This is a genomic window from Nocardia sp. NPDC051052, from assembly GCF_044456045.1.
Lineage (GTDB): Bacteria > Actinomycetota > Actinomycetes > Mycobacteriales > Mycobacteriaceae > Nocardia.
Map to the genome: position 1 here is coordinate 1 of NZ_JBITFL010000006.1, position 56,592 is coordinate 56,592.

The 56,592-nt window shown below is 67.4% G+C and carries 50 protein-coding genes and 1 rRNA gene (1 of these 51 only partly in view); 25 read left to right on the forward strand and 26 right to left on the reverse strand.

What is annotated here, in order from left to right:
- Positions 1–249 precede the first annotated feature (249 nt).
- Positions 250–366: ribosomal RNA gene (gene rrf, locus ACIBCN_RS21170) — 5S ribosomal RNA — on the forward strand.
- Positions 367–411: 45 nt separating this feature from the next.
- On the opposite strand, the gene ACIBCN_RS21175 is transcribed toward rrf, so the two are convergent.
- The gene (locus ACIBCN_RS21175; protein WP_396993325.1) at positions 412–1,596 is read right to left on the reverse strand and encodes an epoxide hydrolase family protein; all 1,185 of its coding nucleotides are present in this window, start codon (positions 1,594–1,596) and stop codon (positions 412–414) included.
- Positions 1,597–1,678: 82 nt separating this feature from the next.
- Between ACIBCN_RS21175 and ACIBCN_RS21180 the strand changes: the two genes are divergently transcribed.
- On the forward strand, positions 1,679–2,251 hold the full coding sequence (locus ACIBCN_RS21180; RefSeq protein ID WP_396993326.1) for a CGNR zinc finger domain-containing protein: 573 nt from the start codon (positions 1,679–1,681) through the stop codon (positions 2,249–2,251).
- A gap of 17 nt (positions 2,252–2,268) precedes the next feature.
- Here ACIBCN_RS21180 and ACIBCN_RS21185 read toward each other — a convergent pair whose 3' ends face one another.
- The gene (locus tag ACIBCN_RS21185) at positions 2,269–2,913 is read right to left on the reverse strand and encodes a TetR/AcrR family transcriptional regulator (RefSeq protein ID WP_396993327.1); all 645 of its coding nucleotides are present in this window, start codon (positions 2,911–2,913) and stop codon (positions 2,269–2,271) included.
- Positions 2,914–3,057: 144 nt separating this feature from the next.
- Here ACIBCN_RS21185 and ACIBCN_RS21190 point away from each other — a divergent pair, with 144 nt between their 5' ends.
- Complete coding sequence (locus ACIBCN_RS21190; RefSeq protein WP_396993328.1) at positions 3,058–3,837, forward strand: SDR family NAD(P)-dependent oxidoreductase; 780 nt, start codon at positions 3,058–3,060, stop codon at positions 3,835–3,837.
- 101 nt (positions 3,838–3,938) lie between these two features.
- Here the strand turns inward: ACIBCN_RS21190 and ACIBCN_RS21195 are convergent, their stop codons facing one another.
- Positions 3,939–5,102, reverse strand: a complete 1,164-nt coding sequence (locus ACIBCN_RS21195; protein WP_396993329.1) for a DUF2786 domain-containing protein — start codon at positions 5,100–5,102, stop codon at positions 3,939–3,941.
- A 449-nt stretch (positions 5,103–5,551) separates the two neighbouring features.
- The gene (locus tag ACIBCN_RS21200; protein WP_396993330.1) at positions 5,552–6,430 is read right to left on the reverse strand and encodes a helix-turn-helix domain-containing protein; all 879 of its coding nucleotides are present in this window, start codon (positions 6,428–6,430) and stop codon (positions 5,552–5,554) included.
- A gap of 125 nt (positions 6,431–6,555) precedes the next feature.
- Between ACIBCN_RS21200 and ACIBCN_RS21205 the strand changes: the two genes are divergently transcribed.
- Together ACIBCN_RS21205 and ACIBCN_RS21210 are read left to right on the forward strand one after the other, a co-directional pair.
- Entirely contained in the window at positions 6,556–7,347 is a 792-nt protein-coding gene (locus ACIBCN_RS21205; protein WP_396993331.1) for an SDR family oxidoreductase, read from the forward strand.
- A 1-nt stretch (position 7,348) separates the two neighbouring features.
- Positions 7,349–8,416 (forward strand): diacylglycerol kinase, encoded by a 1,068-nt coding sequence (locus ACIBCN_RS21210; protein WP_396993332.1) that lies wholly within the window; start codon positions 7,349–7,351, stop codon positions 8,414–8,416.
- A 2-nt stretch (positions 8,417–8,418) separates the two neighbouring features.
- Here ACIBCN_RS21210 and ACIBCN_RS21215 read toward each other — a convergent pair whose 3' ends face one another.
- Both ACIBCN_RS21215 and ACIBCN_RS21220 read right to left on the reverse strand, forming a co-directional pair.
- On the reverse strand, positions 8,419–9,651 hold the full coding sequence (locus tag ACIBCN_RS21215) for an alpha-hydroxy acid oxidase (protein ID WP_396993333.1): 1,233 nt from the start codon (positions 9,649–9,651) through the stop codon (positions 8,419–8,421).
- Positions 9,648–10,415, reverse strand: coding sequence for an SDR family NAD(P)-dependent oxidoreductase (locus tag ACIBCN_RS21220; protein WP_396993334.1), 768 nt, complete (start codon positions 10,413–10,415; stop codon positions 9,648–9,650). The genes ACIBCN_RS21215 and ACIBCN_RS21220 overlap by 4 nt, the downstream gene beginning before the upstream one ends.
- Before the next feature lie 212 nt (positions 10,416–10,627).
- Between ACIBCN_RS21220 and ACIBCN_RS21225 the strand changes: the two genes are divergently transcribed.
- From ACIBCN_RS21225 to ACIBCN_RS21250, 6 genes are read left to right on the forward strand one after another with little or no spacing between them, the layout of a single operon-like run.
- The gene (locus tag ACIBCN_RS21225) at positions 10,628–11,965 is read left to right on the forward strand and encodes an enolase C-terminal domain-like protein (protein WP_396993335.1); all 1,338 of its coding nucleotides are present in this window, start codon (positions 10,628–10,630) and stop codon (positions 11,963–11,965) included.
- Positions 11,962–13,059 carry a sugar ABC transporter substrate-binding protein gene (locus ACIBCN_RS21230; RefSeq protein ID WP_396993336.1) on the forward strand — a complete coding sequence of 366 codons (1,098 nt, stop codon included), beginning with the start codon at positions 11,962–11,964 and terminating at the stop codon, positions 13,057–13,059. Before ACIBCN_RS21225 ends, ACIBCN_RS21230 begins: the two co-directional genes overlap by 4 nt.
- Positions 13,056–14,552 (forward strand): sugar ABC transporter ATP-binding protein, encoded by a 1,497-nt coding sequence (locus ACIBCN_RS21235; RefSeq protein WP_396993337.1) that lies wholly within the window; start codon positions 13,056–13,058, stop codon positions 14,550–14,552. Before ACIBCN_RS21230 ends, ACIBCN_RS21235 begins: the two co-directional genes overlap by 4 nt.
- Positions 14,549–15,556: an ABC transporter permease gene (locus tag ACIBCN_RS21240; RefSeq protein ID WP_396993338.1), complete on the forward strand. Its 1,008-nt coding sequence runs from the start codon at positions 14,549–14,551 to the stop codon at positions 15,554–15,556. The genes ACIBCN_RS21235 and ACIBCN_RS21240 overlap by 4 nt, the downstream gene beginning before the upstream one ends.
- 2 nt (positions 15,557–15,558) lie before the next feature.
- The gene (locus tag ACIBCN_RS21245; RefSeq protein ID WP_396993339.1) at positions 15,559–15,894 is read left to right on the forward strand and encodes an L-rhamnose mutarotase; all 336 of its coding nucleotides are present in this window, start codon (positions 15,559–15,561) and stop codon (positions 15,892–15,894) included.
- Positions 15,881–16,801 carry an aldo/keto reductase gene (locus ACIBCN_RS21250; protein ID WP_396993340.1) on the forward strand — a complete coding sequence of 307 codons (921 nt, stop codon included), beginning with the start codon at positions 15,881–15,883 and terminating at the stop codon, positions 16,799–16,801. The genes ACIBCN_RS21245 and ACIBCN_RS21250 overlap by 14 nt, the downstream gene beginning before the upstream one ends.
- A 14-nt stretch (positions 16,802–16,815) precedes the next feature.
- On the opposite strand, the gene ACIBCN_RS21255 is transcribed toward ACIBCN_RS21250, so the two are convergent.
- On the reverse strand, positions 16,816–17,484 hold the full coding sequence (locus ACIBCN_RS21255) for a FadR/GntR family transcriptional regulator (RefSeq protein ID WP_396993341.1): 669 nt from the start codon (positions 17,482–17,484) through the stop codon (positions 16,816–16,818).
- A gap of 40 nt (positions 17,485–17,524) precedes the next feature.
- Here ACIBCN_RS21255 and ACIBCN_RS21260 point away from each other — a divergent pair, with 40 nt between their 5' ends.
- Together ACIBCN_RS21260 and ACIBCN_RS21265 are read left to right on the forward strand one after the other, a co-directional pair.
- Positions 17,525–18,406, forward strand: a complete 882-nt coding sequence (locus ACIBCN_RS21260; protein WP_396993342.1) for an amidohydrolase family protein — start codon at positions 17,525–17,527, stop codon at positions 18,404–18,406.
- Positions 18,403–19,290, forward strand: a complete 888-nt coding sequence (locus ACIBCN_RS21265) for a fumarylacetoacetate hydrolase family protein (RefSeq protein WP_396993343.1) — start codon at positions 18,403–18,405, stop codon at positions 19,288–19,290. The genes ACIBCN_RS21260 and ACIBCN_RS21265 overlap by 4 nt, the downstream gene beginning before the upstream one ends.
- Before the next feature lies 1 nt (position 19,291).
- On the opposite strand, the gene ACIBCN_RS21270 is transcribed toward ACIBCN_RS21265, so the two are convergent.
- Complete coding sequence (locus tag ACIBCN_RS21270) at positions 19,292–20,341, reverse strand: aminotransferase class V-fold PLP-dependent enzyme (protein ID WP_396993344.1); 1,050 nt, start codon at positions 20,339–20,341, stop codon at positions 19,292–19,294.
- A 339-nt stretch (positions 20,342–20,680) separates the two neighbouring features.
- On the opposite strand from ACIBCN_RS21270, the gene ACIBCN_RS21275 reads away from it, so the two are divergent.
- Positions 20,681–22,309, forward strand: a complete 1,629-nt coding sequence (locus ACIBCN_RS21275; RefSeq protein ID WP_396993345.1) for an MFS transporter — start codon at positions 20,681–20,683, stop codon at positions 22,307–22,309.
- 72 nt (positions 22,310–22,381) lie between these two features.
- Here ACIBCN_RS21275 and ACIBCN_RS21280 read toward each other — a convergent pair whose 3' ends face one another.
- Positions 22,382–22,864, reverse strand: a complete 483-nt coding sequence (locus tag ACIBCN_RS21280; RefSeq protein WP_396993346.1) for a nuclear transport factor 2 family protein — start codon at positions 22,862–22,864, stop codon at positions 22,382–22,384.
- 167 nt (positions 22,865–23,031) lie between these two features.
- On the opposite strand from ACIBCN_RS21280, the gene ACIBCN_RS21285 reads away from it, so the two are divergent.
- On the forward strand, positions 23,032–23,271 hold the full coding sequence (locus ACIBCN_RS21285; protein WP_396993347.1) for a three-helix bundle dimerization domain-containing protein: 240 nt from the start codon (positions 23,032–23,034) through the stop codon (positions 23,269–23,271).
- A 160-nt stretch (positions 23,272–23,431) separates the two neighbouring features.
- Entirely contained in the window at positions 23,432–24,268 is an 837-nt protein-coding gene (locus ACIBCN_RS21290) for an IclR family transcriptional regulator (protein WP_396993348.1), read from the forward strand.
- Between the two features lie 18 nt (positions 24,269–24,286).
- Here ACIBCN_RS21290 and hemC read toward each other — a convergent pair whose 3' ends face one another.
- On the reverse strand, positions 24,287–25,216 hold the full coding sequence (gene hemC, locus ACIBCN_RS21295; protein WP_396993349.1) for a hydroxymethylbilane synthase: 930 nt from the start codon (positions 25,214–25,216) through the stop codon (positions 24,287–24,289).
- Positions 25,217–25,333: 117 nt separating this feature from the next.
- Between hemC and ACIBCN_RS21300 the strand changes: the two genes are divergently transcribed.
- Together ACIBCN_RS21300 and ACIBCN_RS21305 are read left to right on the forward strand one after the other, a co-directional pair.
- On the forward strand, positions 25,334–26,476 hold the full coding sequence (locus tag ACIBCN_RS21300) for an acyl-CoA dehydrogenase family protein (protein WP_396993350.1): 1,143 nt from the start codon (positions 25,334–25,336) through the stop codon (positions 26,474–26,476).
- 238 nt (positions 26,477–26,714) lie between these two features.
- Entirely contained in the window at positions 26,715–27,653 is a 939-nt protein-coding gene (locus tag ACIBCN_RS21305; protein ID WP_396993351.1) for an expansin EXLX1 family cellulose-binding protein, read from the forward strand.
- Here the strand turns inward: ACIBCN_RS21305 and ACIBCN_RS21310 are convergent.
- Together ACIBCN_RS21310 and ACIBCN_RS21315 are read right to left on the reverse strand one after the other, a co-directional pair.
- The gene (locus ACIBCN_RS21310; RefSeq protein ID WP_396993352.1) at positions 27,650–29,335 is read right to left on the reverse strand and encodes an FAD-binding dehydrogenase; all 1,686 of its coding nucleotides are present in this window, start codon (positions 29,333–29,335) and stop codon (positions 27,650–27,652) included. The two genes, ACIBCN_RS21305 and ACIBCN_RS21310, sit on opposite strands and share 4 nt — an antisense overlap.
- Positions 29,332–29,970, reverse strand: coding sequence for a TetR/AcrR family transcriptional regulator (locus ACIBCN_RS21315; RefSeq protein ID WP_396993353.1), 639 nt, complete (start codon positions 29,968–29,970; stop codon positions 29,332–29,334). Before ACIBCN_RS21315 ends, ACIBCN_RS21310 begins: the two co-directional genes overlap by 4 nt.
- 192 nt (positions 29,971–30,162) lie before the next feature.
- On the opposite strand from ACIBCN_RS21315, the gene ACIBCN_RS21320 reads away from it, so the two are divergent.
- From ACIBCN_RS21320 to ACIBCN_RS21330, 3 genes are all read left to right on the forward strand, one after another.
- The gene (locus ACIBCN_RS21320; RefSeq protein WP_396993917.1) at positions 30,163–31,191 is read left to right on the forward strand and encodes a zinc-binding alcohol dehydrogenase family protein; all 1,029 of its coding nucleotides are present in this window, start codon (positions 30,163–30,165) and stop codon (positions 31,189–31,191) included.
- Between the two features lie 163 nt (positions 31,192–31,354).
- Complete coding sequence (locus tag ACIBCN_RS21325) at positions 31,355–32,011, forward strand: cutinase family protein (RefSeq protein WP_396993354.1); 657 nt, start codon at positions 31,355–31,357, stop codon at positions 32,009–32,011.
- 193 nt (positions 32,012–32,204) lie between these two features.
- Complete coding sequence (locus tag ACIBCN_RS21330; protein ID WP_396993355.1) at positions 32,205–32,423, forward strand: hypothetical protein; 219 nt, start codon at positions 32,205–32,207, stop codon at positions 32,421–32,423.
- Between the two features lie 1,381 nt (positions 32,424–33,804).
- Here ACIBCN_RS21330 and ACIBCN_RS21335 read toward each other — a convergent pair.
- A complete protein-coding gene (locus ACIBCN_RS21335) occupies positions 33,805–35,826 on the reverse strand; it encodes an SDR family oxidoreductase (RefSeq protein ID WP_396993356.1) in 2,022 nt (673 codons plus the stop codon).
- Positions 35,827–36,129: 303 nt separating this feature from the next.
- Complete coding sequence (locus ACIBCN_RS21340) at positions 36,130–37,833, reverse strand: bifunctional metallophosphatase/5'-nucleotidase (protein ID WP_396993357.1); 1,704 nt, start codon at positions 37,831–37,833, stop codon at positions 36,130–36,132.
- A 277-nt stretch (positions 37,834–38,110) separates the two neighbouring features.
- Between ACIBCN_RS21340 and ACIBCN_RS21345 the strand changes: the two genes are divergently transcribed.
- Positions 38,111–38,536, forward strand: a complete 426-nt coding sequence (locus ACIBCN_RS21345; protein WP_396993358.1) for a hypothetical protein — start codon at positions 38,111–38,113, stop codon at positions 38,534–38,536.
- Between the two features lie 53 nt (positions 38,537–38,589).
- Here the strand turns inward: ACIBCN_RS21345 and ACIBCN_RS21350 are convergent, their stop codons facing one another.
- The 12 genes from ACIBCN_RS21350 to ACIBCN_RS21405 all read right to left on the reverse strand — a co-directional run bounded on the left by ACIBCN_RS21350 (position 38,590) and on the right by ACIBCN_RS21405 (position 54,208).
- Entirely contained in the window at positions 38,590–39,351 is a 762-nt protein-coding gene (locus ACIBCN_RS21350; protein WP_396993918.1) for an SDR family oxidoreductase, read from the reverse strand.
- A gap of 95 nt (positions 39,352–39,446) precedes the next feature.
- Positions 39,447–40,556, reverse strand: coding sequence for a glycosyltransferase (locus ACIBCN_RS21355; protein WP_396993359.1), 1,110 nt, complete (start codon positions 40,554–40,556; stop codon positions 39,447–39,449).
- Positions 40,553–41,920 carry a glutamate-1-semialdehyde 2,1-aminomutase gene (locus tag ACIBCN_RS21360; protein ID WP_396993360.1) on the reverse strand — a complete coding sequence of 456 codons (1,368 nt, stop codon included), beginning with the start codon at positions 41,918–41,920 and terminating at the stop codon, positions 40,553–40,555. The genes ACIBCN_RS21355 and ACIBCN_RS21360 overlap by 4 nt, the downstream gene beginning before the upstream one ends.
- Positions 41,921–42,150: 230 nt before the next feature.
- Entirely contained in the window at positions 42,151–43,521 is a 1,371-nt protein-coding gene (locus tag ACIBCN_RS21365) for a GNAT family N-acetyltransferase (RefSeq protein ID WP_396993361.1), read from the reverse strand.
- Positions 43,522–43,526: 5 nt separating this feature from the next.
- The gene (locus tag ACIBCN_RS21370; RefSeq protein ID WP_396993919.1) at positions 43,527–44,894 is read right to left on the reverse strand and encodes a glycosyl hydrolase family 28-related protein; all 1,368 of its coding nucleotides are present in this window, start codon (positions 44,892–44,894) and stop codon (positions 43,527–43,529) included.
- 70 nt (positions 44,895–44,964) lie between these two features.
- Complete coding sequence (locus ACIBCN_RS21375) at positions 44,965–46,245, reverse strand: GNVR domain-containing protein (protein ID WP_396993362.1); 1,281 nt, start codon at positions 46,243–46,245, stop codon at positions 44,965–44,967.
- Positions 46,236–47,639 carry a hypothetical protein gene (locus tag ACIBCN_RS21380; protein ID WP_396993363.1) on the reverse strand — a complete coding sequence of 468 codons (1,404 nt, stop codon included), beginning with the start codon at positions 47,637–47,639 and terminating at the stop codon, positions 46,236–46,238. The genes ACIBCN_RS21375 and ACIBCN_RS21380 overlap by 10 nt, the downstream gene beginning before the upstream one ends.
- Positions 47,640–47,648: 9 nt before the next feature.
- On the reverse strand, positions 47,649–48,653 hold the full coding sequence (locus tag ACIBCN_RS21385; protein ID WP_396993364.1) for a glycosyltransferase: 1,005 nt from the start codon (positions 48,651–48,653) through the stop codon (positions 47,649–47,651).
- Positions 48,650–50,014 carry a lipopolysaccharide biosynthesis protein gene (locus ACIBCN_RS21390; protein WP_396993365.1) on the reverse strand — a complete coding sequence of 455 codons (1,365 nt, stop codon included), beginning with the start codon at positions 50,012–50,014 and terminating at the stop codon, positions 48,650–48,652. The genes ACIBCN_RS21385 and ACIBCN_RS21390 overlap by 4 nt, the downstream gene beginning before the upstream one ends.
- Positions 50,007–51,188, reverse strand: a complete 1,182-nt coding sequence (locus tag ACIBCN_RS21395) for a glycosyltransferase (RefSeq protein ID WP_396993366.1) — start codon at positions 51,186–51,188, stop codon at positions 50,007–50,009. The genes ACIBCN_RS21390 and ACIBCN_RS21395 overlap by 8 nt, the downstream gene beginning before the upstream one ends.
- On the reverse strand, positions 51,185–52,252 hold the full coding sequence (locus ACIBCN_RS21400) for a glycosyltransferase family 4 protein (RefSeq protein WP_396993367.1): 1,068 nt from the start codon (positions 52,250–52,252) through the stop codon (positions 51,185–51,187). Before ACIBCN_RS21400 ends, ACIBCN_RS21395 begins: the two co-directional genes overlap by 4 nt.
- Before the next feature lie 150 nt (positions 52,253–52,402).
- Positions 52,403–54,208, reverse strand: coding sequence for an FAD-dependent oxidoreductase (locus tag ACIBCN_RS21405; RefSeq protein WP_396993368.1), 1,806 nt, complete (start codon positions 54,206–54,208; stop codon positions 52,403–52,405).
- Between the two features lie 101 nt (positions 54,209–54,309).
- Between ACIBCN_RS21405 and ACIBCN_RS21410 the strand changes: the two genes are divergently transcribed.
- The 3 genes from ACIBCN_RS21410 to ACIBCN_RS21420 all read left to right on the forward strand — a co-directional run.
- Positions 54,310–55,005 (forward strand): TetR/AcrR family transcriptional regulator, encoded by a 696-nt coding sequence (locus ACIBCN_RS21410; RefSeq protein WP_396993369.1) that lies wholly within the window; start codon positions 54,310–54,312, stop codon positions 55,003–55,005.
- 124 nt (positions 55,006–55,129) lie between these two features.
- Positions 55,130–56,509: a polysaccharide pyruvyl transferase family protein gene (locus ACIBCN_RS21415; protein ID WP_396993370.1), complete on the forward strand. Its 1,380-nt coding sequence runs from the start codon at positions 55,130–55,132 to the stop codon at positions 56,507–56,509.
- Between the two features lie 3 nt (positions 56,510–56,512).
- Positions 56,513–56,592, forward strand: the start of a protein-coding gene (locus tag ACIBCN_RS21420) for a glycosyltransferase family 2 protein (RefSeq protein WP_396993371.1). It continues 760 nt past the right edge of the window; the window shows 80 of its 840 coding nt (coding positions 1–80); the start codon lies at positions 56,513–56,515; its stop codon lies off the right edge, out of view.

Consider the following 56,592-nt stretch of genomic DNA (forward strand, 5'->3'; position numbering starts at 1 on the left):
GTACTAATCGGCCGAGGACTTACCAACAAAGAAGCTACGCGTCCACTGTGCAGTATCTGAAACAACACACGATCCGTGTTCACGGGTTCGGAGTGAGAGTTTCAGAGGCTTGCGCCTTTGAACACCCTCCGGACGGTGGGAACCCCCCTGGGTTCTCATCCACCGGTCGGGGTTTTTAGGGGCCGCGGGCCCCTGAAGAAACCTCTTCCTGGTGAACCTTGGACACGGAGTGTGACAGTTTCATAGAGTTACGGCGGCCATAGCGGCAGGGAAACGCCCGGTCCCATTCCGAACCCGGAAGCTAAGCCTGCCAGCGCCGATGGTACTGCACTCGACAGGGTGTGGGAGAGTAGGACACCGCCGGAACATCATTGCGAAAGACCCCCAACACTGTTGGGGGTCTTTTTGCGTTTACCGAGTAGCTGCCAGCACTGCCGCGAGACCTTCTTGCAGGTCCTTGACGAAATACTCGGGAACCTCCAGCGACGGAAAATGTCCCCCGGTTTCAGGCGACCGCCATCGGACGATCTGCCGGTACCGCTCCTGTGCCCAAGGGCGCGGGCACTTCTCGATGTCGTGGGGATACACACTGATTGCCGACGGGATATCGACCCGGAGTTCAGGGTCGAACGTGTTGACACCGCCGTGGCTTTCGTAATAGATGCGGGCCGCCGATGCGCCGGTCCGCGTCAGCCAATACAAGGTGACGATGTCGAGAATTCGGTCTCTGGAAATCGTCTCGAACGGGCTGTCTTCGGTGTCTGTCCACTCAGCGAACTTGTCGAGAATCCAGGCGAGCAGCCCGACTGGCGAGTCGACGAGCGAGTACCCGATGGTCTGCGGTCGGGCCGCCTGCTGCTTCGCGAATGCCGCGCGGGGGCCGCACCAGAAGTCGCGGGTTTCCTCGGTCCACGCGCGCTCGGCCGTCGTCAGACCGTCGGTTGTCATCCCGGGGGGTGCCTGCGGGGTCAGCGTGTGGATGCCGAGAACGTGTTCCGGAAACCTGCCGCCGAGGACCGTGGTGATCACGCCTCCCCAGTCGCCGCCGTGGGCTACGAACTTGGGGTAGCCGAGTCGTTCCATCAGTTCCACCCATGTAGCCGCGATCTTTCCGATGCCCCAGCCGGTTGTGGCAGGTCTGTCGCTGTAACCGAAGCCGGGTAGCGACGGGACCACGACGTGAAACGCCGGCGCGGCCGCATCTTTGGGATCCGCGAGCTCGTCCACGACATCGGTGAACTCGGCAATGCTGCCCGGCCAGCCGTGCGTCAAGATCAGCGGAGTAGCGTCCGCGCGCGCAGATCGGCGGTGCAGGAAGTGGATGTCCAGATCATCAATGGTCGTGCGGAACTGGCCGATCTGGTCGAGGCGTGCTTCGAACGACCGCCAGTTGTACTCGGTGCGCCAGTAGTTCACGAGATCGGCGAGGTCGGCGAGCGGAACGCCCTGGTCCCATCGGCGAGGGTCGGGCTCGGCGCGATAGACCGTCTCAGCTTCCGGCAGCCGGGCTGCGGCCAACCGTGCGCGCAGATCGTCGAGGTCAGCGTCGGTGGCGTGGGCTTCGAATGCTTGCACGTCGCTGGTTGGGCGTGGCATGCTACCTCCTGGTCATAATAGAACCGGCTAAGACGGTTCTAACATGTCCCGATGCCAGCGTGCAACCAGCTATGGTGGTTCCATGCGTGCTGGGTTCCCTGACTTTCGCCTCGGTAGCGTGCTGGCGACCAGTTTCACGGGCACTCTGTCGGAGCGTCTTGGCACCGCGGTAGAGCGCATCCCCACGCCGCAGCGACTCATCGACTGGTTGGCGGTGAACGGCCTCGCGGTGGACTCCTGCACTACCGCCCAGCTCGAACTCGCCCGGGAACTGCGGGAGTCGATTCACGCGGTCGCGACGGCGGCCGCGATCGGCGATGCCCTGCCCGAGTCTGCTGTCCAGGTCATCAATGATCGCAGCGTGCGGGGTCGGGCCGCGGCGATCCTGACGCCTGAGGGCAATCGGCGCTGGCAACTCGGCTCGGCTTCCCGCGTGGAAGATGCCCTCAGCGTGATCGCCGCCGACGCGATCAGCATCATCGCGGGCGAACGAGACGGAAAATTGGCCTTGTGCGCATCGCCGACCTGCCAGGCCGCCTTCTTCGACACCAGCCAAAGTCGCACCCGCAAATGGTGTGACATGAACACGTGTGGGAACCGTCAGAAGAAAGCGCGCTTCAACGCCAACCAGCGTAAAGAGGCTCTGCACAGATGAGGGTGTAGCGGCGGGGCTCAGTCGTTGGTGGATGACCCTGGTCCAGTCGCGGCGTACCGGGCGGCGATGGTGCGCACAGCCTCGTCGACTACCTGCGCGACGCGTTCGGCGCTCACCTCCCAGCCTGGCACCAGGAGTGTCGGCCAGAAGACGTAGTTGGAGATCATGCCCAGGAACTGGGTGGCTGCGAGGTCCACGTCCTCGACCCGCACCGTTCCCGCCTCGTGCTCAGCCAGGAGGTAGCTGCGTACGGACTCGAAGTAGGGCAACTTCCCGTGCGAGAACTGCGCATGGGCCAACTCAGGGAACCGCGGCAGCTCGGCGATGACGATCCTGAACAGGTCGGTCATCTGGGCACGGCCTAGCAGCTCGGCGTAACGACGGCCGATGATGCTGAGCCCGTCGACGACGTTGCCTGCTGGCGGCGGATCCTCCTCGTCAGCGCGGGACCAGGACTCGGTGACAATGGCGTCGAACAGGGCAGCCTTGCTGGGAAACTGCTTGAACAAGGTGGCTCGCGAGACGCCCGAGCGCTCCGCGATCCGCGCCAGCGACGTCCGGTCGTAGCCCAGCTCGAGGAACAGCGCGGTCGCGGCCGTCACGATCAGCGCGCGCTTCTCCTCGGCGACGCGCTGGTGGTAGGTCGGTAGGACGCTGCTCATGGGACCGAGCATACGAGGTGAGTGGCTTGACTCGCCACCGTCGACGGCCTAGCGTCGACTTGATGGTGAGTCGCTCGACTCACCATCGGTCGCCGTAATCGGCGATGCTCCTGATCAGACACCCACGCACCAAAGGAACGTCTCATGACCCGCTTCGACAATCAGACCGTGCTCGTGACCGGCGGGACCGGTGGCCAGGGCGCGAGCCACGTCCGCGCCTTTCACGCCGAGGGAGCGAACGTGGTGATCGGCGCCATCGACGCTGCCCGCGGCGCCGCGCTGGCCGACGAACTCGGAACCCGTGCTCTCTCAACCCACCTCGACGTCACCGACGAGAGTTCGTGGTTCGCCGCTGTCCGTGCCGCCGAGGACGCCTTCGGCGCCCTGAACGTGCTCGTCAACAACGCGGGTGTGCAGAATCCGCCTGCAACGATCGAAAACACGGAGCAGGCCACCTGGTCGCGCATCCTCGACATCAACCTCACCGGGACCTTCCTCGGCATCAAGGTCGCAGCCCCCGCGCTGCGTCGCGCGGCCGGAGGAGTCATCGTCAACATCGCCTCAACCATGGGCCTGGGCGGCACGGCTCACTATGCGCCCTACGTCGCCAGCAAGTGGGCCGTGCGCGGCCTCACCCAAACGGCAGCACTCGAGCTCGGCCGCGACCACATCCGGGTGAACACCATCCACCCCGGCGTAATCGCAACCTCTTTCATCCACGAACCAGCAGCTGGCGCCACCGCGGCAATCGCCGACTTCTACTCACCCGACCCGTTCGCCATCCCCCGGCTCGGGGAGCCGACCGACGTCACCCGTCTTCTCCTGTTCCTCACGTCATCAGACGCCTCGTTCATCACGGGGTCGGAATACGTCATCGACGGTGGACTCCTCCTCGGCCCCGCCCTTCAGGCCCAGACCGCATGAGCACTTCGGACGCCTGCTCGAGACCGGCGAGTTCAGACCACGACTACACCCTCAACCGTGCAGAGCCCGTAAAGGCTCCACCGAGTTGCCTTGACGCGGAACTATTTCCGGATAGGACGTCGCGTGCCGAGCTCCGCGCTGTCGGCAGCGGCGCGACCGTCGTCCCAGCCATTGGCGTTGGGGATGGAGACACCGCGATTGCGTACCTCCGGGAACAGGGTGTCGAATGCCTTGTCCACCTCGAGCTGATGCGAGGCGAGCACCGGCAACAGCCGTTCCGGATCGGCTGATTTCGCGATGGTGGTTTCGTTCGCCGTCGCCAGCCGCTCACCGATGCGCGTCGCATAGGCGATGAGGAACGACTTCCGATAGGAACGACTTCTGGAGTCGGCACTGCGATCTGCCTGGTTGCCACTGGCGATCATCGCCCGGGTGGCTTGCACGAGCAGCGATGTCGTCAACAGCTCGATGACCTCCAGATCACCCTCGTCCCCGACGATGGTCATGAATCCCCACGCCGACGAGAAGATCGCCCGGCAGCGGTTGGCTTTGGTGACCACATCGACGAGCAGCGCCTTGGCATCGACATACGGTGTGTCCAGCCAGATCCGGCACGCGCCGGGCAGATCGGGGACGGAGGTGTCCGCGTCGACCAGCACGCGGTCGAGCGCGTATTTGGTCATCAACTCTTGAGCTTTCGCCGAAAGCGCCTCGGCCTCATCCGGAAAGGAGGTCGACTCGGCCTTCGCGAGCAACCCTCGGACGCGGCTCAGGATCTTCTCGTCGACATGGTGGTGCACGGCGGCGCTCGGTTGCGCGGTGCCGGGCAGCGGACGAATGAGTTCCAGCCGCGGCAGCCGAATCAGCAGTGCCAGCGCCTGGATCAGGGTGGTGACCGCCTCGATCGGCGTCAGGAGGTGCTTCGCCGCCCACTGACCGAGGTGCGGCGCCGACTGTGACCACCAGGCGACGGCATCGAGGTCGTCGAGCTGTACCCGCCACGTCTCATCGACCGATGCGGCGGCGAAAGGTTGCATGTACGTGGCGATCACGTCGGTCAGCAGCGCGATCGCGTACTCGTCGAGGTGCCGCCGCGCGGCCTGGTGGATGTCCTCGGGCAGCCAGCCGTTCTGGAAGACCCGGGTGATGATGTGCTGACCCGCGAGCTGCGCGCCGTGCTCCACCGGCGCCGTCAACCGGTCACGACCGGTAACCGCCGTCGCGCAACGTTCCGCCGCAGCAGAAACACCCTGTGCCGTCTCCATCGCGGCGGCCATCATGGCGTTGGCGATCTGCTCCGCGTCCGCGGGCGCGGACGGTTGTTGCGCAGACCAGAAACCAGAGCTGGCGGTCGGACCATTCTCCGGACGTCTCCCGGTACGCCCTCGCCGATTCTGCTTACCTATTGTCGCCACCCCTTATGCGTGGTCCGCGTACTGATATCCCGCAACGATAGGCACCCCGCTGGCAGGGCCGCCGCGCGGGTCGGGACGCTCGTCCTCCGACGCACGACCGGACCGGAGCTCGGCCAGCGTGCGCACAACGTCCGCCCCCGGAGCCGGTCGCCCGCGGCGCCCAGCTGTGCGTGCCGCGCACGGCTTCGGCCGCCGCGCGCGAAATGATTAGCGATTCCGTGCGCGGGAGGCCGAACGGCGCGCGGGATGCGACCCGATCCACGTCTTGGCGAGTCGAGCGAAAGAGGTTCGGCTGTCGATCACCGGTGTGACGCACTGGAAAGCGCTGCCGTCAGCTCGCGTGCGGCGTCCAGCGTTGCCGTAATGTACTCTTCGCGTTCAGGTTTGGATGCTTCCGCGCGGAGCGGGCCGAGCTGTACCTCGTAGGCGGCGGTGCCCGTCGCGTCGAATACCGGTGCCGCGAGGTAGCTCAGCGGCAGCGCCTCCTCGGAATCCAGTTCGGCTCTGGTGAACGGCCGCGAGGTGAGCGCGGCGAGCTGGCGGAGGGCGCGGGTGCGCAGATGCGGTTGCAGCAGTTCGGATCCCACGGCGCCGAGCAGGTCGGCCAGTAGGTCGACCAGGCCCGCGTCGTCGGCCCGCGGCCGGAAAACGGCGACTCCGCGGTCACGGACGAGGGCGAGCAACGTGCTCGCTGTGCGCCGGTCCGCGCCGGCGGCGGTCGCGGTCCACGCGTTCTGCTCACTGGCCGATCGCCACGGCATCACGCTCGCCCCGGCCGGGAACTGTAGTGGAATGCGATGGCCAACAGGGATTCCCGGGACAACACGGTCGGTGCCGTGCCGGACGTCGAGCACGGTGAGACGGTCGGGTTCGATGCGGCTGAACGTCGCGCCGGATCCGGTCCGGGCGGCGAGTGTCGCGAGGACGGCACCGACCCCGTGGGGGAGTGCGGCTCCGTTCAGTCCGGCCAGCGCGGGCCCGATCACATAACCCCGGTGTGCGTCGCGGCCGACCCAGCCCGCCGCGTCGAGCTCCGTGAGAATCGCGGTCGCGGTGGCGCGAGCTATGTCGAGCCGCTCGGCGATCCCCGCGATGCTGACCGGTTCCGTCGACGTCGCGAGCAGCGAAACGATATCGACGACGCGTCGGGTCGGCGGGGACGCGGATCGGTCCGGCATGGCGGAACCCCTTGTTTCTGCTCGGGCGGGCAACCTACTATGTGTCGAATATTAGTGCATGAGATGTCGAATATTCGACAACCGCAGGTCTGCGCGGGGTCGCGCAAGGCATGAATGGAGCGCGCATGATTCTGGATCGGTTCCGCCTAGACGGGCAGGTCGCCATCGTGACCGGCGCGGGCCGCGGCTTGGGTGCCGCGATCGCGGTGGCCTTCGCGGAGGCGGGCGCGGATGTCGTTATCGCGGCTCGCACCAAGAGTCAATTGGACGAGGTGGCCGAGCGAGTGACCGCCCTGGGACGCCACGCCCACGTGGTGCCCGCGGACCTGAGCGATATCGACGCCACCGCGGCACTCGCCGAGATCGCGGTGCAGCGCTTCGGCCGACTGGACATCGTGGTCAACAACGTCGGCGGCGCCATGCCGTGTCCGCTGCTCGACACCACACCGCAGGCGCTCGTCGACGCGTTCAACTTCAACGTCACCAACGCGCACGCCCTGGTCCGCGCCGCGGTGCCCCGTATCCTCGAAACCGCCGGTGGCGGTTCCATTCTCAACATCACCTCGACCATGGGCCGGCTGCCGGGTCGCGCGTTCGCGGCCTACGGCACCGCCAAAGCGGCATTGGCGCACTACACCAAACTGGCCGCGCTGGACCTGAACCCGCGCATCCGCGTGAATGCCATTGCGCCGGGCTCGATCCTGACCTCCGCGTTGGAGATAGTCGCGAGCAACGACGCGATGCGCACCGAATTGGAAACCAAGACGCCGTTGCACCGCATCGGCGATCCTGAGGACATCGCCGCGGCCGCTTTGTACCTGGTTTCCCCGGCGGGCAAGTACCTCACCGGCAAGGTGCTAGAACCCGACGGCGGCTTGATCACCCCTAACCTCGACATCCCGATTCAGGATCTGTGACATGACTTATCGAGTAGTGCAGTGGGGCACCGGCAATGTCGGTCGGCACGCCCTCGCGGGCGTCATCGCCAACCCCGACCTGGAACTGTCCGGCGTGTGGGTGTCGGGCCCGAAGAAGGACGGCATGGACGCCGGAACCATTGCCGGGCTGGAGCATTCGGTCGGCGTAGCCGCGACAACGGACACCGGCGCAATCCTCGCCGCGCGCCCCGACTGTGTCGTCTACTGTTCGATGACCGACAACCGCTTGATGGATGCCATCGGCGACCTGCAACGGATCCTCAGCGCCGGAATCAATGTCGTCGCCTGCGCCCCCGTGTTCTTCCAGTACCCCTACGGCGTGCTGCCCGACGAACTACTGAAGCCGATCCAAGAGGCTGCGGCGCAGGGCAATTCAACACTGTGGGTCAACGGCATCGACCCCGGTTTCGCGAACGATCTGCTCCCGCTGGCACTGGCCGGCACCTGTCTGCGCATCGATGAGCTCCGCTGCATCGAGATCGTCGACTACGCCAGTTACGACAACCGCGAAGTCATGTTCGACATCATGGGATTCGGCAAGCCCCTGGACGACATCCCGATGCTGCTCCAACCGGGCGTGCTGTCACTGGCCTGGGGCGGCACCGTCCGCCAGCTCGCCGCGGGCATCGGCGTCACCCTCGACGCCGTCACCGAGACCTACCAGCGAATCCCGGCCAGCCACTCGTTCGACATCGCCACCGGCCACATCGCCGAGGGCACCGCCGCCGCACTGCGTTTCGAGGTGCGCGGCATGGTCGGCGACACCCCGGTCACCGTCCTGGAACACGTCACCCGCCTGCACCCCGACCTCTGTCCCGACTGGCCACAACCCGCGCACCACGAAGGCTCTTACCGCGTCGAGATCACCGGCGAACCCAGTTACGCCATGGACCTGGTGACCTCGAGCCACCACGGCGACCACAATCACGCCACTCTCCTCGCCACCGCCATGCGCATCGTCAACGCCATCCCCGCCGTGGTCCAAGCGCCCCCGGGCATCCTGACCGCCCTTGATCTACCCCTGATCACCAAACCCGCACAGCGGTAACCCTATTCGCGGGAGCGATACCGCTCGAGCAAACGTACGTGTGTCGGCTCGAGTTCCTCGATCGAACTGACACCGAGTAGCCGCATGGTCCGGATGATCTGGGTGCGGAGGATGTCGATCGTGCGGTCGACACCGGCCTCGCCACCGGCCATCAGCCCGTACAGGTAGGCGCGCCCGACGAGGGTGAACCGCGCGCCGAGGGCGAGGGCGGCGACGATGTCGGCACCGTGCATGATGCCGGTGTCGAGGTGGATCTCCATGTCGTCGCCCACCTCGCGCACCACGGCGGGCAGCAGGTGCAGCGGGACGGGCGCGCGATCGAGTTGGCGTCCACCGTGATTCGACAGGACGATGCCGTCGACACCGAGTCCGGCGAGGCGCTTCGCGTCGGCGACCGTCTGCACGCCCTTCACCAGAATCCGGCCCGGCCAGGTCTGTCTGATCCAGACCAGGTCGTCGAAGCTGACGGTCGGGTCGAACATGGAATCGAGCAGTTCGGCCACCGTTCCCGACCACCGATCGAGCGAGGCGAACGCCAGCGGTTCGGTGGTGAGGAAGTCCCACCACCACCATGGCCTGCGCAGGGCGTCGAGCGCACCGGACAGGGTGATCGATGGCGGCACGGTCATGCCGTTGCGCACGTCGCGCAGTCGGTTCCCCGCTACGGGTACGTCGACCGTGACGACGAGCGTGTCGAATCCCGCCTTGGCGGCTCGTTCGATGAGCGCGAGTGAACGATCGCGGTCGGTCCACATGTAGAGCTGAAACCAGTTGCGGGCGTTGGGTCCGGCACCTGCGGCGACGTCCTCGATGGCCGCGGTTCCCATCGTGGACAACGTGAACGGGATGCCCGCGCGTTCGGCGGCCCGCGCCCCCGCCAGCTCGCCGGCCGTGTGCATCATCCTGGTGAACCCGGTGGGCGCGATACCGAACGGCAGTGCGGCGGTCTTGCCGAGCACCTGCACGGCGGTGTCCGTGGTACCGACGTTACGCAGGATCGCGGGCTGGAACTCGATGTCGGAGAACGCTTCCCGGGCCCGATCGAGACTGATCTCGGCCTCGGCGGCGCCGTCGGTGTAGTCGAACGCGACCTTGGGGGTGCGCTTGCGGGCCAGCTCCCGCAGGTCCCAGATCGTCTGGGCGCGAGCGAGTTTGCGCTTTCGGCCACCGAACGGACGCTGAAACCTGACCAACGGCGCGAGCTCGCGGGGCCGCGGCACTCTGCGCGCGGTCACCCGGCCGCCGGTGTCGCGGCCCGCAAGCGCAGGGAATGCATGCCGCCGTCGACCTCGAACATCGTCGCGGTGATGGACGCCGCCGCCGGACCGGCCAGATACGCGACGGCGCCTGCGACTTCCGCCGGTGTGACCAGCCGCCCGTGCGGCTGACGCGCCCGCAACGCGGCCATTTCGGCGTCGGGATCCGCACTGGCCGCGAGCAGCCGCTGCACCCAGGGCGTGTCGACCGTTCCAGGATTGACGCAGTTCACCCGAATACCCTCCGCGAGGTGGTCGGCGGCCATGGCGCGAGTGAGCGACAGTATCGCGCCCTTACTGGCACTGTAGGCCGCGCGATCGGGCAGCCCGGTGGTGGCCGCGATCGAGCAGATGTTGACGATCGCGGCTGCGGGGGACTGTCGGAGGTAGGGGAGCGCCGCACGGGAGACGCGCACCGTGCCGAGGACGTTGACCTCGAACACTCGCCGCCATTCGTCGTCGGAGTTGTCCGCGATGGTCCCCTGCGCGCCGATGCCCGCGTTGTTGACGAGGATGTCGATCCGCCCGAACGCGTCGATGACGCCGGCGATCGCGCCTCGGACCGATTCGTCCTCGGCGACATCGCAGCGCAGGGCGACCTCCGCCGCGTCACCGGGATTCAGATCGAGGACCGCCACCCGCGCGCCCGCCGCCGCGAACGTCTCGGAGACCGCCTTGCCGATGCCGGACGCACCACCGGTGACCACCGCCACCAGCCCGTCGAACGTGCCATGCGATGTCATATCGACCACCTTCTCGCCTCGATTCCGGTGCACGAGTTCGTTTCCGGACAGGTCCGATGTTTGACTCAGGCGAACATAACACCGATCGCCAGTGCTCGCGCCAGATTGCCACTGCGCAACCAGGATTGACGAATCTCGAATCTCCCATTGCGCAGACAGACATCCGATGTATAGTCGTGACCCAGATCACTATCTGGAACGAGGATCACCCTATGGCGCACCTCACGGCGCTGGACACCCTAGACGTCCGGTTCCCGACGTCGCGCGAGCTGGACGGCTCGGACGCGATGAACCCCGACCCCGACTATTCGGCGGCCTACGTGATCCTTCGCACCGACGACCCGGCGGGACCGGCGGGGCACGGATTCGCCTTCACCATCGGCCGCGGCAACGACGTGCAACGCGTCGCCATCCAGTCGCTCGAGCATCTGGTCGTCGGACGCTCGGTGGCCGAGCTCGTCGGGAACCTCGGAGGATTCGCCCGCGACCTGGCCGCCGATTCCCAACTGCGTTGGCTCGGACCGGAAAAGGGCGTCATGCAGATGGCGGTGGGCGCGGTGCTCAACGCCGCCTGGGACCTTGCCGCGAAGCTGGCCGGAAAACCGTTGTGGCAGTTGGTTTCCGAGATGTCACCGGAACAGCTCGTCGACCTGATCGACTTCCGCTATCTCACCGACGCCCTGACACCCGATGAGGCACTGGAGATCCTGCGCCGCGCCGAGCCCGGCCGGGCCGAGCGCACGGCCCGCCTGCTCGATACCGGGTATCCGGCATACACGACCTCACCTGGCTGGCTCGGCTACTCCGACGACAAGCTCGCCCGCCTCGCCCGCCAGGCGGTGGCCGACGGATTCGGCACCATCAAGATCAAGGTCGGCCGCGACGTGGACGAGGACGTGCGCCGGGTCAAGGTCGCCAGGGCGGCGATCGGACCCGACATCGGGCTCGCCGTCGACGCGAACCAGCGCTGGGATGTCGACGCGGCGGTAGACTGGATTTCCCGGCTGGCGCAGGCGAATCCGGCCTGGGTCGAGGAACCGACCAGCCCGGACGACATCCTCGGCCACGCGCAGATCCGCCGCCGGGTCGCGCCGGTGCGGATCTCGACCGGCGAGCACGGGCAGAACCGGATCCTGTTCAAACAGCTGCTGCAAGCGGGCTCGGTCGACCTCTTGCAGATCGACGCGGCCAGGGTCGCCGGAGTCAACGAGAATCTGGCAATCCTGTTGCTGGCGGCCAAGTTCGGCGTCCCGGTGGTGCCGCACGCGGGCGGCGTCGGGCTGTGTGAGCTGGTCCAGCACCTGGCGATGATCGACTACGTCGCGATCACCGGAACCACCCAGGATCGGGTGATCGAATTCGTCGACCATCTGCACGAGCATTTCCGGCATCCGGTCCGCGTGGTCGGTGGCCGGTACCTCGCCCCGCGCGAGCCAGGGTTCAGCGCCGAAATGCTGCCCGACTCGTTACGCGACTACGCCTATCCGACCGGAGCCGCGTGGCGCGCGGATCCGCAGGCCCGCACGACCCAACAGCAGGAGAACCCATGAAAACCGCCAGCATCATCGGCGTAGCCCTCGGCGCCACACTGGTCATCGCCTCGGGCGTCGCCTGTTCCCGGGAGTCCACCGGCACCGGCGACAGCGCCCCGGCCGTCACCGTCGGCGTCGGCGCGGACAACGGCGTCCTCGTCGGCGCCGACCAGCCGCGCTCGGACTCCGACTTCTGGAGCGCCTACGCGGGCTATCTAGGCCCGAAAGCCGCTGCCGCGGGCGTGAAGCTGGAGAACACCTCCTCCGACAACGACGCCAACCGGCTCAAGTCGAACGTCGACACCCTGCTGTCCAAGAACGTCAAGGCGATCATCATGGCGCCGCAGGACACCGCCGCGGTAAAACCCGCCCTCACCGCGGCCGCCGCGAAGAACGTGCCGGTGGTCAGCGTCGACACCCGTCCCGACAGCGGCGGTGTGTACATGGTTGTCCGCGCGGACAATCGCGCCTACGGCACCAAGTCGTGCGTGTATCTCGGTGAAACCCTCGGGGGCGCAGGCAAAGTCGTCGAATTCCAGGGCGACCTGAGTTCGATCAACGGCCGTGATCGGTCGGAGGCGTTCGCGGACTGCATGAAAACGCGCTACCCCGGCATCAAGGTGATCGAGATCCCGACCGACTGGAAGGGCGATCGCGCCGTCTCCGGCCTACAGGACAAACTGCTGACCGACCCCGACATCAACGGCATCTACATGCAGGCGGGCGGGGTGTTCCTGCAGTCGACGATGGCCTTGCTGCGGCGCAGCAACAAACTGGTGAAAGCCGGTGCGCCAGGCCATATCACGATCGTGTCGAACGACGGCATCAAGGCAGAGCTGGACGCCATCGCGGCGGGCGAGATCGACGCCACCATTTCCCAGCCCGCCGACCTGTACGCGCAGTACGCGGCGTTCTATGCCAAGGCCGCCGTCGACGGCCGCAAGTTCACCCCGGGCCCCACCGACCACGGGTCGACGATCATCGACACCGGTGTCGGCGGCGCGCTCGAAGACCAGCTGCCCGCGCCCGTCGTCACCCGGGCGGGCGGCAAGGTGGGCGAACTCGACACCCTGACCCCCACCGCGCCCGGCCTCTGGGGCCACGGCGGATGACCGGCGAACCGATCGCCGAAGCGATCGACGTGTCGAAACGGTTCGGGCGCAACGTGCTCGCGCTCGACCGGGTCGGCCTGCGGGTGGACGTGGGCCGGACCCACGCGCTGGTCGGGCGTAACGGTGCCGGGAAATCGACCCTGGTGTCGATCCTGACCGGACTCGCGACTCCCGATGAGGGGGAGGTGCGGTTCAATGGTCTCCCGGCGCCGTCGCCCGCCGACCGGGACGGGTGGCGGTCCCGGGTGGCGTGCGTATATCAGAAGTCGACGATCATTCCGGATCTGTCGGTGGCGGAGAATCTGTTCGTCAACAGTCAGGGCTTCGGCAGCCGAATCATCAACTGGCGCAAGGTACGCGGGTACGCCCGCGAACTACTCGACACCTGGTCGGTGCCGGTCGACGTCGATACCGTCGCCCGTGACCTGTCCGTGGAGCACCGTCAGCTGGTCGAGATCGCCCGCTCGCTCTCGCACGGTGCGCGGTTCATCATCCTGGACGAGCCGACCGCCCAACTCGACGGACCCGCGATCAAGCGGCTGTTCACCAGGATCCGCGATCTGCAGACGCAGGGCGTCACGTTCCTGTTCATCTCCCATCACCTCGACGAGACCTACGAAATCTGCCAGGACATCACCGTTTTCCGGGATGCCAGGCAGGTGCTGACCGCGCCGGTGGCCGAGCTCGGCAAGAAAGACCTGATCGCCGCGATGACCGGCGATTCGGTCGAACTCGAGACGCCGGTCGCGCGGCGCGATCCCGACGGCACGGCGGCGCCGACGCTGCGGGTCGAAGGGCTTTCGCGGGCGGGCGAATTCGAGGAGGTGGGTTTCGAGGTCAAGCCCGGGCAGATCGTCGGCCTCGCGGGCGGTGGCAGCAGCGGCCGGATCGAGGTCGCCGAGACCATCGTCGGATTACACAGGGCGGCAGCGGGTTCCATTCTCGTATCCGGTAATCGGCTACGCCACGGCGGGGTTCGGGCCGCGCTCGACGCGGGGATCGGCTTCGTGCCCCGTGATCGGCACGAGGAGGGCCTGATTCCGGAGATGAGCGTGGCCGACAATGCCACCCTGACCGTGCCGCGACGGCTCGGGCGGCGCGGGCTGCTGTCCCGTCGCACCCGGAACGCGGTGGCGGGCAGGGCTATCGATGATCTGGGCATCAAAACCGAAGGGCCAGATCAGAGTGTTGCCGAACTGTCCGGCGGCAATCAGCAGAAGGTCGTGTTCGCCCGCGCGTTGGCCACCGAGCCCGCGGTGCTGGTGCTGATCACACCGACGGCAGGGGTGGACGTCCGGTCGAAGGAAACGCTGCGCGGTGTGGTGCGCGACGCCGCGGACCGCGGCACCGCCGTGCTGGTGGTGTCGGACGAACTCGACGATCTGCGCGACTGCGATCGCGTCCTGGTGATGGTGCAGGGCCGGATCGCGCAGGAATTCGAACAGGGCTGGGGCGACAAGGAACTGGTCGCCGCGATGGAAGGACTGTCATGATCGCTACCGCCCCCGGGTCCGCCGCGACTCGACGGCTGCCTGCGTTGCGCTGGGGCGCGCTGCGCGACTTCCTGCTCGTGCCGCCGATCCTGCTGGTGCTGGTGGTGGGCTACTTCATCAACACCAACTTCGTCTCGTCGGCCAACCTCACCAACGTGCTGACCTCGATGAGCGGCATCGCGCTCATCGTGCTGGCCGAGGTGCTGGTGCTGGTGGTCGGGCGGATGGACCTGTCGCTGGAGTCGACCTTCGGGCTCGCCCCCGGCGTCGCCATCTGGGCGACCATGGGCACCGCGAAGGTGGGCGCCTTCACCTGGACCTCGCCGTGGATGGCCATCCCGATCGCGTTGCTCGTCGGCCTCGCCGTCGGCGCGCTGAACGGGGTGCTGATCGTGCGGTTCGGGTTGAACGGCTTCATCGTCACCCTGGCGATGCTCATCGCGCTGCGCGGCCTGCTCACCTTCCTCACCGAGGGTTTCACCCTCACCAAGATCCCGCCGTCGGTCGAATGGCTCGGGAACACAAGGATATTGGGGGTGCCGGTCGATGTGGCGCTGTGCCTGGCGCTGTTCCTCGTCGGCTATCTCGTGCTCACCTATACGACGGCCGGACGCGCGCTCTATGCCGTCGGCGGCAACGAGGCCGCCGCGCGGGCCGCCGGTATCCGCACCGACAATGTCGTCATCGCCGTGCTGGTCGTCGCGGGTGGCCTCGCCGCGATCGGTGGCCTCATCTACTCGGGACAGTTCGCCAGCGTGCAGGTGAGCCAGGGCGATGGGATGATCTTCCAGGTGTTCGCGGCCTGCGTGATCGGCGGTGTCGCGCTCAACGGCGGACGCGGCTCGGTGCTCGGCGCGTTCTTCGGCGTGCTGATCCTCACGCTGATCCAGAAGCTGCTGTCCTACGGCGGGGTCAGCGCCGACTCGCTGAAGTTCATCAACGGCGCGCTGATCCTGGTCGCCTTGGTGATTACCCGCATCGCCAGCGGACGACGGCAGGAGTGAGCGTGCGAATCGCGTTGCACACCAAGCTGAAACCCGGTGCCGAGGCCGAATATGAGGCGGCACATCGTGCGGTACCCGGCGAACTCGTCGCCGCCATCAGGGCTGCCGGGGCCACGTCCTGGACCATCTGGCGCAGCGGCACCGACCTGTTCCACGTGATCGACTGTGCCGCCTACGATGTGCTGCTGAGCCGGTTGGCCGAGCTGCCCGTCAACGTCGAATGGCAGCTGCGGATCAACGAGTATCTCGAAGCGGCACACGACTATTCGGCCGTCGGCGCCGATGCGGCGTTGCCGGTGGTGTGGGAGCTCGATCCTTCGGACGGTGCGGGTGAATGACGTAGCCGACATTGTCCTGGGCGGAGCTGGTTACGCGGGCCTGTTCCGTGCGATCGACGAGGCCGCCGCGCAGGCGGGTATCGCGGCGGCCTGGGATGCGGGCATTCGCGCCTTCGATACCGCGCCGCACTACGGCGCGGGCCTGAGCGAGGAGCGTCTCGGCCGATTCCTGAAGTCACGGTCGGAGTACACGATCTCCACCAAGGTGGGCCGGTTGCTCTACGACGATCCGCTGGCACCCGACGGCGCCGACGACTTCTATGGAGCGCCGAAACGCGCACGGCGCCGCGACTATTCGGCGGCAGGTGTGCGCCGATCGCTGGAAGAATCACTCGAGCGTCTCGGCCTGGACCGGGTCGACCAGCTACTGATCCACGATCCGGACGACTATCAGGACCAGACACTCGCCGAGGCCGTGCCCGAGCTGACCCGAATGCGTGACGCGGGCACAGTTTCCGGCATCGGAGTCGGCGTCAACGACGTGGACGTCGCGCTGCGCTTCGTGCGGGAAACGACCATCGATCACGTCATGATCGCCGGACGGTACACCTTGCTCGACCGGCGCGCGGAAGCCGAGCTACTCCCCGAATGCGCGCACCGAGGCGTTCGAGTACTCGTCGCCGGTGTGCTGAACAGCGGGATCTTGGCTGACCCGTTGCGCAGGACCACGTTCGACTATCGGCCCGCCCAGCGCGCCACCATCGAACGTGCACAGTCGATGGAGCGAATCTGCGCGAAATACGATGTCCCCCTGCGTGCCGCCGCACTCCAGTTCCCACGCCGTAACCCCGCGGTCGCCGCCACCGTCATCGGCGCGGGCACCGAGGATGAAGTCGAAGACACCATCGCGATGCTGAATATCGCTGTCCCGGAAGGCCTCTGGCACGAACTGGACCGGCGCGCATGACCCGCCGTCCGTGGTCAGCCCGCCGCGCGGCGCAGCCACTCCATGACGCCCGCCACGTGCGCCAGTGCGCGCGCCTGCGCCAACTCCGGATCGCGGGCGGCGATCGCGTCACAGATGCCGCGATGCTCGGCGACGGTGCGCTCGAAGGCGCGCTCCTCGGTCATGCCGCGCCAGATCCTGGCTCGCGTCGTCGGCAGCGACAGCGAATCCAACAGGGAGGCAAGCACTTTGTTGCCGGAGGCGGCCGCGATCGCGCCGTGGAACTCGAGATCCAGCGCGACCAGCTCGGTCACCGAGGTGGTCTCGGGCACGACGAGGGTGCGCAGGTGCGCGATGCCGTCCTCGGTCATCGATTGCGCGGCCAACGCGGTGGCGGCGGGCTCGAGGATGCGCCGGATGCCGAGCACGTCCAATACCGAGTTGTCCTGATGGAATTCGAGCAGGAAGCTCATCGCGTCGAGCAGCGACTTGGGCTCCAGGCTCGCCACGTAGGTGCCGTCGCCCTGGCGCACGTCCAGGATCCGGACCAGCGAGAGCGCGCGGACCGCTTCGCGCAACGAGTTGCGCGAGACGCCGAGCTCGGCGGCGAGGTCCGCTTCGCGGGGCAGGCGCGCGCCCGGCTCGAGGTCGCCCGAGATGATCATCGCCTTGATCTTCGCAATCGCGTCGTCGGTGACCGACACCTGTTTCCTTCGCCCTCGAGGATGTGAAGCTATGCCTCCGATGACTGTAGACTCCCACCTCCATATTTGGCGGATAGACGGCGGAACATTCGGCGTAGAGTACGACTGGCTGGACGAGACATCGGATGTTTTGTACCGCAACTACGCCCTGGCGGACGTGCAGCCGGCGTTGGCCGAGCACGATGTCGGCGCGGTCGTCCTGGTCCAGGCCGCCGATTCGCTGGCCGAGAATCGCGCGCTGCTTGCCGCCGCGACGGCCTCGCCGCTGCCGTCCGCCGTGGTCGGCTGGCTGCCGCTGCATCGGCCCGATCTCGTGGCCGCCGAGCTGCCCTGGCTGCGGGCGCATCCGGAGTTCGCTGGCGTCCGCCACATGATCCACCGCGACCCTGACCCGAAATGGCTACTACGGCCCGAGGTTTCGGCGGGTCTCGTGCTGCTCGCCGAGGCGGGACTGGTGTTCGACGCGGTGGCCGAGCGACCGGATCTGCTCGCGCAGGTGCCGCTGATCGCGCGCGAGCACCCCGACCTGACCATTGTCCTGGACCACCTCGGCAAGCCGCCCATCGCGACCGGCGAGTGGCAACCATGGGCCGACCTGCTCGCCGAGGCGGCGGCCCAGCCGAACGTGGTCGCCAAGATATCCGGACTGGCCACGGTATCCGGCGCCGAGATCACCGCCCGGCGCTGGCAACCCTACGTCGACCACGCGCTGGCCTGCTTCGGGCCGGGGCGGCTGATGCTCGGCGGCGACTGGCCTTTCACGCTCACCGCCGCGTCGTATCGGACCGTATGGCAGACCACGCTGGAGACACTGGCCGACCTGACCCCTGCCGACCGCGTTCAGGTGCTGACCGAAGTCGCTTGGCGCACTTACCAACTGCCCCTCGCACCGACCTGGATGACCGAAGGAGAACCCGAATGAAGTTGCAGCGCATCGGCGAGCTGGGCGCGGAGCGTCCGATCGTCGTCGACGGCGACCACGCCTACGACCTGCGCTCGCTCACCGCGGACATCGATGGTGGCTTCCTCGCCGCCGACGGCATCGAGGCCGTCGCCGCGGCACTGGCCGCGGAACGGCTGCCCCGGATCGACCTCGCAGGCGAGCGCATCGGCGCCCCGATCGCCCGCCCGCACGCGGTGTGGTGCATCGGCATGAACTACGCCGCGCACGCCGCGGAATCGGGTTCGGCCCCGCCGCAAACCCCCGTCGTCTTCTTCAAGACCCCCAACACCGTGGTCGGCCCCTACGACGACGTGCTGATCCCACGCGACTCCCACAAGACCGACTGGGAGGTAGAACTCGCGGTGGTGATCGGCCGACGCGCACGCTACCTCGACACCGTCGACGAGGCGATGAATCACATTGCGGGATACACGATCTCGAACGACGTCTCCGAACGCGCCTTCCAGCTCGAACAATCGGGCGGGCAATGGTCCAAAGGCAAGTGCTGCGAGACCTTCAACCCGCTCGGCCCCGCACTCGTCCCGCGCGACCGGCTCGACCCGGGAAACCTGCGGCTGCGTTCCTTCGTGAACGGCGAACCGCGCCAAGACTCCAGCACCGCCGACCTCATCTTCGACGTCGGCTACCTCGTCCGGCACCTGTCCCACTACGCCGTCCTCGAACCCGGCGACATCATCAACACCGGAACCCCTGCGGGCGTGGCGCTTTCGGGTCGTTTTCCATACCTGCGCGACGGCGACGTAGTCGAGGTCGAGATCGAAGGTATCGGCCGGGCCAGGCAGCGATGCCGCGACGCCACCTGGGCGCGCGAATCATCGCCGTCGGCCTCGGTCGAGGTGTGAGTTATTCGGCCGCCAGAACTTCCAGCGCCCGATCGACGTCCTCGGCGGCGTTGTACAGATGGAAGGAGAAGCGCAGCCCGCCATTACGCGCGGAGGTGATGACCTCGGCCTCCGCCAACCGGGGCGCGGCGTCACCCGCACCGGGCACGGTGACGATCGGCGAGCCGTTCGGCACCACCGACAGCCCGATGTCGGTCAACCCGACGCGGAACCGGTCGGCCAGCTCGAGGTTGTGCGCGTTGATCTTCTCGACTGTCAACTCCTCGATCAGGGAGATCCCCGCGCTCGCGGCGATGACGCCGAGCCAGTCCGGCGTGGAATCGAAGCGCCGGGTGGTGGTCGGCAGCTTGACCGGGTTGTACAGCTCGGCCCACGGATCCGCGGCCGCGTACCAGCCCGGCGATACCGGCCGGAGCGATTCGGTCGCCTCCGGGCCCGCGGCGAAGAAGGAGACGCTGCGCGCGCCGATCAGCCACTTGAACGTCGAGCACACCCAGTAGTCGGCGTCGGCGAAGGTCATCGGCAGCCAGCTCGCCGCCTGGGTGGCATCCACCAGCAGCCGCGCGCCGTGCGCTCGGGTGGCGGCCCGCAGCGCCGGTAGGTCCGTCATCCGCCCATCGGCCGATTGCACCACGCTCACCGCGACCAGCGCGGTCTCCGGCCGCACCTCCTCGATCAGCCGCTCCAGCGGTACCACCCGCAGCACCAGATCGCCGCGGTGCAGGAAAGGCATGGTCACCGAGGAGAATTCGCCCTCGGCGACCAGCACCTCGGCTCCCGGCGGCAGCGCGATGGCGACCGGACCGATCAATTGGGAGGCGGCGCTGCCGAGCGCGATGTCGTCCGCGGTGGCGCCGGCCAGCAGCCGGGCGAACGACTCGCGCAGCCGGGGGATCAGGTAGTCGTTCGTCATCGGACCGCCCCGGCCCGCCGCCCACTGCGCGTTCGTGTCGCGAATAGCGGTCAGCGCTCGCGCGGACGGAAGCGCGTAGGAGGCGGTGTTGAGGTAGGTGACTTCGGACGAGAACTCATCGGGCGCTAGGGAAGACATAGTAGGAGCATCCGCTGACACGACCGCCCCGTCCAGCGCCACCACCTCGAAAGTGGACCGATCCGCGTGCCCGCGTCGGGCACAACGGCGAGCAGACCCGAGATCTATACCGGCTGATACCCCCGCGGCCGTGACGATGTTGTCCTCCAGGGGCATAAAGTCCTTCGAGTCGCAAATTCGGCAAAGGGCACAAAATTATTCAGCCCGCAAATCTTTCAGAGGGCATATAGTCCCTTGGGCCGCAACTATTGTGACAAGAAATTCTAAGATTGACGGCGCGGTGGAGTTTGCTTATGGTCCAGTCGTTCAGTTCTCGCCGATCGATATCCGAAGGTGTTTATGACCGCGTCCCCAACACTGCCGAAGTCCAGGCAGTGGTTGATCCTTGCTGTCCTCATGTTCTCCCAGCTGGTGATCTGGGTGGACAACACCATCCTCAGTGTCACCTTGGAAACCCTGACGGACCCGGTCAACGGGCTGGGTGCCAGCCCGGCTGAGCTTCAATGGGCCACGGGCGCATACACTTTGGTCTTCGCCACATTCATGTTCACCGCAGGCGCGCTGGGCGACAGTTTTGGCCACCGGACTGTGCTCGCAACCGGAGTGGTGATCTTCGGCGGGGCCTCGATATGGGCGGCGTTCGCAGGTGACCCAAGCCAATTGATCGCCGCCCGAGCCGTGATGGGAATCGGCGCCGCGCTGATCATGCCAGCTAACTTTGCCATTCTTTTGTGGACCTTCACCGGCCCCGTCCGAGTAACCGCGATCTCCATTTCCGCAACAGCCGCCGGTGTCGGAATGGCTGCGGGCCCGGTGCTGGCCGGGATCCTGCTCGGTCATTTTTGGTGGGGCTCGGTTTTTCTCGTCAACGTCCCGGTTGTGGTGCTGGCATTGATCGGGATCGCCATGCTGGTCCCCAATTTCCGCAGCCCCACCGTGCGGCCGCTGGACCCGGCTGGGATGCTGCTTTCGATCAGTGGGCTCGCGGCGCTGGCATACGGGCTGATCCGTGCGGGGCAGGTAATCGACTGGGGCCGCCCGGACGTCTGGGCGCCGATCGCCGTCGGACTGGTCTTGCTGACAGCTTTCGTGCTCGTAGAACTGCGAATCAAGGAACGCAGTTTCGATCCCCGACTGCTCGCGCAACGGGTATTCGGCGGCGGCAACGCGGCCATGGCATTGGTCTTCTTTTCGGTGGCCGCCATCACTTTTTATAATGCGTTTTATCTGCAAGGTGCACTTGGCTTCTCGCCGCTGAAGGCAGGCTTGGCCAATATCCCGACCGCGGTCGGCGCGATCGTGGGTGCGCCCCTTGGCGCGGGTCTGGTACGCCGATGGTCACTACGTGCTGTCGCCGTGCCGGCACTGATCGTGGTGGCGCTATCCATGGGCGCGTTCGGGTTGCTCGGACTGCAAACCCCACTGATCTGGATCGAGATCTTGTTGTTCGTCCAGGGCCTTTCGGTCGGCATGATGATGCCAGTGACGGGAGCACTGATCAGCACCCTGCCGATGGAACGGGCCGGTGCCGGGTCGGCCGTCATCCACACCGCGCGACAGACCGGCAGCGTGATCGGGATCGCAGTAGGCGGCACGATCATGTCGATCGCATATCGTCGCGCGATCGAACCCGCGCTGAGCGATGTACCGGAGGCCGTACAGGAACGAGTACGGGTCTCCGCGGAACAGGCGCGGCATGTTGCCGCCGAGATCCACCAGTCGACTCTTGCGCAGGCTGCCGATCACGCGTTTATCCACGCTATGCACGTCGGCGCGGTCTGGATCATGCTCGCCGCACTTCTCGGAGTAGCTGTGCTGGTGTTTGCCTTGGGACGCGTCGGAAAATCCACGGTGTCGGCACCGGAGCCGGACCGCGGTCGAGTTGGCATCCGCTCCGCGACTGGGGCCGCCCCCCGCTCCGGGACGGATAATCAATCGGCTTACGAGGGCGCTGACCTGGGCAGCTGACACAGTGGGAATCGGTAAGACACTGCAATCAGGAAGCCGTCGGAATAGAGTTGAATTCCGTGTTTGCAGACACTATTTCGGTGTCGGTGTGGCCCACATATTGGTCAGCAGTTGATGGCTGGGGGTGTCTGCGAGGGACTGCATGGATTCGTAGATTCGCTGGTAACTGGTCGAGGTGATGCGCCAGTTGCCGTCGGGGTCGCGGCGGTAGGTGTCGGCGTAGTACCCGGCGCCGCGGATGAGCACGCCGTGGTCGGTGGCGAGCACGGTGTCCTCGAAAGCCCATGAGCCGGTGGCGATCTCGCCGTCGACGGCGATCTCGGGATGATTCGCGATATGCACCGTGACGATCGATGGTCCGAGGTTGTCGCGCATGAACGCGGTGATGGCCGCGCGGCCGTCCAGGGTGAGGGGTTCGCCGAGCGCGTGGGTGCCGTAGCGGCCTGCGGCGTCGACGGCGAGGGTGTCGGCGAATTCGTCCCACCGTTTGAGGTCGAGCGTCCGGAAGTATCGGTACTTGAGCTGACGGACGGCTTCGATGGCGGCGAGATCCATGCCATCAGGGTGGCACGCGGCCGCGCGGCAGACAAGAACCTGTTCTATTCAGCAGGGTCGGGGCGGCCCAGATGTGTTCGGCGTTGGTCGATGGGTACTCGACTCCATGAGGCATGCCGACGCTAGCGCATGCGCTCATCGCACCTCGTCACGATCGGGAGCCTGCTGTGAAGAGCCCTGTTACCTCGCCCAATCCGCACGATCCGTCGCTCGATCAAGCGGTCGCCCTGCACGCCGCGGCCACCCGCCTGGCGGCGGAGTTCGACGGACTCGTCGACGACGCTGCCATCGAACAGTTCCTCCGCTCGGCCTACGACCATGTTGCCGCCCACGCCACCATCGACAACTTCCTGCCGCTGCTCGCCGAGCGCTACACGCGAGAGTGGTTGTACGCCTTGGTGGGTTAGCGGGCAGCGCGGCATAGCTGTCAAGGTTCGTTCCCGGCTACCGAGAAGATCCGTAGTGGTCTCCGTAGTTTCCGGGATTCCACTTCGCGCGCGCCGAGGCACTGTGATGGGTGACACAAACGTGTTCTAAGCTCTAGGCGAGCACCAGTGGAGGTGAGCTATGACGGTCGAGGCGGTGACCCCTCCCCAGTCCGGCGAGTTGTATACGGGACAGGTGTCCGCCCGGCCGCCGCAGCCGCCGGTGTCCATGATCGAGCGAATGACGTTGATACTGGACGCTTTCGACGGCGCGACACCCACCCTCACCCTGCTCGGTTTCTCCGAACGCACCGGCCTGCCGCGCTCGACGGTGCATCGCATCCTCGACCAGATGATCCGGCTACGCTGGCTCGCGCACGCCCCCGGCGGCTATCGACTAGGCATGCGCACGCTGGAGCTGGGCGGACTTGCCGCCGACCACAACGAGATTCGCGATGTGGTCAGCCCGCTGCTGCACGATCTCTGTCAACGCACCGGCATGGTCGGACATCTCGGCGTGCTCGACGGGCGCGAGGTGCTCTATCTCGACAAGGCGGGCGGCCGGTTCGCCGCCACCGTGCCCACCCGGCTCGGCGGCCGGATGCCCGCGCACAGTACGGCGCTCGGCAAGGCACTGCTCGCGTCGCTGGAACCGAGCATCGTCGAAACGTCGTTCCGCGATCACCTGCCGCAGCTGACCGCCCGAACCATTTGCGACAGAGCCGAATTGCATCGCGAACTGGCCCGCATCCGGCAACGGCAGGGCGTCGCGGTGGACAACGAGGAGTCGGTGGCGGGCATCGCCTGCGTAGCCGTTCCTATTCGCGGTCGCGGTGCCGCAGTGGCCGCGCTGTCGTTGTCCGGCCAAATCGGTAGCGAACGAGCAGCTTTGGACACCGCGCGGCTGGCCCGCGTCCTCGTCGAGGTCGCGCACGAGGCCGGTCGCTCCCTGTTCCCGCGCCACGCCCGCTGGCGCTGAGCCGCGAGCGCGCCTCGCTCAGTGCGGGATCGCGTCGATGATGGCGCGAGCACCCTGGCGGAGCAGGTCCGCGCCGACGAAGAAGCCGAGCGCCTGCGGGTCTTCCGGCACACCCCACTGGTGGGAGTCCAGCCACTGGGTGCCGTCCAGGTTGAACACCTTGCCGCGCAACGTCAACCGGCCGGTGGGCTCGGTGCTCGCATAACCCGCGATGGGGGAGTTGCAGTGCCCTTGCAGTGCGTGCAGCATGGCACGCTCGGCATCGGCCTGCCGGTGCGTTTCCGGGTCGTCGAGACGGACGCCGAGGTCGAGAAGTTCGGTGTCGTCGGCGCGGCACTCCAGGGTGATGATGCCCGCGCCGATGGGCGGGCACATGGTGTCCAGATCGAGGGTTTCGGTGATCCGATGCGCCTGGTCCACCCGGTGCAGGCCGGAGACCGCCGCGATCAGCACGTCGATGTGACCCTCTTCGAGACGCGCCAGCCGGGTATTGACGTTGCCGCGCAACGGCCGCACCGTCAGGTGCGGGTAATGCAGCAGCAGCTGAGCCCGCCTGCGCACCGAGCTGGTGCCGACCACGGTGCCCGCGGGCTGGTCGGCGAGCGGGGCGCCGTTGCCGGTGATCACCGCGTCGTGCACGTCGTCGCGCGGCAGATAGCCGGCGAACGCCAGTCCCTCGGGCACCGGGATATCGCCGGGGATGTCCTTGAGGCAGTGCACCGCGAGGTCGGCCTCGTCGACGAGGAGCGCGTGGTCGATTTCCTTGACGAAGGCACCCTTGCCACCGAGCTTGGCCAGGTCACCCATCCAGCGGTCGCCCGCGGTGGTGACTTTGACCAGCTCACTGTCCATCCCCAACGCGCCGAGCAGGGCGGCAACCTGCTCCGCCTGGGCCAACGCCATGGGGCTGGATCGAGTGGCGATCCGAATAATGCGCGAACGCGACATGCGAGCGACAGTACTCCAGCCCGCATCGCTCCTATCGCCAGCCTCCGGAGAACAGAGGTGCGGGGGCGGGGCGGCGGCGACAATGGGGGTGGGTACGGCTGGGACGAGGAGCACCGCATGATGTACAGCGACGAACATCAGGAATTCCGGGCGATGGTCCGGCGCTACGTCGAGCAGAAGATCAACCCCCACGTGGACGAGTGGGAGCGCGCCGAAATGATGCCGCTGCACGAGATTTTCGCCGATATGGCGAAGCTGGGCATTCTCGGGCTCGAATACGATCCGGCCTACTCGGGGCAGGGCGCCGACCATCTGTTCACGGTGGTGCTGTGCCAGGAGCTGGGTCGCGTCGCGCACGGGTCGTTTCCGATGGCGCTCGGCGTGCACGTCGCGATGGCGACGCCGTCGCTGCACGCGCACGGCAGCGAGGAGCTCAAGCAGGAGTATCTGGCACCTGCCATGCGTGGTGAAACCGTTTGCGGGGTGGCGGTTACCGAGCCGGAAGCCGGTTCGGACGTGGCGGGTATCCGGACCACCGCGCGCCGGGACGGCGACGACTGGGTGATCAACGGGTCGAAGGTGTTCATCACCAATGCCGTGCAAGCGGATTGGCTGTGCACCCTGGTACGCACCTCGCCGGAGAGCGGGTATCGCGGGATGAGCCAGATCATCGTGCCCACCGACGCGCCGGGCTTCCGGGTGGACCGCAAGCTGGACAAGCTGGGCATGCGCGCCTCCGATACCGGGCTGCTGACCTTCGAGGACGTGCGAGTTCCGGTGCGCAACACCATCGGCGAGATCGGCCGCGGCTTCCAGCAGCAGATGTCGCAGTTCGTGATGGAGCGGATGTTCGCCGCCTATAGCGTGCCGATCAGCTGCGCCCTGGAGCTGGAAATGACCCGCGACTACGCGAAGCAGCGGAAGGTGTTCGGTCAGCCGCTGTCCGCGAACCAATACCTGCAGTACACCTACGCCGAGCTGGCCGCCAAGGTGGACTTGCTGCGCGTCTATACCGAGGCCACCGCCCAGTCCTACACCGACGGCGGCGACGTCACCCGGATGGCCACGATCGCCAAGCTGGAGGCGGGCAGGCTCTCGCGTCAGGTGGCGGACTGGTGTCTGCAGATCCATGGCGGCATGGGTTATATGGAGGAGACCTGGACGTCCCGTGCCTTTCGGGACAGTCGCCTGCTGAGCATCGGCGGCGGGGCGGACGAGGTCATGCTGCGGGTGCTCTCGCTGATGGATGGCTTCGCATAGCCCAGTCGCGCCTCGTGACTTGGGCTTTCGCGCGGAGCCGGGCATCGGCGGCCGTTGATTTTCCGGTGGCCTGCAAGAGTGTCCAACAGTGTGCTGGGCATTTGCCCCATACTTGCTGAAGCGTGAGTCTTTCACTGCGGATAATTTTCGTTCCCGACGTGCGACGACCGCTCGGCTGCTTTCCTAATGGACGTCAGGAGTGACAGTCCGTGATCAGGTGAGCCGTAGTCGGGGAGCGATGCACCGGATACCGATCAACCAGCGACACTTTCGTTCGGGGTGGCTGTGGTCCGCGATCGGCTTGGTCGCCATCGCGGGCGTGGCCGTGTGGCTGACCCGCCCCGAGCCGCTGCATTGCGATAAGCCGAACGCGCTCGCTTCCTCGGCAACGTCGAACGTGCTGGTCCAGTCGGCGACCTCGCGAACGCCGGTGGCTACCAGCAGTATTGGGCCCACTGCCGCGCCCGAGCGGGAACCGCAGCCGGTCGTCGCGGGGGAGGCCCGCTTCTATTCGTTCCGCCCGGGAGTTTCCTGTTCGTTCCCCGGGCTGCCGATGGACGGCTTCTATGTCGGGATGTCGACACCGGAATTCGGCAAGGCCGATCCGTGCGGCGCGTACCTCGATATCCAGGGGCCGCGCGGCGATGTGCGCGCGCTCATCGTGGACCGTTGCCCGGCATGTGCTCCGGGACAACTGGATTTGAGTGTCGCCGCCTTCACTCAGCTCGCCGACCTGTCCGACGGCGTGGTGAAGGTCCGCTACAGCGTGGTGCGCAATCCGGAGCCGCCACCGGAGCTGTTCTATCAGGTGAAGCCGGACTCCAGCAGCGCCTGGTTCGCGATCCTGCTCAGCGGATCGGGAAACCCGTTGCGGGAGGTCGCTATTCGCCCGAACACCGGCGGCGCGTGGCAGAACCTCACCCGGGGCATGGACAACTACTGGTCCATTTCCGGCGCCGGGAATGGGCCGTTCGACGCGCGCGTCACCGACGTGCACGGCGACCAGGCGACGATTCTCGGCATCACCTTGCAACCGGGCGTGCGCGCGACCGGTACCCGGCTCTATTCCGAGACGCCGCCGTACGCCGCACCGGAAAGCACCCAGCCGTCGGTGATGTCGCCGCCGACCAGCCTGGCCGCCGCGTCGCAGCAACCGTCCGCGAGCTGCAAGCCCTAACGCAGCTTCGCGGCGAGCGCCTTGCCCGCGGCGCGCCCGGAGAAGATGCAGCCGCCGAGGAAGGTGCCTTCCAGCGCGTTGTAGCCGTGCACGCCGCCACCGCCGAACCCGGCCACCTCGCCCGCCGCGTAAAGACCGGGGAACGCGGCGCCGTCGGGGCGCATCACCTGGGAGTCGAGGTTGGTCTGCAAGCCGCCCAGCGTCTTTCGGGTGAGGATGTTCAACCGTACCGCGATGAGCGGGCCCGCCTTGGGGTCCAGGATGCGGTGCGGCTTGGCGACCCGGCTCACCTTGTCGCCGAGGAACTGGCGCGCGTTGGTGATCGCCATCAGTTGGCTGTCTTTGGAATACTTGTTCGCCACATCCCGGTCCCTGGCGACGATCTGCCGTTCCAGCGCCTCGTAGTCGAGCTGCGGGCCACGCGCGATCTTATTCATCCCGGCCACCAGGTCACGCAGGTTGTCCGCGACCACGAAATCGATGCCGTGCTGTTTGAACGCCTCCACCGGACCCGGTGCGCCCTTGGCGAGCCGGCTCTTGAGGGTGAATTTGAGGTCCTTGCCGGTGATGTCGGGGTTCTGCTCGGAGCCCGACAGCGCGAACTCCTTCTCGATGATCGACTGGGTGAGCACGAACCAGGAGTAGTCGTAGCCGGTGGCCAAGATCTCCTTCATCGTGGATATGGTGTCGAAACCGGGGAAACACGGTGCGGGTAACCGCTTTCCGTTCGCGTCGAACCACAGCGAGGACGGTCCCGGGATGATCCGGATGCCATGATCGGGCCAGATCGAATTCCAGTTGTTGATGCCCTCGGTGTAGTGCCACATGCGATCTCGGTTGACGATGGCGCCGCCCGCGGCTTCGGTGATGCCGAGCATCCGCCCGTCCACGTGCGCGGGCACGCCGGAGATCATGGTCTCCGGGCACTTGCCGAGACGCTCCGTGGGCCAGTTGCGCCGGATCAACTCGTGGTTGTGTCCGATGCCGCCGGAGGTGACGATCACCGCCTTGGCCCGGAACTCGAACTCGCCGACGATGTTTCGCGACGACTCCTTGCCGCGCTCCAGGTCGGTCTCCTCGAGCACGCTGCCGCGCACCCCGACCACGGCACCGTCCTCGACGATCAGCTCGTCGACCCGATGCCGGAAGCTGAAGCCCACCAGTCCGTTTCGCTCGCCCGCGAGCACCGGCTCGGCGAACACCCGCACCACCTCGGGCCCGGTGCCCCAGGTGAGGTGGAAGCGCGGCACCGAATTGCCGTGCCCGTCGGCGAAACTGCCGCCGCGTTCGGCCCAGCTGATCAGCGGCGTCACCCGCAACCCGAGTTCGTGCAGGTACTCGCGCTTCTCGTCGGTGGCGAACCGCACGTAGGCCTCGGCCCACTGCCGTCCCCACAGGTCCTCGTCGTCGCGGTCGAACCCGGCGGAGCCGAGCCAATCCTGCAGTGCCAGCTCGTAGGAGTCCTTGATGCCGAGGCGTCGCTGCTCCGGTGAGTCCACCATGAACAGTCCGCCGAGCGACCAAAAGGCTTGTCCGCCGAGGTTGTTGCGATTCTCCTGGTCGAGCACGTGCACCTTGCGGCCCGCCTTGACCAGCTCGTGGGTCGCGACCAGGCCGGCCAGGCCGGCGCCGACGACGATGACATCGGCCTCGGCGGCGAATGCGGAATCGGACATGTTCATCCTTCGGTTTCGGTGCTGTAGGCCAGCACGACGTGATAGATGAGGTCGGTACGCCTGCGCCGCGCGACCCGGCTGCGCGGTTCCATCAGGACCTGCACGCTGGTGCCGTCGTGCACGGCGACCAGCGCCTGGCCGAGTGCCTCCGGGTCGGGCACCGTGCGGCCGATTCTGGCCAAGCCTGCGACGATCGTCGGCATCAGCGCGTTGACGATGGCCTCTTCGCGCGCGGCCATCACCCGGCGCAGCGCGGGATTGCGCAACGCGTGTGTGGTGAACTCCGCGGTGATCCGATACCAGCCCTCATCGACCGGGGCCGCGCGCTCCAGGCGTTCGATCGAGGTGCGCACGTCGTCGGTGCCGACCGGGATCTCGTCGAGCATGCGCCGGACGCCGGCGAGCATGGCGGCCGAGCGCTGTTCCCACATGGCCAGGAACAGCTCGTCGAGCGAGCCGAAATTGGAGTAGAAGGCACCCCGGGTGAATCCGGCTCGCTCGCAGACGCGTTCGACGGTGGCCTTGCCGAAACCCTCCTCGGCGAACGCCTCGTACGCAGCGGTGAGCAGTCGCTGCCTGGTCTCGGCGCGGCGGCGGGTGACCCGGGTTGCCGAGGTCTTGGCTTCGGTGGACGACGCCAATGGCCACCTCCTCGGGTGCGACCGGCGCGTGCCGGTCAAATGGATACAGAAATGTATTCAATACATAAATGTATCAGACGCGGAGCTGTGACGTGGCGAAATCGGACGAGTAGGGTGAGCGCAGCTCGATACGACCGTGCATCCTGACGAAAAGGGGAGATCGGTATGAACGAGGTTGCCCGGACCGCATCGATGACCGGCTGGCGGGTGCGCCGCCCCGGGCCGATCGACGAGGGGCCGCTGGACCAAGTGCGTGAGCCGGTTCCGGAACCCGCCACCGACGAGTTGCTCGTGCGTGTGCTGGCGTGCGGTGTGTGCCGAACCGATCTGCATGTGGCGGAGGGCGACCTCCCTGTGCATCGGGTGGGGGTGGTGCCCGGGCATGAGGTGGTCGGCGAGGTTGTCGCCGTCGGCTCGGCGGTCGGGTCCGACCCGGACGACTGGCGGTTCACCGATACCTTTGCCGTGGGTGACCGGGTCGGCATCGCCTGGCTGCGTCATACCTGTGGTGCCTGCAAGTACTGCCTGCGTGGTGCCGAAAACCTTTGCCCGCGTTCGGCTTACACCGGCTGGGACGCCGACGGTGGGTACGCCGAATTCGCCACTGTGCCAGCGGCTTACGCGCTGCGGCTGCCCGCGGGCTACGGCGACGCCGAACTGGCCCCGCTGCTGTGCGCGGGCATCATCGGCTATCGCGCACTGCAACGAGCCGAGCTGCCGCCAGGTGGCCGCCTCGGACTCTACGGTTTCGGCGGCAGCGCACACATCGCCGCGCAGGTCGCGCTGGCCCGCGGCGCGGAACTGCACGTGATGACCCGCGACCCGGCCGCGCGGGAACTGGCCAGGGAGCTCGGTGCCAGCTCGGTGCAGGGTGCCGCGGATCCGCCTCCGGCGCAGCTGGATTCGGCGATCTTGTTCGCGCCCGTCGGCACCCTGGTGCTCCCCGCGCTCGAGGCGCTCGATCGCGGCGGCATCCTCGCCATCGCGGGCATTCACCTCAGCGACGTCCCGGCCCTGAATTACCAGCGGCATCTGTTCCAGGAGCGGGAAATTCGCTCGGTCACCGCGAACACCCGCGCCGACGCCCGCGAATTTCTCACTCTCGCAGGCGAACATCGCATAGAAGTGACCACCCGTGGGTACTCCCTTGGGATGGCAAATGAGGCCCTCGCCGACCTCGCGCACGGACGTTTCACGGGCGCAGCGGTTCTCGTGCCATAAAAAAGGTACAGCAGGACACGATTCGGCGCTGAGTACGCATCGTTCGGGTCGTTTTCCTTGACGGCACGCTTCGCCGTTCTTACCTTCGCAGATATAGCCGAATGGCACTTGTCTTTGACAAGTGTCATTCGGCTTCTCACAACGGCGTGAGCGGGTGATCACGATGGCAAACCGGAAGGTAATTCATTTCGAGAAGTGGCGGGTGGTGCAAGCATTCGTGGTGCTACTGCTCGTCGCGGGATTCGGAGCGACGACGGGATTGCCCGCGCTGGCCTCAGCCTGCGCGGCCGTCGACGTCGTAGTCGCCAGGGGCACCCAGGAACCCGGGTATCTCGGTGCGGTGGCCGGTGACCCGCTCTACGACACCCTGCTGCGCACGCTGCCGGTCAGTTCGGTCGCCTACCGCGTCAATTACCCTGCGGACCTGCTGGATCCGGCGTCGATCAGCCGGGGCACCCAGGACGTGACCGCGCACGTGCTGTGGCAGGCCGCGGCCTGCCCGGACCAGCGGTTCGTCCTGGTCGGCTACTCGCAGGGCGCGGTCGTCACGCACGGTGTGCTCGGCACCGGCCTGGTGGCGGGGCTCGGCGGCATCAGCTCGCTGCCGGTCGATCTCGAATCACGGGTCGCCGCAGTGCTGTTGTTCGGTGATCCGCTGCGGCTGACCGGCTCGAACGTGCCGGATCTGTATGCGTGGCGCACCGGAAACTACTGCGCGGCCGGTGATCCGGTCTGCACCGGCGGCGGCGACCCGACCCAGCACTCCAACTACGGCTGGGCCATGTGGCCTGCGGCGCAGCTGGTCGCGAGCCGGGTGTAAGTCTGTTGCCGGAGTGGGGGCCGACGTACGGTCGGCCCCCACTGTCGGCTGTTCGGATGCGAATTCCGCGCCCGCACAGCGCATTCTCTGAAACGCTCGCTGTCCTTTTCGATTCGGATACGCTGCGGCGAAATCCCGTGAAACGCGCAGAGTTCCAGTGGTGCGCCTCGCCCGCGCATGATAGGAACAGCAAATGTCCGATGATCCCGACATCGCACAAGCCCGGGTATTTCTGGACTTGCTAGCCACCCACGCCCGCACCCTCGCCCGCGCCATCAATACCGCCGAAAGGACATACCAGGCACAGCGCCTCCGCGAACTACACGCCGAACTACACACAGTGCGCCACTGCATAGCCCGAATCCACTACCGCTATCCCGATATCACGCCAACAAACCGAGCCCGAATCTGATCGCCCGAACCCCCGATCGCGCACAATTAGCGCAACGCAACACCCCCACCACCTCGCGCCCCCTACCTCCTATCCGCGCCGCGCACGAAATTGCCGACTGATTCGTGCGCGATGTGCTGATCGGTGCGCGACGCGGTGAGCCGGGCGTCGTCGTGTTCGGAGGTTCCGGATCGCGAGGAGGAGGTGTTGGGCGCCGCGCACGTTCCGCCCCGCCGCGCACAATAACGCAGCTGACCCACGCGCACCGCACCAACCGGTGCGCGCCTACCTCCCGCTGCCCGAACCCCCGCGCGCTGCGCATGTTCCGTCCCGCCGCACACGAATTATGCAGCCGACCCGCGCGCAGTGTGCCAACCGATGCGCGCCTAAACCGGCGCTGCCGGACCCCACCCCCCAATCCCGCAGAGCACCCCCACCTCCCACCGGGACCTGAACCCCTGCGGAACCCCCGACAGACCTCCACCCGCCCACCGAACCCGCCACCAGCAGTCACCTCACCGGCCCGCCCGCAACCCAGCGGCCGGGAGCAGAATCCGCACTCTCACTCGGGTCCCGCACTGAGACTTTAGGGCCCTATTCCGGGTGCGGATCCCGAGGAAGAGTGCGGATCTTCAGTGGTACCGCCGGGGTACGTTTTCGCAGGTCTGTTGACGACCCAACCGGCGCTGACCGACCGCTCTTGTCCAAAGCGCTTGGGACGCAACCACAGCCAGGTGACCACCTCTGGAGCTGGGCGTTGCGGGCCTGACCGGTGACTAAAGCCGGGTACGGCAGGCGACGTGCTCAGCACTACTTCACGGGAAAACGTGGACAGGTCTTCAGCTTCCTTGGAACTGTTCGCACTGGGAGTTCTAAGTAGCGCTTGCCCGGGTCGGTACACCTTGACGGGGATCTTTGCGTGTACTGATCCGGATTCGTGTACCGAGAGACCTCCGAGGGTGTACTGGCCCAAGGTTTTCGACTGGTCCGTGGGATGACCGGAGTAGTGCTGGGCACGTGAGGTGGGGTCCCCGGCCTTAGTTATCGGTCAGGTGCGTGATGTCGGGTTCCAGCGTGGTCATCTGGCTGTGGTGCTGTTCTCGAGCGCTTCGGAAGAGTGAGCATGTCCGGTAGGCGTTTTGGGGGTTGCGGGGGTGTCCGATCCGCACTGCTTGTCCCGGCCGCTCACCGTATCCGCACCGCTTGTTTTGGCCGCTCACCGTTTCTGTGACCCGCACACCAGGTATAGCGAGTGTGCGGGTCACAGAAGGGGTTCGGATTTCGGTAGAGGGTGTGCGGGTTGGGCCGCGCGGCGTTGTTGCGCTGCTGGACAACGAGGTTGGGGGAGTTATGCGGTCAGTGGGCCGGATGCGCTTGGGTGCGTCCGGGGTTCATGGCGTGGCTACCACTGGAGGCCGGGGACGACCCTGGCCACTCGGGCGGCGGGGGCGGGGAGGGTCATGAACGGCATGAGGACCGGGGCCAAAACCTTCAATGGGCTGCGGGGTGATTCGGGGGTCGGCGCTTTCGGGGTGGTCGGCGTCTTCTTGCCCTGTGCCGCAGTGGATTCGCCGAAGAGGCGGAAGCCCTGGTGCAGGATTGTGCGCTTGACCGACGGCATCAGCAGGTCGACGGCTTGGGCGAAGGTGCCTACGGGGGTGTCGATGCGGTGTGGGCGGTCCTCGAGTGCGCGAACGACGATGGTGGCGGCCTGGTTGGGGTCGGGGACCGGCAGGGACTTGTAGAGGTCGGTGGGGGCGATCATGGGGGTGCGCACCAGTGGCATCCGGACCGAGGTGAAAGTGATTCCGGCGTCCCGGTTTTCGACTGCGGCGATCTCGCTGAAGTTGTCCAGTGCGGACTTGCTCGCCACGTAGGCGGCGAAACGCGGCACCTTGGTCTGGACGGCGATGGAGGAGATGTTGACGACGTGGCCGAAGCGCCTGGCGCGCATCGAGGGCAGCAGTGCCAGGATGAGCCGCACCGCGCCGAAGTAGTTGACCGCCATCGTCCGCTCGAAATCGTGCATGCGGTCGGTGGAGTTCAGCACCGAACGGCGAATCGACCGGCCCGCGTTGTTCACCAGGTAGTCGACGTGACCGTGCTCGGTGAGGATGGTCTGGACGAGCGTCTCGACCCCGTCCGCGTCGGTGATGTCGCACGGATAGTCATGGGCGACACCGCCTTCCGCGCGCACCGAGTCGGCGGCGTCGGCTAGGTCGTCCTTGCCGCGGGCCACCATCAAAACCGTGGCGCCGCGCCGGGCGACCGCGTGCGCGGTGGCCAGGCCGATGCCCGAGGACGCACCGGTGATCAGCACGATCCGGCCGTTGAGCGGCTCGCTGGATATCGTGGGCCGGTCACGGTGGGTGTCGAGGTGTTCGCGCCAGTACTGCCAGAGCTGTCCGGCGTAACTGTCGAACGACGGCACGGACAGCCCGGTGCCGCGCAGCTGCGCCCGCGTCGAGTCGGAGATGAACTCCGCCGCGAAGGAGGTGTGCGGCGCCACGGCGGCGGGAATGCCCAACTGCTCCAGCAGGAAATCGCGCACCGCGGGAACGCCGGGCAGCTGCGCCAGCCCGCTCAACGCACGGGCGCTGAGCGGCACGACGCCGATCCCGGCGGGCGCGCCCGCGGCCGTGGCCAGCGCGCCGTACACGTCGCTGAACGGCTGCGGCTCGGGGTTGACCAGGTGGAAGGTGCGGCCGTCCAGGCCGGGCCTGCGCACCAGTGCGGCCATCGCGGCGGCCACGTAGTCGACCGGGACGATATTGGTCGCGCCGAGATCGGGCAGCGGCATCGGCAGCTCCGACGGCAGCGCCGCGAGCTTGGCGATGGCGGCGAAGAAGTAGTACGGGCCGTCGATCTTGTCCATCTCGCCGGTGCGCGAGTCGCCGACGATGATCGCGGGCCGGTACACCCGCCAGCGCACGCCGCGCGATTCGCGGACGAGCTGCTCGGCCGCGAACTTGGTCCGGTGGTAGGGCGAGGTGAGCCGCTGGCCGAGGTCGAAGTCCTCCTCGAAGAACTTGCCCTTGTGGTCGCCCGCCACCGCGACCGACGAAACATGGTGCAGCACAGCGCCGATCGAGCGCGCCAGGGCGAGCACCGACCGGGTGCCCGCGACATTGGCGGCGTGTGCGGTCTCCTCGTCGGCGGTCATGTCGTAGACCGCGCCCAGGTGGATCACGTGGTCGGCCTTCGGCGCCTCGCGGGTCAGGCCGAGCCCGTCCGCGGTAAGGTCGCCGACCAGCGAGAACACTCGCTCGCCGCCGTTCCATCCGGTGGCGAGGTCGGCGAACTTCTGCAACGACTCCTCGCGCACCAGGACATGAACAACGGCGTCGGGCTCATGGTCCAGGAGCTCCTGAACGACCCGCCGTCCCAAGAATCCGGTACCGCCCGTCACGATGTAGGTAGCCATCGCCCTCTCCTGCTGTTCATTCGAACCGTGTTGTCGCACAAGTCATCCAGCATGCAACGGTGAATGCGGAGATTTGGTTCGGCCGCGAGACGCGGTAACAGCGATCGGGCCGAAAGTAGGAACCCCTTCGTCCTGACTTGTACCGAACAGTAATGTGTCCTGATCTGCTCCGGCAAGCGTTCTGGGCTGGATCACTCTGTGTGACTGATCACCCATCGGTGCAGGTCAAAGGGTAAGTGTTACAACGATTTCCAGGTATACCTTCACTGGTCAACCGTCCAGTACGCCAGGGCTACTGTACAGCTATCGCTTCTCCACGCGGGCGGGCGGTAGCTGGACGGGCGAGGAGTCGCGGAAAAGTGCTTCGAAGGCATCGAGATCGGTCGGTCCGGGGACCTTGTCGGTGCCCTCCGTGAAGACGGTGAAACCATCGCCGCCGGCGGCGAGGAAGCTGTTGGTGGTGATGCGGTAGGCGGCGGCCGCGTTGAGCGGCTGGCCCGCGATGCGCACACTGTCGCCAATTATCTTGGCGCCCTTGGGTGCTGAGTCCGCGAAGGCATAGGTGAGGCCCGCGAGCGACAACATCGCCGGCTTGCTGGCATTGGTCCACTGCTGCTCGAGCAGCCGCAGCACCTGCTGGCCGGTCAGGGTCAGCGTGACGACCTGGTTGCCGAACGGCTGCACGGTGTAGATATCGCCATAGGTGGCCGGTCCGGCCTTGATATCGGCGCGGACGCCGCCCGGGTTCATGAAGGCCGCCACCGCGCCGGCCGGTCCCGAGGTCGCCGAGAGCATCGAGTCCGCAATGACATTGCCGAGGGGCGAGACGCCCGTCGCGTCCGGATCGTGCGGCAGCGTCGCGGCGGCCGTGCCCACCACCCGGGCTGTGCGCGGGCGGGCCTGCTCGGTGTAGAAGTTCACCAGGGCGGTGGCGGCCGGGTCCGGCGTCACGTCGCGCGTCACCACCCGGTTGATCGCCGAAGCGTGCACACCGTCGGGGGCGAAGTTCAGCGTGAGGTCGGTGATGAGCCTGCCGTAGGACGCGGCCTGGGTGACCGACTTGCCATCGATCGTGCACACGTAGGCCTGGTGGCTGTGCGCGGTGAACAGCGCCGTCACCGCGGGGTCGACACCTTTGGTGAGGTCGGTGACGTTCGGGCTGATGTTCGCGCAGCCGTTGTAGTCGACCTGCGCGTCCTTGTCGGCGCGCTGGCTGCCGCCGTCGTGCAGCAGCGCCACCACGGTCTCGGCGCCCGCCGCCTTCATCTCTGGCACGTACCGGTTGATCGCCGCGACCTCGTCACCGAACGTGAATCCCCGAATGCCCTCGGGGAAAACAAGATTCACGGTGTCGGGCGTCACGGTGCCGACCACGCCGATCTTGTGCCCGCCGACCTGCAGGATGGTCCACGGCTGCAGCGAGGGCGGCAGCTTGCCCTCGGCGTCGGTGACATTAGCGGCCAGGTACGGAAACTTGGCCCCGGTGAACGGTTCTCCCGGCGAACACCCGTCCACCGCGCAGCCCCCCTGCTGCAGCCGCGCCAATTCCAGGACGCCGTGGTCGAATTCGTGATTGCCGACCGAGGAGGCGGCGACCCCGATGGTGTTCATGAACGTGATGGTCGGCTCGTCGTGGAACAGCCCGGACACCAGCGGGCTCGCCCCGACATCGTCACCGGCCGCGACCACCGCGCTCGCCGGGTACGCCGCCTTCAGCCGCGCCAGGTGCGTCGCCAGGTAGGCGGCGCCGCCCGCGTCGTAGCCGGACACCTTGCCGGTCGAGCCGACCGGCGGCTCTAGGTTGCCGTGTAGGTCGTTGAGCCCGAACAGGTGCACCTCGCCGGGCTTGGCCGCGGGCAGGTCATTCGTCGAAACCAGGGGAATGACCCCGGGCGCGCTCGATGTCGTCGGCCCACTGCTCTTTTCACTGGCAGTGCCACACCCCGCGACCAATGCGATGCTCATGATCCCGGCGACAACAGCGGCAATGCGACGACGCGCGTTCATGGTGAGACTGTGCCACGCGCGGCCCGCCGCTGCCACCACACACGCACGCCGGTGTTCACGCGGTAATCGTGTCGGGTTCAGGTGCATTCCGATGTGGCCGATGGCTATGTCGAATGCGGCACACCGAGGGGCGCTGGGATGCCCCAATTTCGGCGACGGTGAGTGACATACTGCCTTGTCAAAGGGACAGGCATGTGAAGTTCACGACCACATGGAGGCTCGGTCTTTGACATCCTCATACAAAACCTGGGTGGTGACGTGTGCGCTCGCTACCGCGTTGGCGCTGCCAGGAACGCCAGCTCAGGCCGATGGTTCGCTGTTCGGCGTCGCGCCCGAGGTCGAGAAGCAGATTTGCGACGGTAAAGACCACGACGAGCGCTGGTATCAAGAGGTCGGTGAATGGCTGGAGCTGTCGCCCGCCATCTTCGACAAACCGGTGCACACCGAAACCCGCGCCGAACTGTTTCAGAATCCCGCGTTCGTCCCGGACACACGGAAGAGCACGTGTGAAAAGGAGGAGCCCTATAACGAGAAACTCAAAGAAATGATCACCAAGTACTACCGGCAAGGAAATCTGATCCAGGACTGCGGCACCACCGCGGGCCTGCAGCGCTTTATCGATCGCAGGCTCGCCGTCTTCGGCTGGATCGCCGCCAACGACTGGAACGCGCCGAAGCCGCCCGCGCCGACCTGCTCGGCCTGAGCATCGCACCGGGCGAGGCACGGTGTGCCGCAGCATGTTTCGCCCGGTGCCGGTCAGCGGAGGGTGTAACCGCCGTCGGGATAGAGGGTAGAACCGGTGGTGAAGGTGTTGGTGAAGAGATAGACGACGGAGTGGGCGATCTCGTCCTCGGTGGCGGGGCGGCCGAGCACCGTCTCGCGGCGATACTGGTCGAAGGCGGCCGCGCGGGCGGCGTCCGGGCGGTTCGACCACAGGTGGCCGTCGACCGTGCCCGGCGAGATGACATTGACGCGGACCGGCGCGAGTTCTACCGCGAGGCCGCGACCGAGCCCTTCGATGGCGGCATTGCAGGCGACGTACGCGGGAGCGAGTCCGGCGGGACGCGCCGACGCGGCGCCCGCCATCAACACCACCGATCCGTCCGCGGCCAGCTTCGGCGCGGCCAGTCGGACAGCGTGGTACTGACCCCAGAACTTGGACTCGAACGGTGACGCGGCCTCGGCCGCGCTCAGTTCGCGCATCGGCCCGACCTGGTAGGACGCCGCCGTGGTGAAGAGATGATCGACGCGCTCGATGCCATCGAAGAAGGTGGCCAGCGACGCGGTGTCGCCGGTGTCCACCGTCCGCCAACTGGCCGCGTCACCCAGTTCCTTCGCCGCCGCGGCCAGACGCGCAGCGGTGCGGCCGCCCAACACCACCCGGCCACCGGCCGCAACCACTCGACCCGCGACCCGCAACCCGATACCGGAGCCACCGCCGATCAGGACGACTGTGCGGCCGCGCAGCTCTCCGGCATCGCTCGGTGCGTCGGACCCCTCGGCGGTGGTGTCGGCCATGACCTGCGACATACTGCTGCCTCCTCGCGCCCGGTGATTATTCGACCTTCGCCCGCAACCACCGGGCGACCGGCCCTATTCCCGCGATACGAGAGTCAGTGCAGGAACTGTGCGACGGTGGCGGCCATCTGCGCGCGGAAGGCGGCCGAGGAGAACGTCTCGGCATGCGCGCGAATGGTCGCCGGGTTGTAGGCCGCCGGATCGAAGTCGAGCATCGCTTCGGCAAGGCGGTCGACGACAGCCTCGTCGGCGCCGTGCGGGATGTGTTCGCCGGTGCTGCCGGGCTCGACCGTGTCGAGGGCGCCACCCTGATCGATGGCGAGAACTGGTGTGCCACAGGCCATTGCCTCGACCGGAACGATGCCGAAGTCCTCGACACCCGGCATCAGCAAGGCTCGACAGCGGCGGTAGGTGTCTTGCAGCACGTCATGAGATGTCGCACCGAGGAAGGTCGTTTCCGGTCCCGCGAGGGATTGCACGTGGGCGCGGAACCGGCCGTCGCCGAGAATGACGAGCCTGCAGCCCGCTCGCTGTGCGGCGAGAACGGCCAAGTCCGGACGCTTGTAGGGCACGAGCCTGCCCGCGAAGAGGAAGAAGTCCTCGCGCGGGATCGTCGGTTCGGGGGTGAAGCGATCGATCCGAACCGGGGGATAGGTAACCGTCGCGGGTAGCCCCCACCAGTCGTTGACGCGGGCGGCGACGGCACGCGAATTGGCGACGACGTGGGAAAGCCTGGGCGCGGCGCGTAATTCGCCGCGGCGAGCCAGCCGTCCCAGCGCGCCGAGGGCGAGTTGGCCCGCGCGTCCGCCCGCCTCCTGCGCACGAAAGTCCCTGTCCCAGGCCCATCTGGCCGGACTGTGCACGTAGGCGATGACCGGGGCGTCGGTCGCGAAAGACGCCTGGGTGGCGAAGGCGTGATGGCTCACGACGACGGCGTCGAAGCGGTCCCGGAGGGGAAGGCGGCGCAGCGCGCGAGGCACGAAGGGGAGCAGCGGCGCGTGCGAGCGGCGACCGGAGGCGGCGTAGGCGCGGCTGAGCCAGGTGTCATGGACCGTGCTCAGCGGCGGGCGCACGCCGGCCGGGTCGACGATGGGCGCGAAAACCTCGCTCCCCGACCAGGTTTCGGAAAGCTCGCCGACCACCGCCTCGGATCCGCCGAACTCGGTGAACCGCTCGTGCACGATGGCGATGCGGGGCTGCGTCATTCGTGCTCCGGCGAAATCTGGCGCGGTGCCGCGCGGCGGCGGATGGCGGGGGCGACCGGTCGGCCCTCGAGCAGGCCATCGACGCTGCCCTGCTCGATCGCCTTGCGGTAGACGGCGGCCGCCTCCCGACAGGCCGCGATCGTCTCGTCGATGTCGGCGTCGGTGTGCGCGGCCGAGGTGACGAAGGATTGACCGAGCACCCCCCGATGCAGGAGCTCCTGGAGGAATAGGGTGCGGAACGCCTGGGAGGGCTGACCGTTCAGGTCGCGGGTGACGAAGATCAGGCAGGACGGGCGGCCGAGCACCTGAAGGTAGTCGGCGATGCCGAGCTCGGTGGCCACCGCGTTGACGCCCTCGGCGAGGCGGCGACCGGCGTGCTCCATCTTGGCGATGGGGTCGCCGGTCCTGTATTCGTGCACGACCGCGCGGAAGGCGGCTAGGGAGCCCGATTCCGGGCCATGCGTGGTGGACAGGAGGAACACCCGGTCCCGCTCGGTGCGCAGGCCGCCGAGCTCCATGAACTCGCGTTTACCCGCGAGCGCGGAAAGCGGGAAACCGTTGCCCATCGCCTTACCCCAGCAGGACAGGTCGGGCCGCACGCCGTACACCGCCTGCGCGCCGCCCGCCGACCAGCGGAAGCCGGTGATCATCTCGTCGAAGATGAGCAGCGTGCCGTGGCGGTCGCAGAGGTCCCGGACACCTACCAGGAACCCGGGTTCCGGCTCGGTCAGTGCGGTGGCGGCCTCCAGCACGACCGCGGCCACCGTCCCCGAATCCAGCACGGCAGCCAGCGAGGGCAGATCGTTGTAGCGGAATCGCACCGTGCCCGCCGCGATTTCGGCGGGAATGCCGCTGTCCATCGCGGTGGTGCCGATGAACCAGTCGTCCACCGAGAAGAACGGCTGATCGCAGACGGCGATGGCGGTGCGGCCGGTGGCGGCCCTGGCCAACCGGACCGCGGCGGTGGTGGCGTCGGAGCCGTTCTTGGCGAACTTCACCATGTCCGCACCCGGGACGAGAGCCAGGAAGTCTTGTGCGGCAAGCAGTTCCAGCTCGGTAGGGCGGCTGAAGCTGATGCCGTCGGCGATGGCGCGATGCACGGCGTCGAGCACCGGTCGGCAGCCGTGACCGAGGGTGACCGAACGCAGGCCCATGCCGTATTCGATGTAGCGGTTGCCGTCCGCGTCCCAGACCCGGCAGCCGCTGCCGCGCACCAGGATCGGCGCCATGAACTCGGGATACTGATCCGCGCCCCTGGCGTAGGTGTGCGCGCCGCCCGGTACCAGATCGTGCAGCCTGGCCTGTAGCTCGTTGCTGCGGGTGAAGCGGCGGGGTGCCGCCGGATCCTCGGAAATAGACTCCATGGTCGGGCTCCTGAAGAGTCGGGTCGCACACACACGGCAGACTGCCTGCGCGAATCCTCCCTGCGCGCACCGGTTCTGCGCATCACTGTACGTCGGCGCGATCGGCTTGTCCGCGCAACAGTGTCGCTTGTCGGTCGTTTGATATACAGCCTGTCGCTTGTGCGCCGTTACGGCGGAACCCGTTCCGCCATAGATCATCCGGTGATCCCGCGATGTCGAGCTCGCGTCCCTCACTGACGTTCGGTGGGCCTGCTCGCGGACGGCGCCGAGGCTTCCCCGTCCGGTTCGACCACCGGGCCGGTGGTGACCGCCCACAGGTCGTGGTCGCCACGGCGACCGGTGGCGCCGACGTAGCAGCGCATGCGCCCCTCGCGGGTCAGGCCGGCGCGCGCGGCGACGTCGGCGGAACGGCCGTCCCCGGGCTCGACCGCCGTCGAGACCCGGCACAGGCCGAGCGGGCCGAAGGCGTGGGCGAGCAGCAGCCGGGTGGCCGCGGTCCGGACGTCGTCGCCGTGACCCGGCTCGGTCCAGACGAACATGCGGGCATTGCGGTCGAACATGTCGAGGCCGAACAGCCTGGCCTCGCCGACGTACCCACCCTCGACCTCGATCGCCAGCACGAGCCCACTCTTCGCACGCAAACCCGGTCGGGCGCCGAGGAATTGGCGCAGCCACCGGAGCCTGCCGTGTTGCCGCGTCCACGTGTCGTCGGCGATCAGCGGATCGGGCGCCAGCGCGGCACGACTGGACAACCGCGCGGCGCGCCACCGACGCCAGTCGGTGAGTCGCCGACTTCGGAGGACCACGTCCTGGCGTTCGGGATCGACGAGCCGGATCGGCCGGGCCGCCCGCAGCGGATCGAGCAGATGCAGAACCCGTCCCGCGTAAAAGCGCGCGGCAGCGGCGAACACCGCGATCCTGGGGAACGAACCCTCCGTCGCTTCCTCGGCCGCGGGCGGTTGCGGGGCCCGCGTGTCGTAGCGGTCGAGCCAGGAGCCGACGAACCCGTTCGGTGGCACATCCGCCCGGGTTACCGCCCACAGCTCGTGGTCGCGGCGCGCGCCGCCCACGTCGAAATAGCGGCCCATCAGCGCCTCTCGCTGGAACCCGAGCTCGGCGGCACCGTGCGCGGCGGCGACATTCTCCGGCGAGATCGGCGCGGTGATCCGCTCCAGGCCGATCTGCTCGAGGCCGTAGTCCATCAGCAGCGCCGCCGCCATGCCGCCGATCCCGTGCCGGGCCACCTCGATGTCCACCCAGATGCCCAGTTCCGCGGCGCCGGTGGCGGTGTCGATCGAGCCGAGCTCGACCTGACCCGCGAACCGGCCGTCGACCTCGATCACCGTGGCTAGCCGACGACCCGCCCTCGCCTCGGCGCGGCTCGTCAAACACTCACGGACCCAATGAGTTCCGCAGTGCCGCGCCGCCCAATCGAGCGTCGAGCTGTACCAGAACGGCTCGATATAGCGCCGGTCCCGCAGTCGGATACGCCGCCAGTGTGGGTAGTCCGCGATGCGCGCCTGGCGCAGCACGACGGCGTTGCCGTGCAGCGATACGGGACCGAGACTGATGCGCGCCAACGAGGTCGGGCTGTTCGACATGGCGCCTACTCGCGCGGTCGGGTTTTGCCCAGTGACATCGTTTTGAGCACGCCCTCGGTGGAGACGGACAGCCGCCAATATGTCCCGGATGCGTCTTTGAGTACGATCCCGCCCTCCGTCTGCTCGGAAAGCCAAGTGCCGCTTGCCAGCACGGCGGAGCGTAGCGCGCCGTCGGCGGACTGTGCCTGGAAGACGTCGCCGTCGCCGCGCCCTGCCTTGGCCACGATGGTCCCGGTGAACTGCGGCGCGTGGGTGCTGGTGCGGCCGAGCACATGCCAGCGTGGCGGGAACTGCGCCGGATTGAGATCGTCCGCGGCCGTGGAGATCAGGTTCACCGCGGTGCCCTCTGGGCAGCCGTTCGGATCGATCCGCAGTTCGATGGGCGGCTTTTCCAGGTCTTTGTCGAACTGGACATTGGCGAGATACGGCTGGCGGCAATAGATCATGTCGATGCCGACGGTGCGCGCGGCGACCTTGCAGTTGATCATGCCGAATTGCGCGGGCCCGCCGCCGCCGGCCTTGCCGACGGACAGCGCGATATCGGCGCCCTCGAACCAGACGTTGGTGAGCCACCAGTCGTTGGCCGCACCGTCGATGAGGATGTGCTTGTCGGTAGTGTGCGGATCGGCGTCGGAGACGAATTCGACGTTGGTGAGCGCCAATCCGGCGTTGTGATCGTTGCCGGTGCCGAGCACGCCGATGTAGTTGCTGGTCAGCTTGGACGAGGTGACGTAGTTCTGAATACAGGAGGTGACGATGCCGTAGCCGAAATTGTTGATGTCGCAGTTGAGGAACGCGGTGCCGCCGGTGTTCCCCTCCATCACCACGCCGCGCTGCTCGACATAGCGCGGATAGTTTTCGCTGATGTGATTGCCACGGATCACCACGGAATCGAACGAGCACCGAAAGCATTCGGACAGCAGCACGCCCGTCGCCTTCGGCCCGGCCAGGTAGAAGCCGAGGCGGGCGAAACGCACCCGGCTGCGCTTGCGTAGCGCGACGAGGGTGGTATCGACCATGCAGTTCACCACGCTGACATCGGCGCCGTCGCCGAGAACCGTTGCGTAGTCGCTGAGTTCGGGCCAGGCCGTCACGTTGTAGTGGCCCGCGGGCAGATACATCACCAGTGGTACGCCACCGGGCACCGCGGCCGCCGCGGCGATCGCGGCTGTGTCGTCGGCGACACCGTCACCGATCGCGCCGAAGTCGCGGACGTTGCGCGCGGCCGGTGCGTCGGTGACGTGCGGGGAACGGAATTCGATGCTCGGGGACGCCTGCGGGGAGCTGGTACACGCGGCGAGCACCGGCGCGGCACCCACCGCGCCGATCGCCGCGGCGAGCATGCTGCGCCGGCCAACGGTTTCGTTCATGATCGAGCCTCGCTAGCGCTCGGCCGCACCGGGCGCGGGACGCGCTGTACCACGGTTCGTTCGCTGGGCTCGCTCATCGCCGCAGCCTCCCGGTAAGTCGCTGCAGCCGGTTGACCGGCTCGCTGTACGCTACCGCGCCGGTCAGCTTGTTGTCGCCGAATGTGGCCAGGGCGCCGCGTAATTGCGGCGCGCTGGTGCTGCCGAGCAACACCACGCCGATGGTCTGTTCGCACAGCGGGGCCAGCGCGATGGCGTCGGCGGCATGGGTGATCGGTGCGGTCTGCACCACGACGTGGTCGTAGTCGGTCCGGAGTTTCGCGACGATCGCCGCGAAGCGGTCCGAGGCGAGCAGATCCGGTGTCTGGCCGTCGATTTCGCCCAGCGGCAGCACGGTGACGCCGGTTTCGGCCCACTCGGTCAGCGCCTCGTGCACGGGCATGGTGCCGCGCAGCACCGCCGCCAGACCGGCGCCGGTGTCGGCCAGGGCGCGCGAGCTTCCGGCGCCGGAGGTGTCGGCGTCGATGAGCACCACGTTGCTGCCCATGTCGGCGAACGACTTCGCCAGTGTCATCGGCACGTCCGGCTCGGAACGCGACGAAAGACTGGTCAGCAGCATGGTTCTGGCTTCGCCCTCGCGCAGTAACCTGGTGCGTAGCCTGCGGGTCTCGTCGGGGGCGCCGGGACGGCCCGCGTCGATGATGCCCAGGATCGGCACCGGCAGAATGGCTTCCAGGCTATTGGAGGTGCGCAGCGTGCGGTCGGTGCGATCGCGGAGGAAGGCGCCCGCGCAGCCGAGCGCCAGCCCGGCCAGTAAGCCAAGGGCCAGAATGCGTGTCGTCTGCGGCCCGCTCGGCGCGGTGGGCACCTCGGCGCGGTCGACCACGGTGATGCGCGCGGCCGGCGCCGCGTCGCGCTCGATGGTCTCCAATTCGTCGACGAGGCGCCGGAATTGGGCCGTGACCGAGTTGGCGAAGTCGCGCGCACCCTCGGCGGTCGACGATTGCACGGTGATGATGATGTTCGTGGTCGCGGGCGGGGAGAACGCCTTGATCTTGCTCTGTACCTCGCTGACGGACATCTTCAGCCCGAGGTCGTCGATGACGCGTTTGGCGACGGTGGCGCTGGTGGCCAGGTCCAGGTAGGAGCGGACGCGCTGCTGGGCGGCGAGCCCACCCTGGTAGGAGTCGTTGACCGAGGTTCCGGTCGCCATCGACACGTACATGCTGCTGGTGGCGACATAGGTGGTCGGCTGGGTGCTCAGATATCCGGCCGAAGCGCCTAGGCACAGCACCACCACCGCGACGATAATGACCCAGCGCCGGCGCGCGATATGCCAATAGTCGATCAATCCCATGGGGATTCTCTCTTTTCGATGGTGGATGCCCCGACGAATACAGGTGCGGCGGTGCGTGCTGACGCCGCGGTGGAAAGTGGTTCGGACTGCGTGCGCCGCCGGTACTCGCGTACCACCAGCGAGATGAGCCAGGCGAGCACGGCGGCCTGCAGAAACTTGCCGAGATTCTCCATGCTGCCGAGGATTCCGCGTTCGAACAGCGCGGAGGCGCCGGTCATCGCGAGCCCGAGCACCACGATCGGGAAGAAACGCGAATACAGCGCCTTGGCCCAGGCGAGCAACAGCAGGAAGGTGAACGCGGCGCAGACGACCACGCCCGGATAGCCGCCGAGCACAAAGCCTTCGTTGAGATTGCCTTCGGCCAGCGACACCGACACCTTGGTCATGTCGACCGAGGCGCCACGCACCTCCATGGCCCACTCGGTGCCGGACTGGAACTTGGTGGTACCGAGGAGCTGGCTGGGAATCAGGCTGTAGACAGCATGTTGCAGCGCCTCGGCGGGGGTCAGCCAGAAACCCGGCTGGTGGAAGTAGGCGTCGGTGGCGGCCTCGAGCAGATCGAACCGGCGCAGGATGCTGAGGAATGGCTGCACGACCGGCGGATAACCCGAATCCGTCAGCGAGGCCTCGGCTTTCGCGTACTGGGTCTGCTTCAGCGATTGCAGCCAGCCGAACCCGCCGATGCCGAGCACCGCGATGGCCGCGACGGAGACCGCCTTGCGCTTGGTCCAGCCGAGGATGGCGAACCGGACCGCGATGGCCATCGCCGCGCCGATGATCGGTGTCTTCGATTCGACGATCGCGGTCCAGGCCAGCTCGCCGAGCAGCAACCCGCCGATGATCAGCCAGGCGGTCCGCGGGCGTTCGGGCCGGACGAAGATGATCAGGCCGAGCGCGGCGATGGTCGCCAGGATGGCGACGAAGGCCAGGATCGGATTGGCGCTTTCCACATCGCCCGCGCCGCCGATGGAACCGGAGGCGTAGGACGCGGCCCGGCCGAGCAGCCCGACGCCGTACATCGCGGCGAGCGTCGGCACGAAATTCGGGTCGTCGGTCAGCGACGGTAGTTTGAGCGGCGGATGCCGCCTGGCCCAAAAAGCATAGGCGACAACGAATGCCGCATACACCCACAGTCCGAAGACGACGTGCTGGAGCACCAGGGCGATACCGCGGTCGTAGCCGAACTGCGCCAGCCTCGGGTCCGGCACATTGTCGCCGAAGTGCGGTTCCGGCTGCACCCACAGCAGCACCACCGGCCGCGCGACATACGACAGCGACCAGAACGCCGCCTGCGCGATCAGGAACACCCGGGCGACGCCGGGGACCACGGTGGCCGCGCCCGCGATGGTGACGAGCGCGAGGGCGATCAGCAGCAACTCGGTAGTGGCGGTCATGACTGCGCCTCAGCTGATCGCATGGATGATCTCCCGCGCCCGGTCCACGTAGCGGTGGTTGCCCGCGAGGATCCGCTGGTACCCGGCCTCGGCCACGGCGGCCGCCTTGTCGGGATGGGAGGCGCACCAGTCGAGGACGGCGAACAGCTCGTCGGCGGTGGCGAACAGAAAGCATTCGCTGGTGTCCTGCAGTAGCTCCGCGTGCTCATCGGTGCGTTCGCCGACGAAAAGTCCACCGGCGGCGGGTACTTCGAAGGTGCGGCAGGTGTGGGTGTCGCGGTTGCCGGAGTTGAGCAGCACCAGATTGGCGGTGACGCTCGCGACCACCTCCGAGTATCGCTCGCCGTAGACGGCACCGCCGACTTCCGCTCCGGTGGAACGCAATTCGGGTACCCGCCGCCAGCCCGGCCCGCGCACGAGCAGGTGGGCGCCGTGCGTGCGGGCGAGGCTGACCAGGTCGGCCCGCCGGTCGGGGCGGCACACGCCGATGAAGCCGACCAGGAACTGTCGGGTGCCGCGGCGCGCGGTGGGATGATGCCAGGCCGGGTCGTAGGCGCTGCGCACGAAGGTGACCGCGCGGGCGCCACGGTCACGCAGCTCGGCCACGTTGTGCCGCTTGGTGGTGACGATGTGGTCCCATTCCGCCTCGTGCGCAAGGTATTCCGCGCTGGTGTTCGCGGGGTTGGCGACATCGTCGGGGCTGTAGTGCACGTGCCATCGGGCCCGGAGATCGAGCAGCCTGCGCTGGTCGAGGTGGATGCCCTTGAACGCGAACACCATGTCCGGCCGGAATTCGGCGGCGGCCCTGTCGATTTCGGCGTGCAACCCGGCGACGTTCCACGGTGCGCGGCGCCGCGCCAGCTTCGAATAGACCCAGGGCGCAGACAGTCTGGACGGCAGGGTGACCCGGGTGGTGTCGATGACCACCACGTCGTGCCCGGCCTGCCGGAAGCCGTCGGCGAGCGAATGGGCGTTGCTGCCGACCCAGTCATCTCCCAGATAGAGAATTCTCATGAGCCGCCCTCCTCCCGCATCAGCACAATCGCGGGACCAGGGGGCGGTGTTACTCGCTCGCGGTTGATCAACGTGCGGATTCGGAGCAGATACCAAGAGGCGACGGTGAATTCGACGACCACGGTGCCGTAGACCAGTGTCCACACCGAGTGGGTGCGAAACGCGATGGCCAGCGCCACCGCGGCCACGCAGGTGCCGAGCACCGCGCCGATCAGCACGCCGGTGGTGTCCTGGCGCACCGGCAGCACGGCGGTGGTGACGAACGAGGTGATCGCCGTCGCGGGCAACACGAAGATCTCCACCCGCAGTAGCCCGATCGCGGCGGCGAAGTCCTCGCCGAACACCAGGTGGATCAACCACGGCGCGGTCAGCCATACCGCCGCGGCCGCCACCGTCGCGGTGCAGACGCAGGCGATCAGCGCCTGCAGCGCGTGCCGCCAGAAGTTGTCGTCGGCGCTCTTGCGCGCCATCCGCGGTAGTAGCGCGAAACCGATGGGGTCCAGGGTGGATTGGATAGCGCGGACCAGGCGATCGCCGGCGGAATACAGACCGAGCGAGACGGCGTCGAGTACCGCGGAGTAGACCGCTGCCGCGCCCTGGCCGTACGTGGTCACCAAGAGCCGGGAGATGAAAACCGGTGCACCGGTACGTAAGACGGTGCGCACGCCGCGCGGCCGGGTCGGCGGCCCGAAGGTGCGCAGCGAGTCCCACCAGGTCAGCACCACGGTGGGAATGGACGACACCAGCAGGCACAGCACCGCGACCTGCGCGTTGGGCATGCGGGGCAGCACGGCGACCAGCAGCACCAGGTAGCCGATTCGGCCGACACCCTGGTAGGCGGTGGAGGCGCCGAACCGGCCCTGCCCGATGAGCAACCAGTCTTCGGAGGCCGACCAGAAGCCACCCGCGAACAGGCCGAGCAGGATCATCTCCAGATGGATGGGTGCGCCCAACGCGTAGCTGAGTAGCAGCGCGGCCCCGAGGACGCCCAGGGAGCTGGCGCGGATGGCCAGGTAGTCGCCGCGCAACTGGTTGATGTGCCGTAGGCGGTCCCCACCCAGGCTGGCGTCGTGCACCCGCGCGGCCAGGTACGAGGTGATGCCGAGGTCGACGAGCAGCGAGCCGATGAAATAGGCGGACATGCCGATCGCGAGCAGGCCGAGGCCGTGCGTGCCGAGCACCCTGGCGGTCAGCGGTACCGTCACGATGGTGACGATGTACTGCCCGTACTTGCCGAAGCTGACATAACCGATATCGCGGATGATGCCGAGAAAACCGATGCGGTGCTGCGGATTTCGGTGCTGCGCCGCGTCGGGCGCCGGTGGCTGGTCGGGGACCTGCTGGGTCGGGTGTTCAGCCATGCGGGGCTCTCTCCGATGAGTGTGGTGTGCCCGCGGCGTCGTTGCGTTGCGCGATGTCGTCGAGGAAGGCGGCGACCGTGTGCGCCGTTTCGGTGATGCCGAAGTCCTTGGCGCGCAGGCGGGCCGCCATGGCCAGCCTGGCGCGCAGCGCCGGGTCGCCGATGAGGGTGTCCAGCGTGGTGGTGAGTTGGTGTTGGTCGCCGCTCTCGACGAGCAGCCCGTCGACGCCGGGGTCGATGATCTCGGCCGGACCTCCCGGCACCGAGGCGATGACGGCGCAGCCCGCGTGCATGCCTTCGACCACGACCTGACCGAACGGCTCGGGCAGCACCGAGCTGTGCACCAGGATGTCGGTGTCGCGCAGGTATGCGGCGGGGTCCTCGACGTGGCCGGTGAAGGTGACCGGCAAGCCGAGTTCGCCCGCGAGGCGTTCGAGTTCGGCGCGGTAGGGCTCCTCGTCGAAAAACGTACCGCCGATCAGAAATACTTGGCGTGGGCGCACTTTCGTCGCCGCGAGCGCGCGGAGCAGCACGTCCTGGCCCTTCCACGGGGACAACCGGCCGACCACGGCGACCACGGTGTCGGCGGGCGGGCGCTGGTCGGGACGCGGTGCCTCGGTACCGAATTCGACGCCGGGATAGGCGACGAGTGCCGGCGTGCGTCCGATCGGCAAGGTACTCAGCGTTGTCCGGCTGTTGGCGAGGTAGCCGCGGCTGCAGAGTCGGCCGAGTAGCCGCAGCACGAGGGTGGGCAGCCGACCGAAGTAGTCGGCCGAAATGCGGTCGTGCACCTGCCAGACCAGGGGGATACGGGCGCGGCGCGCGGCGACCGCGCCCATCACCAGGGCCTTGCTGCTCTCCGCGACGAGAACGTTCGCGCCGAGCTCCTTGGCGGTGGCACCGAGCGACCAGCCGAGTCGCAGCAGCCGGAGGAGCCCGGCGACCAGGCCGAGCGGCCCGGAGTCGATGGTCATCGCCCGGCTCTCGAATCGGCCACGCAGCACCCGGGTCTCGACCCCGCGTGCGCGCATCCGCTCGACCATCGGGCCATCCTCCGTGTAGACCATGGCGACACCTAGCCGTCCCTGGTCGCGTAAGGCGGACACCAGCCGCAGCGTGGCGAGCTCGGCGCCGGACGGCGCCGCGGTGTGCGCGAGAAACAGGGCCTTGTTCATTGCCTGATTGCCCGGTACATCGCGAGATGCCGCTCGGCTGTGACATCCCAGGAGAAAGTTTCCGCGTGGGCCCGGCATTGCGCGGGGGTCGGCACGGTGCCGCGCAGTGCGGCGGCGATACGCGCGCCGAGCGCGTCGGCGTCGCCTGCGGGCACAATGAGCGACGGGTCGAGCCCGCGCACCGAATCCGGTAGTCCGCCACAGTCGGTGACGATGGGCGGGCGGCCCGCGGCCAGCGATTCGAGCGCGATCAGGCCGAAGCCTTCGAGGGCGGTGGTCGGCACGACGGTCAGCTCCGCCTGTTCGTAGAGTTCGGTGAGGCGCTCGTCGTCGATGTGCCCGGCGAACTCGACGGTAGCATCGAGTGGTATTGCGGCGGCGCGTAATTCGGCTTCCGCCGTGCCGGTGCCGACGATCACCAGCCGCGCCGTCGGGTGTTCGGCGAGCACGCCGGGCCACGCGCGAAGGAGCTTGTCGATGCCCATGCGGCGTTCCAGCCTGCGCACACACAGCACGGTCCGGGTGGGCGCCTCACGTATCGGTGCGGCGTGGAAGCGAGCCAGATCGACGCCGGGCGGGATGACCGCGATGCGATCCAAGGAAACCCGGTAGTCGGTATGTAGTACGTCGCGAAAGTGGTTGGACAACACCACGAATCGGTCCGCTCCGGAATATCGGACGCGCTCGAGCAGATACTTCGCGCGCACCGCCGTTTCACTCTGTCCGGTGAGCCGGCTCTCGGCGGCCCACGGTCCGTGGAAATGGACGACGAGCGGTAGGCGGCCGCGCCGGGCGATGGCGGCGGGACCGTAGAGACAGAAGTGCCGATCGAGCACGGTGCCGGGACGTAGTTCGGTGCGATCGAGGAACGCGGTCCGCGCTCGTCGCAGCGTGGAACCGCCTAAGCCGCCCCATGATTGGGCTCCGGAGGTGGTGGGGGAGTCGGCACCGAACGCCACGGCGGACACCTCGGCATCGGGTTGTTCGGTGAGCGCCTGGAAGAGCTCGGTGAAGTACCGGTTGAGCCCGCCCGGCGCGGACGCGAACCATTCGGAACCCGTCATGTGCACCCGGACTGTGTCGGTACATCCCGTCACCCATGCCCCCTACTGGCGGTGGTGGCGGACGAGTCGCTGTCGGTGAACTCGCCTCTCCCGCAAAAGTCTAGGGGACGGAGGCCCTTCTGGTCGGGCAGTCGGCGAGCTACCGACGGGTCACCCCAGATCGAACAGATTCGGCTGCCCGGCGCGGTAGCGCGCGGCGTCCGCCTGCCGCAGCGGCTCGAAGGCGGGAATCGACTCGCGGGTGAACATCTGGACCCGCGCGGTGGGCGAGCCCGCGGCGTCGAGCAGCGCGTTGACCGCGGTGCGGCCCGCCTCGTTGGCGCCCTCCATGGTGGCCAGGTCGAAGTTGGTGCGCACGTAGTCGGCGGCGAGAAACAGGTTGGGGATCTTGGTATGCGCGTTGGGCCTTGCCGCCCACGAGCCGATGGTGTTGATCAGCAACGGTTCATCGCTCTGGTTCTGCCCGTTCTGCCAGGTGATACCTGGGTCGAGCAGCCAGTCACGGACGATGCCGTCCTTCAGCTGGATCTTGCCGTCGTCGTTGAGGGCGGCGGCCAGCTGGGCCCAGGTCTCCTGGTAGATCTCGTCGTGGGTGCAATTCTTGGCGGTTTTGCCGAACAGGATGCCGGGGGTGTCCCAGTCGGAGATGTCGATGGTGAGGCCGTCGTTGATGGCGCCGTCGCCGTACTTCGCGGCGTAGTCGACATCCCAGAACGCGCACTGGGAGTACGAGGTCAGCCGCCACGGTGCGTCGAGGTAGATGTTGTATCCCGCGCCGAGTTCCAGCTTTTCGGTGACGAACATCTGCATGCCGCTCATCCAGTCGACGGTGAGTTCGTCCATGCGCGCGAGATCCGGGTCCAGGCCGCGGATTTCGGGCGTCCAGAGGCGCCGGGCGCGATCCGTCGGCACGGCACAGACATACCAGTCGGCTTGGTGCAGCTGAGTAGATCCGTCCGGCATACGGATTCGGGCGCCGCCGATCTGATCGCCCGCGATCTCGAAGCCGTCCAAGGCGTGTCCGGGCCGGAACCGCACACCCATGTCGGTCAGCATGGCGAGCCACGGATCCAGCCAGGCCTCGTTGGTCGGCCCGTTGAGCACCTCGTAGACCTTGGGGCCGCCGGTGAGCTCCTGCAGCAGGGCGAGGAAGAAGCCCTCCATCATGTTGCCCATCGTCCGAGTGCTGGCGAGGTACTCCTTCGCGGCGACCAGTGCGCGCGTCAAACCCGTTGCGGCGAGGGCCTGGAACTGTGGCGACCGGGTCGCGGCACCGACGAAGTCCCACCAGCTGACGTGCTCCCACTGGCCGAAGCGGCGGTCCTCGCTGGAGGTCAGATAGGTGACCACCCGGCCGGCCATATGGATGGCCTCGGGCAGCGGGATGAGGTTGTTCTTCAGGAACCCCTCGACCAGGATGCGCTGCAACCCTTCCGGCGTGAGCGCCTGTCGCGGATCGAAGTAGAAGCCGAACATCAGCGGAAAGCCGTCCGGCAGATTGTTCGCGCGTGGATAGCGCGGGTCGTTGACCGAGAACGGAATCAGGTTGTCGTGCACCGTATTCCGAGATCCGGGGAGTGGGATGCGGCGCATGGTGTCGTGCACGTGGTGATAGAACGAGGTGAAACCGCGGGCGCCGTGCTCGCCGGGTAGCGGTGCCCGGCCGTCGACGCCGGTACCGGGCAGCGGGATCGTGCGTGACTTGCCGCCGAGCTCCTTGCGGTCGAACACGGTCACCTCGAAGCCGCGCTCGGCGAGCTCGTGTGCCGCGGTGAGCCCGCCGATACCGGCGCCGAGCACCGCGACCGTGTTGCGGGGTGGGCCGTTTCGCCTGCGTGGCACCTGTGCCGCCGCCGGACCCGCGGTCGCCGCCAAACCGGCGGCCCCGGCCAAACCCGCCGCGCCACGCAGCACCGATCGCCTGCTGACCGCGCTGTCCCGATATTGAGCTGTCACTGCACGACCCCGTTCACATTTCTGACTATCCTGATAGTCATATTTAGCAGATGGACGCGCGCGATGGGAGACAATGCGGGGATGACGAGCAGGGGCCACTGATGAGTGAGGACGCCAAGCAGCGACGGCCGGTGCGGCCCTACGGCGGGGTCGGGGCGGCGGACCGCGTCGCGGCGCGGCGCGGCAAGCTGCTGGAAGCAGGCCTGGAACTGTTCGGGACCAAAGGCTATGCGGCGACCGGGGTCAAAGACCTGTGCCGCGCGGCCGGGCTCACCGACCGGTACTTCTACGAATCGTTCGGCGGCACCAAGGAATTGTTCGCCGCCGTGTTCGACCGGGTCATCGCGGAGCTCTTCGCGGCGGTGGCCGTCGCCGTCGACGCCGAACGGGCCGAGGGGACCCGCAAGCTGCGCGCGGGCATCGGCACGTTCCTCACGGCGCTGGGCGCGGATCCGCGCATCCTCCGCATCGTCTTCGTCGAACCCACCGGCGCGGGCGCGGAACACCGCATGCGCGAGGCGCTGTGGCGATTCGCCCGGCTGGTTGCCGCGACCGCCACCGACGCGCGGCCCGAAACACGCCCGCCCGCCGAACTCGTGGACATCTACGCACTGTCGGTCGTTGGCATGCTCGAGCGCGTTCTGGTCGAGAAACAGGGCGGGCGGTTGGACGTGCCGATGGACGAACTCGTGGACTATTGCACGGCATTCGCCGGTGCCTCGCTCAGCGCGCTCTACACCGGGCGGATAACCAAACAATCCGGTCGGCACGAAGTACCTTCGCGCGCAACGGAGTAAGTTGCCCGGAGCTGTCGGGTAACTCTCCGAGCGGTAGCCGCGATGCATAGCGTGGGGTAGATTTCACAACGAGTTCGTGCTCGGCACGGACCGACCCGCGGGGGGCGGCGGGAGGGTATGGACAGTGGGGACCGTAGGTTCCGAGGCCGAGCGCGCCGATATCGCAGCGGGCGATATCAGGGTGCTCGTCGAAAACGGCGAATATTGGCTGCGCAACCGCGGCGATATCGCGATGATGGCCGTGACGGTCGAGCGGCTGCGCGCACGCTGGCCGCGCGCCAGGATCGGGGTGCTCACGCACCAACCGGGCATCCTGCAGGCGCTGCTACCCGAGGCGGAGCCGCTCTGCGGACCCGACTGGAGCTGGGGCCGCGACGGCTGGTCCGGACGATTAAGTCGTTCGGCGGGAACACGATTGGTCGGTCCGGCGGCGCTGCGCTGGCGGGCGGCGACCGACGGGCCGAAGGACCGGCTGCGCGCACTACGCTCCGCGGCACGGCGACGGTCCGCCGGACCGGGCATCACCGAACACGTCAGCACGCCGGAGCAGACCGAGTTCCCGGTCGAGATCCCAGCTGCCGTCGAGCAGGCGTCGCTGGTGCTCGCGCTCGGCGGCGGGTACATGACCGACGTCGACCGCTACCAGGCGCACCGCACCTTGAACCTGCTCGAACACGCGCGCTCGCGCGGCATTCCGACGGCGCTGGTCGGCCAGGGCCTCGGTCCGCTGCGCGACCCGGCGCTGGTGCGGCGCGCGGCCGAGGTGCTACCCGATGTCGATTTCCTCGCGCTGCGCGAGGGCCGGCGCGGCCCGGAGCTGCTGTCGCGGTTCGGCGTCGCGCCGGGACGGGTACTGGTCACCGGCGACGACGCCGTCGAATTCGGTTATCGCCTGCGGCAAGCCAGGATCGGCGCGGATATCGGGCTGTGCCTACGGGTGGCGGACTACTCGCGCGTCACCGCCGCCGCGCAGGCGACCCTTGGCCGGGTGGTCCGCGCCTGCGCCGGGCAACTCGACGCCGGGGTGGTGCCGCTGATCATCTCCGAATACGCCTCCGAGGATCGCCTTTCCACGCTGCCGCTGCTCGCGGGGGCGCCCAGTGCGCGTCCCGCCGTAGGCCGGGGTGGCACGCCGCACGATGTGGCCCGCCAGGTCGCCGGCTGCCGGGTGCTGGTCACCAGCGCCTACCATCTCGCGGTTTTCGCACTGTCCCAAGGGATTCCGGCGGTCGGCATCACTGCCTCGGAATACTACGACGACAAGTTCCACGGGCTGGCGCAGATGTTCGGCACCGGGCTGCGGATCGTGCACCTCGACGACCCGGTACTGGACAAGACGCTCACCGAGGCCGTACGGGCGTCGTGGGACGAGGCACCGACGGTACGAGAGGCCTTGCAGCAGAAGGCCATCGAACAGATCGAAGCCAGCAGGGCCGGGCTCGAACGGGTCTTCCGCCTGGTGGAAAGCGGACCGGTGCGCCCGGCCCATCAGCTAGGGGGATAACTCATGACGAAACTGTCGGTTTGCGTTCCTGCCTATAACTCGGGACGCACCCTGGCCACCACCCTGCGCTCGGTACTCGACCA

Excerpts from the sequence above, each read along its gene's own strand:
- ACIBCN_RS21175 (WP_396993325.1), bottom strand. The coding sequence starts at position 1,596 with ATGCCACGCCCAACCAGCGACGTGCAAGCATTCGAAGCCCACGCCACC.
- ACIBCN_RS21180 (WP_396993326.1), top strand. The coding sequence starts at position 1,679 with ATGCGTGCTGGGTTCCCTGACTTTCGCCTCGGTAGCGTGCTGGCGACC.
- ACIBCN_RS21185 (WP_396993327.1), bottom strand. The coding sequence starts at position 2,913 with ATGAGCAGCGTCCTACCGACCTACCACCAGCGCGTCGCCGAGGAGAAG.
- ACIBCN_RS21190 (WP_396993328.1), top strand. The coding sequence starts at position 3,058 with ATGACCCGCTTCGACAATCAGACCGTGCTCGTGACCGGCGGGACCGGT.
- ACIBCN_RS21195 (WP_396993329.1), bottom strand. The coding sequence starts at position 5,102 with ATGGAGACGGCACAGGGTGTTTCTGCTGCGGCGGAACGTTGCGCGACG.
- ACIBCN_RS21200 (WP_396993330.1), bottom strand. The coding sequence starts at position 6,430 with ATGCCGGACCGATCCGCGTCCCCGCCGACCCGACGCGTCGTCGATATC.
- ACIBCN_RS21205 (WP_396993331.1), top strand. The coding sequence starts at position 6,556 with ATGATTCTGGATCGGTTCCGCCTAGACGGGCAGGTCGCCATCGTGACC.
- ACIBCN_RS21210 (WP_396993332.1), top strand. The coding sequence starts at position 7,349 with ATGACTTATCGAGTAGTGCAGTGGGGCACCGGCAATGTCGGTCGGCAC.
- ACIBCN_RS21220 (WP_396993334.1), bottom strand. The coding sequence starts at position 10,415 with ATGACATCGCATGGCACGTTCGACGGGCTGGTGGCGGTGGTCACCGGT.
- ACIBCN_RS21225 (WP_396993335.1), top strand. The coding sequence starts at position 10,628 with ATGGCGCACCTCACGGCGCTGGACACCCTAGACGTCCGGTTCCCGACG.
- ACIBCN_RS21230 (WP_396993336.1), top strand. The coding sequence starts at position 11,962 with ATGAAAACCGCCAGCATCATCGGCGTAGCCCTCGGCGCCACACTGGTC.
- ACIBCN_RS21235 (WP_396993337.1), top strand. The coding sequence starts at position 13,056 with ATGACCGGCGAACCGATCGCCGAAGCGATCGACGTGTCGAAACGGTTC.
- ACIBCN_RS21240 (WP_396993338.1), top strand. The coding sequence starts at position 14,549 with ATGATCGCTACCGCCCCCGGGTCCGCCGCGACTCGACGGCTGCCTGCG.
- ACIBCN_RS21260 (WP_396993342.1), top strand. The coding sequence starts at position 17,525 with ATGACTGTAGACTCCCACCTCCATATTTGGCGGATAGACGGCGGAACA.
- ACIBCN_RS21265 (WP_396993343.1), top strand. The coding sequence starts at position 18,403 with ATGAAGTTGCAGCGCATCGGCGAGCTGGGCGCGGAGCGTCCGATCGTC.
- ACIBCN_RS21270 (WP_396993344.1), bottom strand. The coding sequence starts at position 20,341 with ATGTCTTCCCTAGCGCCCGATGAGTTCTCGTCCGAAGTCACCTACCTC.
- ACIBCN_RS21275 (WP_396993345.1), top strand. The coding sequence starts at position 20,681 with ATGACCGCGTCCCCAACACTGCCGAAGTCCAGGCAGTGGTTGATCCTT.
- ACIBCN_RS21280 (WP_396993346.1), bottom strand. The coding sequence starts at position 22,864 with ATGGATCTCGCCGCCATCGAAGCCGTCCGTCAGCTCAAGTACCGATAC.
- ACIBCN_RS21290 (WP_396993348.1), top strand. The coding sequence starts at position 23,432 with ATGACGGTCGAGGCGGTGACCCCTCCCCAGTCCGGCGAGTTGTATACG.
- hemC (WP_396993349.1), bottom strand. The coding sequence starts at position 25,216 with ATGTCGCGTTCGCGCATTATTCGGATCGCCACTCGATCCAGCCCCATG.
- ACIBCN_RS21300 (WP_396993350.1), top strand. The coding sequence starts at position 25,334 with ATGATGTACAGCGACGAACATCAGGAATTCCGGGCGATGGTCCGGCGC.
- ACIBCN_RS21305 (WP_396993351.1), top strand. The coding sequence starts at position 26,715 with ATGCACCGGATACCGATCAACCAGCGACACTTTCGTTCGGGGTGGCTG.
- ACIBCN_RS21310 (WP_396993352.1), bottom strand. The coding sequence starts at position 29,335 with ATGAACATGTCCGATTCCGCATTCGCCGCCGAGGCCGATGTCATCGTC.
- ACIBCN_RS21320 (WP_396993917.1), top strand. The coding sequence starts at position 30,163 with ATGACCGGCTGGCGGGTGCGCCGCCCCGGGCCGATCGACGAGGGGCCG.
- ACIBCN_RS21325 (WP_396993354.1), top strand. The coding sequence starts at position 31,355 with ATGGCAAACCGGAAGGTAATTCATTTCGAGAAGTGGCGGGTGGTGCAA.
- ACIBCN_RS21330 (WP_396993355.1), top strand. The coding sequence starts at position 32,205 with ATGTCCGATGATCCCGACATCGCACAAGCCCGGGTATTTCTGGACTTG.
- ACIBCN_RS21335 (WP_396993356.1), bottom strand. The coding sequence starts at position 35,826 with ATGGCTACCTACATCGTGACGGGCGGTACCGGATTCTTGGGACGGCGG.
- ACIBCN_RS21340 (WP_396993357.1), bottom strand. The coding sequence starts at position 37,833 with ATGAACGCGCGTCGTCGCATTGCCGCTGTTGTCGCCGGGATCATGAGC.
- ACIBCN_RS21350 (WP_396993918.1), bottom strand. The coding sequence starts at position 39,351 with ATGGCCGACACCACCGCCGAGGGGTCCGACGCACCGAGCGATGCCGGA.
- ACIBCN_RS21355 (WP_396993359.1), bottom strand. The coding sequence starts at position 40,556 with ATGACGCAGCCCCGCATCGCCATCGTGCACGAGCGGTTCACCGAGTTC.
- ACIBCN_RS21360 (WP_396993360.1), bottom strand. The coding sequence starts at position 41,920 with ATGGAGTCTATTTCCGAGGATCCGGCGGCACCCCGCCGCTTCACCCGC.
- ACIBCN_RS21365 (WP_396993361.1), bottom strand. The coding sequence starts at position 43,521 with ATGTCGAACAGCCCGACCTCGTTGGCGCGCATCAGTCTCGGTCCCGTA.
- ACIBCN_RS21375 (WP_396993362.1), bottom strand. The coding sequence starts at position 46,245 with ATGGGATTGATCGACTATTGGCATATCGCGCGCCGGCGCTGGGTCATT.
- ACIBCN_RS21380 (WP_396993363.1), bottom strand. The coding sequence starts at position 47,639 with ATGACCGCCACTACCGAGTTGCTGCTGATCGCCCTCGCGCTCGTCACC.
- ACIBCN_RS21385 (WP_396993364.1), bottom strand. The coding sequence starts at position 48,653 with ATGAGAATTCTCTATCTGGGAGATGACTGGGTCGGCAGCAACGCCCAT.
- ACIBCN_RS21390 (WP_396993365.1), bottom strand. The coding sequence starts at position 50,014 with ATGGCTGAACACCCGACCCAGCAGGTCCCCGACCAGCCACCGGCGCCC.
- ACIBCN_RS21395 (WP_396993366.1), bottom strand. The coding sequence starts at position 51,188 with ATGAACAAGGCCCTGTTTCTCGCGCACACCGCGGCGCCGTCCGGCGCC.
- ACIBCN_RS21400 (WP_396993367.1), bottom strand. The coding sequence starts at position 52,252 with ATGACGGGTTCCGAATGGTTCGCGTCCGCGCCGGGCGGGCTCAACCGG.
- ACIBCN_RS21410 (WP_396993369.1), top strand. The coding sequence starts at position 54,310 with ATGAGTGAGGACGCCAAGCAGCGACGGCCGGTGCGGCCCTACGGCGGG.